A 57671-nucleotide genomic window follows, 5' to 3' on the forward strand; every position below is an offset into this window, starting at 1 on the left:
TTCTTTTTTACTTAATGCTTTTAGTTCACTTGAAACACCACTCAAATTCTCCAATTTTATTTTATTTTTTTTTGACATAATACAACCTTTTTAGAATTAAAACAGGACACGGTAAAAATTTATTCTTACAAAAAATGCACTTTGGCGATGTTTTACATCATTTTGTCGGTTTTATTAACATTTGAATATCAATTACATATAAATTTAATAAAAAATCAAAATGAAAATAATATTTCAAATCGTAATTAAAAAAATGTTAACTTAGCTAAGGAATTATTTGGTTTTTAGTTAGTTGAGTTTTAATAAAATTTAATAAAAAAATTAAAAATGAACAAAATCTACCCTCCAGCAATTTTCTTACTTTTTTTATTGTTATCCTGCAAAAAAGAAGCTCCACCACAACCCAAGCCACTTGAAATTTCAGTTACGACTGTAGTACAACAAGATGTTAAAATAGAATCCGAATATACTGGACAAACTTTTGGTCAATCTGATATACAAATTAATCCTCGAGTCGACGGTGTAATCGAAAGTATAAATTTCAAGGAAGGTAGTTTTGTTACCAAAGGACAACTCCTGTATACAATTGATCCTTTGCCATATAAAGCGAAACTTAATCAAGCTGAAGGAAATGCGGCCGAATCACAAGCGCTTTTGTCAAAAACCAAATCCGATCTTGATATGATTACGCCTCTTGCGAAAATGAATGCAGTCAGCCAGAGAGAATTAGTTTCGGCCAAATCAGCCTACACAGCTTCTATTGCACAAATCAAGGCATCAGATGCATCTGTGCAAAATGCAAGGATTGAGTTAGGTTATTGCCGAATTGTTGCTCCAATTTCCGGATTAATCGGAATCTCAAAAGTAAGAGTGGGCGACTATGTACGTCCAGGAGCTCTGTCTATTCTGAACACCATTTCAGATTTAGGCGATGTGAGAGTGCGTTTTACCATGAGCGAGCAGGAATTTTTGAGACTTTACAGAGAATTCAACAAACCAAATTCAGCTTTAAAAGGCTCAGGAGCAACCGTTTCTTTAAAACTATCGGACGGCTCAACTTATCCTCAAACAGGAACAGTAAGCTTCACCGACCGACAAATAGATCCTGCGACTGGTGCCATCACATTTGAAGCCGCATTTCCAAATCCAGATAAATTGCTTCGTCCGGGTCAATATGCAAAAATTGCCTTGCTCACAGACATACGCAAAGATGCCATTGTAATTCCGCAACGTGCTGTTATTGAAGTACAGGGTATTTATCAGGTTTATGTTTTAGGAAATGACAACAAAGTGCAAATGCAAATTGTAAAACCAGGTCCGGCCGTTCAAAATGGATATATTATTGAAGAAGGTTTAAAACCTGGCGACAAGATAGCCATGGGAGGTACTTCATTATTGAAAAATGGAAGTGTTATTACACCAAAAGTCACACAGTGGCAATTAGGCGATACAGAAACTGCAGTTACTAAATAATAATCTAGATACATAGTATTATGGGAGAATTTTTCGTTCGAAGACCAATCGTTGCTATCGTAATCAGTATTATTATTGTGATACTTGGATTACTGGCTTTACAAAAAACGCCTATTTCGCAATATCCTGATATTAATCCTCCTGTTGTAAAAATTACTACTTCTTTTACAGGAGCAAATGCGCTGAACGTTGAACAGGCAGTTGCAACACCAATTGAGCAAAAAGTAAATGGTGTTGAAAACATGTTGTACATGAAATCCATCAACACTTCTGATGGTGCTTGTACTATTGAGGTAACTTTTGATGTGGGAACTAATTTGGATAATGCCAATATGCTCACCCAAAACAGACAAAACCAATCGGCTCCATTTATGCCTTCGAGTGTAAAACAACAAGGAGTTGTGGTAAAGAAATCTTTGTCTTTTCCAATGATGCTATTCACCGTTACCTCAACCAATCCAAAATATGATGCGAAGTTTTTGAACAACTATGCCAGTATCAATATTGTAGATCAATTGGCCCGTATCAAAGGTGTTGGAGAAGTTACCCTTTTTGGAGGAAGTGACTACTCGATGCGAATTTGGCTTAAAGCCGATATGATGAGCAAGCTTGGCATTACAGTTGAAGATGTAAAAAATGCACTCAATGCTCAAAATATGATTAGTCCGGGAGGAAAATTTGGCGCAGAGCCGGCTCCCGCCAATACTGAGTTTACATACGGTGTAACACTTCAGGATCGTTTAGTTACTGAAAAAGAATTTGGAAATATTGTTGTTAGAAGCAAACAAGACGGTGCTCAGGTTTTGATGGGTGATATTGCCCGAATTGAATTAGGAACAGAAAATTATAGTTCGACTGCACGCCGAAACAGCTCGCCAAGTGCCGTTGTAGCTTTATACCAAATGCCTGGAAGTAATGCGCTTGAAGTGGCAGAAAACGCAAAAAGCGCTATGAAACTGCTATCTGAGAAGTTTCCAAAAGATATTGAATATCAAGAATCCTTAGATACAACTTTGGCCATTACCGCAGGAGTTGATGACATTGTGCACACGCTTTTTGAAGCTATTATATTAGTAATTTTAGTAGTGTTCATTTTCCTTCAAAACTGGCGTGCTACTTTAATTCCGCTAATTACAGTTCCGGTTTCTCTTATCGGAACCATTGCGGTTTTCCCAATGTTGGGATTTTCAATTAATACACTTTCACTACTCGGATTAGTACTCGCAATTGGTATTGTGGTTGATGACGCGATTGTAGTTGTTGAAGCCGTTATTCATCATATAGAACATGGCAAAAGTCCGAAAGACGCCACCGTTCAAGCGATGCGTGAAGTATCTGGTCCTGTAATTGCGATTGCCTTGATTTTATGTGCCGTATTTATTCCGGTTGCAATGACACCCGGGATTACCGGACGTTTTTACCAACAGTTTGCCATAACCATTGCCGTCTCGGTCGCGTTCTCGGCATTTAGTGCATTGTCTTTGAGTCCCGCGCTTTGCGCCATGTTATTAAAACCTACCAAACCAATTGAAGAACAGACGGGATGGCTGGCGAAATTTTTTGCCGGATTCAACAGAATCTTCGAAAAAGTTACCGGAAAATATATCAGCGGAGCTACATTTTTTGCTAAAAAAGCAATGCGAATTGTTCTTTTATTGGTAGTAATATTAGTGGCTACTGCATTTTTAGGAAAGAAAATTCCATTAGGATTTATTCCTGAAGAAGATCAGGGTTATGTTTTGGTAAATATTGCATTGCCGCCTGCATCATCCTTACAGCGTACAGATGAAATTTCAAAAAAAGTAGACAGTTTCCTAAAAGAAGAAAAATCGATCTTGTCTTATACCACGATCAATGGATTTAGTATGCTTACCAATTCCTATCAGCCTAATAATGCGTTTATTTTCATCTCATTAAAACCTTGGGAAGACAGAGAAGAAACCGCCAAACAATTTGTAGACAGATTTAACATAAAACTTGCCACCCAAATTACGACAGCCACTTGTTTTTCATTTGGTCCGCCTGCAATTCAGGGTTTAGGAGCATCTGCAGGTTTTAGTTTAATGCTGCAGGACAGAGGCGGAAACACTCCTCAATACTTAGCTGAACAAACTCAGGCTTTTATTGCAGCCGCACAGCAGCGCCCGGAAATAAAACGAATTTACACTACTTTTAATGCCGGAACACCACAAATTAAATTAGATATTGACAATGACAAAGCCATGAAATTAGGCATTCCTGTTTCTAAAGTTACAGAAGCATTGGGAGCCTTTTTAGGAGGAAGTTATGTTAATGACTTCAACCGATTTGGACGTCAATATAAAGTTTATCTTCAAGGTGAAGCAGCGGATCGTGTGAGGCCAGAAGATTTGAATCTGATTTATGTCAAAAATAATGCTGGCGATATGTTGCCAATATCAACACTCGTTACAGCAACAAAAGTCACGGGTCCAGATTTTACCAATCGTTTAAATTTATTCCGATCAGCAGAAATTGGCGGAAGCCCAAATGATGGTTACAGTAGTGCGCAAGCCTTGACCGCCTTGGAAGAAGTTGCCAAACAGACTTTGCCGGCTGATATGAGTTTCGATTACATCAACTTATCTTATCAGGAAAAACATTCGCCGGGTGGAGGCTCGGTTTTCATAATGGCATTGGTGTTTGTATTCTTGATTCTCGCCGCACAATATGAAAGCTGGAAATTACCTTTTAGCGTACTCCTTGGAGCTCCATTTGCCGTTTTTGGTGCCTTTTTAGGATTGATGCTCGCTAGGTTTGGAAGCGATGCTTATGTAAATAACGTTTTTGCCCAGATTGGACTCGTATTATTAATCGGATTGGTCGCCAAAAATGCGATTCTAATTGTGGAATTTGCCAAAGAAGAATACGAAAAAGGAAAACCGCTTTACGAATCGGCGATGGTGGCGGCTAAACTTCGTTTCAGGCCAATTTTGATGACGGCATTTGCATTCATTCTCGGAGTAGTTCCTTTATTGACAGCGACTGGTGCGGGTTCGCAAGCTCGTATTGTAATGGGAATGGCGGTATTCAGCGGTATGTTAATCGCCACAGTTTTAGGTGTATTAATTGTACCTGGTCTATTTGTAATGATTGAAAACATCGGAAAAAAGAAAGATGATGCGGTCGTATCTACGGAAGATAATGTGGAACCAAATACTACAGACCATGATTAAGAGACATAAAATAGTCGTTGTTATATTTATCCTGATACTATTTCCTTTGGGCTGTATGGTTGGACCAAAATATAGCAAACCAGAACAGCAAAAATCAGATTCGTATAAAAACGAAAGAAACTTAGACAGTCTGGCGAATGTAACCAATTTAAAATGGTTTGATCTTTTTAATGATGACGTTTTAAAAGACCTGATTAAAAAAGGATTAGAAAATAATTACGATCTAAAAATCGCTGTTTCCAGAATCGATCAGCTTCGCGCCCAATTGGGTTATGCTAAAGCCGATTTATTTCCTTCTTTTCAATACGGAGCCACAATAAACAGCAACGATAAAAACTTTACGCCCTCAACTGCCGGAGCAAGTATGTCGTGGGAACTTGATTTTTGGGGGAAATATCGTCATGAAAATAATGCGGTACAAGCCGAACTTTTAGCTACTGAAGAAGCCCGTAAAGTTGTACTTTCAGAAATTGTGAGCAATATTGCGTATGCCTATTTTCAAATGCGAAATCTGGATGAACAATTAGAAATTACAAAGTCAACACTTGAAACAAGAGAGAAATACTATGAAATTATAAACCAAAGATTTAAAAACGGTTATATTTCTGAAGTTGACAAAGTACAAATCGAACAACAGGTTGCGATCGCCGAAGCTGCGATTCCGAACATTCAAAGACAAATAACGTATCAGGAAAATACAATTGCGTTGCTTACCGGACAACTTCCTACTGAAATTCCGAGAGGAAAAAGCAATACTGAACTGCGAATTGTTAGTGAAATTCCACTTTCTCTTCCATCTGCATTATTAGAAAACAGACCGGATGTAAAAGCGGCAGAATTACGATATAAAGCAGCAAATGAAAGAATTGGTGTAGCGCAGGCGATGCGTTTTCCTTCTCTGAATCTTGCTGCAATTGCTGGCTTCGCGAGTGCCGATTTAAGTAACTTATTTTTAGGAAGTTCATATTTGCAAAATGCATCGGCCGGAATTGCAGGCCCAATTTTTGCCTTTGGAAAAAACAAAAGAAGAGTCGAAATCAACAGACAACAAGCCGAACAATTCAAATTCATTTATCAAAAAACCTATATCGGCGCCGTTTCCGAAGTCGAACAATCTATTCAAAACATAAGAACCTATAAAGAAGAATGGACAGCCCGCGATAGACAAGTCAAAGCAGCTCTCATAAACTTTAACCTTTCCCGCGAAAGATATGACAGCGGTTACGTTTCTTACTTAGAAGTTTTGGATGTCGAAACCAACTTGTTCAATGCACAATTAAGCCTAGCACAATTATCTGAAAGACAATTAAGTTCGATGGTTGAATTGTACAAAGCACTTGGCGGGGGATGGAGTCTTTAAAAGGTTCTGAGATTCTAAGAGACTAAGGTTCTGAGGTTTTTATCCAAAATGTATAAAAAAACTAAAAGCACTATATTTCCATAGTGCTTTTAGTTTTTAATCTTTGTACCTCTGTCACTTTGTATCTAAAAACCTTAGAACCTCAGCAACTCAGAACCTTAGTTCCTTAATTAGCAAAACTCGTTAAACGCATCTTGCAAATTCTCAGCAATCATTTCAGCTGGACGTCCTTCGATGTGGTGACGTTCTAACATGTGAACCAATTCTCCGTTTTTGAACAAAGCCATAGATGGCGATGATGGAGGAAAAGGAAACATATGTTGTCTTGCAGCATCAACCGCTTCTTTGTCAACACCAGCAAAAACTGTAATAAGGTGATCTGGTTTTTTAGCGCCTTCTAAACTCATTTTTGCTCCCGGACGTGCATTTCTAGCAGCACAACCGCAAACAGAGTTTACAACAACTAAAGTGGTACCTTCAGCTTTGATAGCATTCTCAACAGCTTCGGCACTATGTAAATCTTGAAAACCAGCAGAAGTTAATTCAGCTTCCATAGGTTTTACCATTTCTTGTGGATACATATTGTTTATTTTTAAATTTTACTTTTGAACTGCAAAGTTACAAAGTTTACTCGCAACTACTTAATTTGAAGTATAAAGTTTTGTTATAGTTCAATATTAAATTCTTAGTATTGTGCTTCAGAATATTTAAACAGCACTTTGTTTCACTTTTTTATCCGGAAATTGATAATTGTATTGTTTAAAATGCCTATTTCTACCCCTCGTTTTATGCTTTGTTGTTAAAACCGTTCCTTGTATTGCTCAGAAATTTCTATAGTCGAAAGATAACTCGACAAGTATTTTTTAAGCATTTCTATTTTATCAACTTCAATAGAATAAATTGCTTTCTTACCTTCGTTTTTTACGTTTAAAAGATTTGCTTTTTTTAATTCCAATAAATGTTTCGAAATTGTTGATTGCGCTAACGGAATTAATTCAACAATTTCACCACAAGTTCTATTATTTCTTTTCCATAGAATTGTCATTATCTGAATTCTGGCTGGGTGTCCAAGTGCTTTGCAAATTTTTCCTATTGCTTTAGTTTCTATATCAAATTTTAAATTTTTCGTTGTTCCCATAAGTCCATCAGATTCCTTCTTTATCGTAAAAATTCGATCGTATTTTTGAATCGACAAAACTAAAAACAGCCTATAGCAACAATTACCATAAAACGTTATTAAAATAAAACTATAAGGCGATTTACAGCAAATCAAGGAATAACTAATCCAGAAAGGCTATCTTTTCATTTGCACAAGAAAAACTGAAATATTTATGGGTATCATCTATTTTTTGCGATAAAAAGATCTTTTGAATAAAGCTTTTATAAATGGGACTTTCGGGCATTTTGAGATCACTTGAAAATCTTCAAACAAACTCGTTTCTTCGTCTAAAAATTTAAATATCAGAGCCGGATTTCCTTTTTTAAACAAAGAAGAAAAAATAGAACTTCCCAATTCATTATGACGATATAAGATATCTAAAAGCAATAAATCATAAAACCAAAATCGACTTTTTTTATGAAAGTGATTCATTTGAAATGATTCATTCTGAATAAGCTCAACTAATTCCGAAGATTTTTTATCCGAATTTTTAAAAGTATAACCCGTGCTCGCCTTCGTCCAACCACCGGCAGTTCCAATATTTAAAACTCTTTTAGTGTTTTTTTTCCAAAAAGGATAAGAAGTCATCGGTATACTTCCCTGCTCTTTTTCGATAATTTCATAGTGTTGAATTCCGAGTTTCTCCAAATAAAGCTGTATTTCATTTTCATATTCTTCTTTTGAAAGAAGATTTTCTGAGAACAAAGTATATTCAACCAAAGCTTCTGTTTTAGAAGTTGGCAAAACATACATAAATCTCGTATTTCCCTTTTGTTCAACAGAAAAATCCATGAAAGTGGCTTGTTCCGGATTGAAAAACTCAACTTCCGTTTTCACGAACCAACCTACAAAATGTTGTTGCAAAACGGGATATTTCGTTTGCCTTTCGGCGAAAGCCTTTGTATAAATACTGTTAAACAAGGAATCGCAAGTATAACGATTGGCTTCGGTACCCACGAAAACATGTGTTTCGAGTTCGTTGATATCGGTTACTTTTTCATTTAAAAAAGTAATATTTTGATGTTTCGATAGTTCATCAAAAACAAAAATGTAAAAATCCAATCCCCTAATTTGATTGTATTGATAGGGTTTGAGTGCTAAATCACGCTTAAAATCCGGATTGGCAAATAAAGCCGAATCCCATTTTTTAGAGATAATCGATTTCCAAATTAAATCTTCTTTTGACCAAAAACACCAGGTTCTATCATTGGTTTTCTTTGCATTTTCATCTAATAATAAAATAGTTGTATCTGTAAACTTTCCAGACAAAACCATTTTGTAAACGGTCATCAAAGCAGATAAACCTGCTCCTGTAAAGATGTAATTGAAGTGTTGGATTTGCGAAGAATTCATTCTCAAAAATAAGGAATTTTATTCTTTCAGTTTTTCTAAAATAATTTTAAAATCCTTCGGACTTAAATAGTTGTTGTACTGCAGAATAATTTCGTTTCGTTCATTCAAAACGCATAAAACCGGATAAACAATCTGATTGTTAATTGTTCCGAGTTGCAAAGCCAGTTCATGAACACCGACATTATTTCCTGAAGGCTGAAATTTAAAAACGTGATTATTAAACGAAATATCTCGTTTTTCTTCGGCATTAAAATCAATGAAATAGAAATCTGAGTTTAGTTTCTCGATAATTTCCTGATTTTTAAATGTTGTCGCTTTCATTCTTTGGCAAAACTGACACCAATCGGTATGAATGAAAACAATTATTTTTCGTTTCTGAATTTGCTGTAAGCTATCCATTTCTTCAAAAGAATTGCTTTTCAGCTGACAGAAACCCGTCACTGAAATCCCAAAGAAGACAATTAATAGAAATAGCTTTTTCATTTCATTTTGTTTTTTTGCCGATTTTTCTTTCTTCGAAGTAAACTGGACTGAACTCCATCTCTACAATATAAATCGAGCCTATGGCTCTTTAAGTTCCAACGGAACGAACTATTTTGTAGAGCTGGACTCCAGTTTAATTATGAATTACATTATTTCATTTACCGCAAAGTATATCGCAATCCTAAAAACCCACGAATCGTCTGATTTTGACCATAAACATAAGTCGTGTCAAAAGTCAAACCATAAGGATTATCGGGCGTTACCAAAACTTTTCCGGCCGAATCATATTGCACATTTTTATCAAAAGGATCATTTGTTCTAGAAATCAAAAACGGATTCTTTTGCATTGGTGTAAAATTCAGCAAATTTTTGATTCCGCCATAAAGCTCAAAATTCTTCCAGCCCGTAAAGGTAAACTGAATATTCTGAATACTGTACCAAGGCGAATTCGGACTTCGCGGATCTGTTTCGCTCAGCAAAGGCAATTTCATCGGACTATAAACATTTCCGGTATAATCAATTAATAGATTCCACGGTTGTATTCTATATGAAACGCTCCAAGTTGCTGTAAAATTCTCGGTTAAAAAAGGTCTTTCAGAAATTCCATTCTGAACATTTTTATTATCCAAAACCGTTGCACCCACAATAAACTTTAATCCGGAAGGAAAATTAAGATCAACATTCGTACTTATTCCCTGACTCAAAGCATATCCGTCTATATTATCGTAATTAATCTTGTTTGGGTCACTTTCGTAGTCAGAAATGATTTTGTTGCTAAAACGGGTATAAAAAGCAGTTGTTTCGATGCCCATAAAAGTTCCGTTACCAAAATTAATTTTCTGAATATAATTTAAATTCACATTTACAGATTGTTCCGGTTTCAAATCATTCGCAATTATAACATCTCTGGAACCTGTTAGCGCGGCGTGATCTTCGGTAAATAAATTCACCACCCGAAATCCGGTTCCGGCATTTAATCTGAAAATCGTGTTTTCATTGGCTTTGAATCGGTACGCAAATCTCGGTGTAAAAATCGAGCCGTGAATCGAATTGTAATCATAACGCATTCCAAGCAAAACCTGGCTTTTTGGAGAAAATGTAATTTCGTCTTGAATAAAAATTCCAGGAAGCCAAGTGCTTTCAGCTTCTTTGGTTGCCGTTGTGTTGTCATCGTAATAGGAATATCGGCTGGCGATTCCGGCCAATAAATCATTTCGCCCAATTTTTTTATCCCAGGTCAATTGCAAAAAACCAATTTTCTGATTCGCGATATACGAAGTCGTTCCGTAACGGCTGTCTTGATAATGAACATTCCCAGAGAACGATAGCATTAGTTTTTCCTCAAATGGCAATTGATAACTTCCTATTAATTCGGCTCTTTTGGTATAAATACTTTCGCCATAAATTTCGTCGCCTCCGCGGAATTTCTTTTCCCAGCGCACATCTCCGCCCCAGCGATCTTCGTACATGCCGCGTACCGCAACCGTAAAAAGCCGATTATTGTTTCGTAGAAAACTCCATTTATTAAAAACCGAAATTCGGTCAGAAAGCGTCACATCCGTAAAATTATCCTTGTCTTTATCAATAACCTGATTGTAATTGAAATAATTAAGGCCCAAAAGTGCGTTGGCTTTTTTTCCGACATTAAATTTCATTCCCAAATCAAGATTGTTTTCGAAATAAGTCGTCGTAAAATAATCCGCAGAAAACATTGGAGCATTTGTTGGATTTTTGGTAATAATGTTGATCAAACCGCCAACCGCTTCACTTCCGTAAAGAGACGAAGCCGGACCTTTTACGATTTCAATTCTTTCGACCAAAGAATTCGGAATTCCGGATAAACCATAAACGGTAGAAAGACTGCTTACAATTGGCATTCCGTCAATTAAAATCAAAGTATAAGGACCTTCCAATCCGTTAATATGAATGTCGCCCGTGTTGCAGACACCGCAATTCAGCTGAGGTCGAACGCCGTTTACATTTTGAAGCGCATCGTAAATACTTGGTGTCGGATTTTTTTTGAAGAAAACCGGTGAATAAACCTCAACCGGAACAGCACTCTCCAAACGTTTTACAGGTTTTAAAGTTCCGGAAACTACAACTTCGTTAAGCTCGTTTTGGTCTTCGCTCAATTGAAAATCAAGATTCAGGTTTTGATTTTCTAAAACCAAAATTTTTTGGGTTATTGGTTTGAATCCAGTCGAGGTCACGTGAATTTTATAATTCCCTTTCGGAACATTTTCTAATTTATAAAATCCGATTGAATCGGTTTGTGCTTTAAAGTTGGTATTTAATAAACTGATAGTAGCTTCCTGTCCAGCAGGGATTAATCCGTCAATTTTTCCAGATATATTTTGCGAATAAAGGCTTGTAGCAGAAATTATTAATATTGTCAAAAATAAATATTTCATTCTTGTAAAATTAAATTTAGACAAAACTAAAAATTAAATTTGATAAATATTGTTTCCAGCTGTAATAATTTTAAACGGATTGGATTCAATGTGTTATATTTTTTGTTTGGCTTTGAAGAAAAATTAAAAAGCTTCTATTTTTGATCTCGCAAAAACGCAGAGACGCGACGTTTTTTCTTAACCATATAAGCCGCATGTTAGTTCATTTAAAACTAAGCTTTAAATTATCTTACATCGCTTATATGTTTTAATTCACTTTGCGTTTTAGCGACTTGCAAGAAATTTTTGGTGCTATGGAATATCTTGACTTTCAAATCAAGCTTCTACTTTTAATAATTTTGTTTTTTGTGCAAATTGCAATTCAATAAATGTCCAATAATCATTCCGATTCCGCCAAAGTAAATTAGATCGAGATGCATATCAAAAAATATTTCACTCAAAATACTGATCCAAATTAAACTCATCGAAACAACTAAAATTGACGACACTAAAAGCGACGATTTTTTCATAATTTTGATGATGGCAAATAAACCAAAAGAAGCAAAAATCAAATCAATTATTGGATTATGAATTAGTCCTAAAGGAAGAATTGTTAGAACAGGAAAAATCAAACAATGAACGAGGCAAAACGTTGCGCTTGAAATTCCCAAAATATCGTAAAATGATGTTGTTATTTTCTTCATATTTTATAGATTTGCTTAATGCAATTTAGTTGCAAATATATTACAATTTTATCAATTGCAACATTGTTGCTATAAAATTTTTAATTTAAAAAAATGAAAACCACACGTAACACTACAGCAAAGACGGCCGTTTTAGAGGTTTTTGAAAAATCTAAAACTGCGCTTTCGCACACCGAAATCCAAAAAAAATTGAACGATGTCTGCGACCGCGTCACCATTTATAGAATCCTCGACCGCTTGGTTAACGATGATATTGTGCACAAAATTTCAAACCTTGACGGAACAGTAAAATATGCCAAATGCAATCATGCTAACCAACGTGTTCACATACATAATCATGCACATTTTAGTTGCGAAAACTGTCATGAAATTACATGTCTCGAAAATGTAAAACCAAGTTATATTATGCCCCATAATTACAAAGTGAAGGAAATCAATTTTACATTATCTGGATTGTGCCCAAATTGTTTAAATTCTAACATCTAAGTTTTAGACTCGCCTAAAAATATTGTTCAGCGAATGTAATTTTTACATATATTTGTTAAAACAATAGTTGCACAATGACCAAATCTTTAGAAGAAGTAAACCAATCGGTTGCTACAGAACATAAAAAAACAGGATTCAGGAAAATATTAGCCTTTTTAGGCCCTGCATACTTAGTCAGTGTTGGTTATATGGACCCAGGGAACTGGGCCACAGATATCGCCGGCGGAAGCCAATTTGGCTACACACTTGTGTGGGTTTTATTGATGAGCAATTTAATGGCTTTGCTATTGCAGAGTTTGAGCGCTCGCCTCGGAATCGTAACGCAGCGTGATTTGGCACAAGCTTCACGTGAAACTTATTCTAAATTCATAAATTACATCTTATATTTTTTGGCAGAAATTGCCATCGCCGCCTGTGATTTGGCAGAAGTTCTAGGAATGGCAATCGGAATTAATCTTTTATTCGGAATTCCTCTACTTGAAGGTGTTTTAATAACCGTTTTGGATACTTTCCTCCTATTATTCTTGATCAACAAAGGAATTCGCAAGATGGAAGCCTTTATAATTGTTTTGGTTGCAATTATTGGCTTTTCTTTTATTTTCGAAATGATTTTTGCGCAACCTGAAGTTCCGAAAATCCTTGCCGGACTTATTCCTTCAATCCCAAATTCAGCTGCTTTATACATTGCAATCGGGATTATCGGGGCAACTGTAATGCCTCATAATCTTTACCTGCATTCTTCATTAGTGCAAACCAGAAAATTTGACCGAACTCCAGCCGGAATCAAACAAGCTTTAAAATACAACCTAATCGATTCTACAATCGCATTGAATCTCGCTTTTTTTGTAAACGCCGCTATCTTAATTCTTGCGGCCGCAACATTCCACAAAAATGGAATGTTTGAAGTTGCAGAGATTCAGGATGCACATAAATTTCTAGAACCTTTACTAGGAAACAAATGGGCGCCAATTCTCTTTGCAGTTGCCTTAATCGCTGCCGGACAAAGCTCAACGGTAACCGGAACACTTGCAGGACAAATTGTTATGGAAGGCTACCTCCATTTACGCATTCAGCCTTGGGTTCGCCGAATTATAACACGTTTAATTGCAATTGTTCCAGCCTTGATCGTGATTTATATTTATGGCGAAAGCGTAACTGGGAAATTATTAATTTTAAGCCAAGTTATTCTGAGTCTGCAACTCGGATTTGCCATCATTCCGCTTATTCATTTCGTGAGTGATAAATCAAAAATGAATGGTTTTCATATTTCTAAAATTACACAGGTTGTTTCCTGGATTATCGCCACAATCATTGTTTCTTTGAACGCAAAATTAGTCTACGACGAAATCACTTCATGGCTTGAAAGTTCAAACCATCCAACAGTTCTTTGGTTGACTGTTGTTCCACTTGCTTTTACTTTTGCTGGATTATTGTTATACATTGTTTTTAAACCTTTTATCGCAAAGGCGAAGTTAAAAACAATCAATCATTCGCCTCACAATCTAAAATTAAAATTTACGCCACAGGAAAACCACGCTGTAAAAAATATTGCTATTTCAGTAGATTTTTCAAATGCCGATGAAGCCGCACTCAACCGTGCTTTTGAACTCGGCGGAATGGATGCTAAATACACGCTTATTCACATTGTAGAAACTGTTGGCGCTTTAATGTACGGTGTGAATATACATGACCACGAAACCACTATTGATGAAAAGCTTCTTTTAGAATACAAAAAAATGCTTTCAGAAAAAGGATTCAATATTGAAACCGAACTTGGTTTTGGAAAACCCAACAACGTAATTCCAAAAATAATAAACGAAGGTAGCTTTGATATTTTAGTAATGGGAACCCACGGCCACACTGGATTAAAAGATATTCTTTTTGGCACAACCGTAGATAAATTGAGACATAAAATTTCAATACCTTTGTTAATTGTTAAATAAAGGTGCTGAGATGCAAAGGTTTTAAGATACTAAGGTTTTTTATTATAAGCCTCAAAAGCAAACTTAGAACCTTAGTATCTTAGAACCTTAGAACCTCAAAAGAAATGACCTTTTCAGAAGAAAACTACCTTAAATCGATATACCACCTAACAGCAGCTTTAGAAACTGAAGTCAGCACCAATGCTATTGCTGAAATCATGGAAACAAAAGCTTCCTCTGTAACCGACATGCTTAAAAAGCTGGCAGAGAAAGATTTAGTCAATTACAAAAAATATCAAGGCGTTTCTTTGACGGAAAACGGAAAATTAGCTGCCAAAATGATTGTTAGAAAACATCGTTTATGGGAAGTATTTTTAGTTGAAAAACTAAATTTTTCTTGGGACGAAGTTCATGATATTGCAGAGCAGTTAGAACACATCAAATCAGAACAATTGATTAATCGTTTAGATGATTTTCTAGGAAATCCCACTGAAGATCCACACGGCGACCCGATTCCGGATGCAAATGGACGAATCATTAAAATTGAAAAACAGCTTTTATCAGAATTAGAAGAAAACCAAATCGGTGTTTGTGTTGGTGTTAAAGACACTTCATCAGAATTTTTGAAATATCTGGATAAGCAAGGAATCGCTTTGGGTTCTAAAATTGAATTTCTTTCTAAAGAATCTTTCGATTTATCTGTAAAAATTAAGGTTGATGGAAGGGAATTATCTATTTCTAATAAAATTGCTTCTAATTTGTTTGTGAAGTTGGTTTAATTATAGAAAATAAAAAAAGAGCTAAAACTGTTTTAAATAGTTTTTGGCTCTTTTTTTATTCATTTTGCCTTCTAAACAATACCTTTCTCAATCATCTCGAGCATAACTGGCGATGCATTTTTAAATGTCGGTGGCTGCTCGATAATACTTCCTGCATTCTTTTTATTTACTTTGAAAGTTACATCGTTATCTGTTGTAAACAAAAGTGCCGTTAGAAACGGTTTTTTGATATAAGAGCCTAAAACCAATAAAGCTTCATCTAAAGTATGAATGCTTTCAATTTCTTCTGTTTTATAACGAGTTGTCAGAGAAATTGAGAATGTGTTATCTTCATTCAAAACCAATCTGAAATAGATGTTTTTGATTTCGGTATCGCCGATTGTTTTTGCCAAAGTCAATTTAGCGAAAGTTCCTGCTTGAATACTTTCTTTAACTCGTTCACAAAAAAGGGCAAATATTGGTTCGTACATTTTTTTAAAGGTGCTAAGGTTCTGAGATGCTGAGTGACTAAGGTTATACAATCTTTGTCTCTAATTTTAACCGCAAAGGTCGCAAAGATTTACGCAAGGTTCGCTAAGTTTTTAATTTTTCTTGCGTGCTTTGCGTAAATCTTTGCGAACTTAGCGGTTAAGAAAAAAATTATTTTCCGGTAAATTCAGCTTTTCTTTTCTCTAAAAACGCTGTTGTTCCTTCTTTAAAATCCTGTGTCCCGAAACATTTTCCGAAAGATTTTATTTCCGTATCAAATCCGTTTTTACCGTCTTCATAATTAGCATTGATTGCTTTAATTGCTTTTGCAATTGCAAAAGGAGCATTCTTGATGATTTTTTGTGCAATAACAGTTGTAAACGATAAAAGTTCCGCTTGAGGCACAACATGATTTACTAAGCCGTATTGTTTTGCTTCTTCAGCAGAAATCATAGCTGCAGTCATGATCATTTCCATTGCACGGCCTTTTCCAACTAATTGTGGCAAACGCTGTGTTCCTCCGTAACCTGGAATTAATCCTAAAGTAACTTCTGGTAATCCCATTTTTGCGTTGTCTGACGCTACTCTAAAATGACAAGCCATTGCCAGCTCTAATCCACCGCCTAATGCAAAACCGTTAACGGCTGCAATAACAGGCTTTTTAAGGTTTGCAATAAAATCAAACAACAATTCTTGGCCTTCTGCTGCAAGCTGGGCGCCTTCAACAACAGTAAAATTAGCAAATTCAGAAATATCAGCTCCTGCTACAAACGCTTTTTCTCCGCTTCCGGTCAAAATTATTACGCGAACCTCATCACTCTTGCTTAACAATTTAATGGCATTGCTCAAATCACTGATTGTTTCTTTGTTTAAAGCATTCAGTTTTGCTGGTCTGTTAATCGTAATGGTTGCAACTCTCTCCTCTATTGCAACTAAAATATTTTCATAGTTCATGACACTGATTTTATGAGTTTGTAATTGGCAAAGAAACTATAAACGTAGTTCCTTTTCCATAAGTTGATTCAAAGGTAATTGTTCCTTTATAATTTTCTATAATGTTTTTAATAATTCCGAGGCCAAGCCCCATTCCGCTGGTTTTGGTGGTGAATTTTGGCTCGAAAATTCTGCCAGTATCTTGTTTTTGAATTCCAATTCCGTTGTCTTTAACGGCGATTTCAACATTGTTGTTTCTTCTTTTTACCGTAACAACAATTGATTTTTGAAACTGACTTTCAGAAATTGCCTGAGTTGCATTTTTAACCAAATTGGTAATCACACGAATTAATTGCGTACGATCCATAGTAGAAATGATTTCTTCTTCATCACTTTCAAAAGAAATATAATCTTCATTGAAAATATCCAAAGCCAATTCAACAACCTCAACCACATTTAATGTTTCATTTTGTTGCGCCGGCATCGAAGCAAAGTTCGAAAATGCCGAAGCCACAGCCGTCATCGTATCAATCTGCTGAATTAAGGTTTCGGAGTAATCATTCATCTTTTGTTTTACGTCAGGAGCGCTTGGATCAAATTTTCTTTGGAAACTCTGCACTGTCAAACGCATTGGCGTAAGCGGATTTTTAATTTCGTGCGCGACTTGTTTCGCCATTTCGCGCCAAGCTTCTTCACGTTCGCTTTGTGCTAATTTAATTGCACTAGTTTCGAGTTTGTCAACCATTCCGTTATACGCTTTTATCAGGAAGTTGACTTCTTTGCTGTTTGCTTCCAGAACAATTTTCTCGTTTTTCTGATCCAGATTGGTCTCTTCCAAACGATCTGAAATGGTTTTAAGTGATTTTGTAATATAAGTCGAAAGGAAATACGCCAATCCAAAAGCCACAATCAACATAAAAGAATACACCTGACTTAAACGAATTAAAAACGTATTCAACTCATTATCATAATAACCATCGTCTTCTAAATAAGGAAGATTCAGAATTCCGAGTGGTTTGAATTTTTCGTCTTTAATTAAACTGTATGAAGATCGGTTTTTGACTCCGTCGATGGTTTTAATGTCTACAAATCGTTTTTCAATCGAAGAGCGAACCAATTTCAAAATATATTCCGGAATTGGCGGCGGCGCTTTATCAACGGCGAAAGACTCTTTTGAAGATTTTAATAGTTTTCCGTCAAGACTATAAATGTTGATTTCGATTTTGTGAATCTGAGCTAATTCGTGGATTTTATCTTTAAAAATCAAATCCAAATTTTGGGTTTTCAGCGGATAAGTTGTAGTCGAAAGCACATAATTGATGTGTTCTTTTACCGCATTTTCTTTTCGTTCTAAACGTTCCTGATGATATTCTTTGGCCTCGGTTTTAAACTGAATAATCGAAATCGAAGCCAATAAAAAAGATGCCACAACAATCAATACAATCATCGACAGGAAAATCCTGGTACGAAGCGATAGCATTGACATTTTGAAGTTTAGCATTTTCTTTTTGTTTTGTTTGTTTCAGGTTTAAGTTTCAGGTTCGTCGCGGTTGGCAACTTGAAACCTGAAACTTGAAACTAAAAAAACTATTTCTTCTCGCGAATACGTTTATAAAAACGGAATCCAAGCATAATTAAAACCGAAAATAAAATAATTCCGATTACGCCGAAAATCCAATTTATGGCACTTTTTAAAACTACTAAAAATACAACAGCAAATAAAATAATCGTAGCGCCTTCATTCCATAAACGCATGAAATTATTCGAATATTTCACCTCATCATTTTGCAATTGCTTAAAAATCTGATGGCATTTTCCGTGATATAAATATAAAAGGAAAACGAAACATAATTTTATGTGCATCCAAGATTGTGTAAGCCAAATATGTCCTGCATCTGTAAAAAACAGCATCCAGAAAGCAAAAATACTCGCCAAAACCGCCGACGGCCACGTAATAATATACCACAAACGGTAGGCCATTATTTTGTATTGCGCTTGCAAAATTTCTTTTTCTGGCGAAGGTTTTTCATTTGCCTCAATTTGGTACACAAACAAACGCACAATATAAAATAAACCCGCAAACCAAGTGATTACAAAAATAAGATGCAGTGATTTTAGATAGTTATAATATTCCATAAAGTCTATTTTCTTTACTCTTGCCTCTTTCTTCTATTTAGCCCATTCATTAATCCAGTTAGAAACCGTCTGGCACCATTCATCATCATCATTCAAACAAGGAATTGCCAGGAACTCTTCTCCTCCTTTTGCTTCAAAATCTTCTTTGGCGCGCATTGCGATTTCTTCCAAAGTTTCTAAACAATCTGAAACGAAAGCTGGTGTTACAACCGCCAGTTTCTTGATTCCTTTTGCCGGCATGTTATCAATTTCAACATCTGTATAAGGTTCTAACCATTTGTCTCCCGCTAAACGCGATTGAAAAGTAAGACTGTATTTATCTTCAGGAAGTCCTAATAATTTAACAACTTGTCTTGTTGTTTCGTAACATTGGTGACGGTAGCAGAATTCATGCGCCGGAGATGGTGTATTACAGCATGAACCGTCAATTTTACAATGCGATTTGGTCACATCGGTTTTACGAATATGACGTTCTGGAATTCCGTGGTAAGAAAACAATAAATGATCATAATCAAAACCAATTAAATGTTTCTGAATAGAATCCGCTAAATTCTTGATGTAATCCGGTTTGTTGTAAAAAGCTGGAACATCTGTAAATTTCATGTGAGGGAATTTCTTTTTGCGAATTTCTTCGGCCTTTACTAAAATAGTTAAAGTTGAAGCCATTGCATACTGCGGATATAGTGGAAAAAGCATTACATCTGTAACTCCTTTATCACTTAATTCCTGAAGTCCTTTTTCAATGGTCATGCTTCCGTAACGCATTGCCAAAGAAACTGGAACGTTTACAAGAGGCTGAACCTTTTTCTGCATTCTTTCAGACAATACTACTAAAGGAGAACCTTCATCCCACCAAATTTTTGCGTAAGCGTGCGCAGATTCTTCTGGTCTTTTTCTTAAAATGATTCCGCGAACTAATAATGCTCTTAATAAATACGGAACGTCGATCACGTATTTATCCATTAAAAATTCATCTAAATAAGGTTTTACATCTTTTGGTGTTGGACTTTCTGGAGATCCAAGATTTACTAATAATACGCCTTTCATATTTTTTGCTTTTGGCTTTAAGCATTAGGCTTTAAGCTTTTTATTTGTTTTTAAAATTTTGTCAAAAGTAAACGCTGTACTTTATTCGAAATATGATAATTATTACTTTTTAATTATTGTAGAATATTTAAAATCGATTCTAGTTATTCGAGAAATTTTTCACGCAGATTTACACAGATTAAAGCAGATTTTATTTGATTAATTCGTCATCCCTATAGCTATTGGGAGTGGCGAAAAAATTTAAACATTCGCATTAATCGACATCAAATACTTCTTTGGAGTTGTGGCAAACTTTTTCTTAAACGCCGCAATAAAGTGACTTCCGGTACTGTAGCCAATTTTCAATCCAACTTCGTTTACATTATACGAACCGCTGTCTAATAGTTTTCGGGCGAAATCCATTTTGTAATCGAAAAGGAAACCATAAACTGTATCGCCGTAAATTTGTTTAAAACCCATTTTGAGTTTCTTTACGTTCAAACCAATTTCGTCTGCTAGTTCCTGCAATCCTGGCGGTTCAGCCATATTCGCAATTATGATTTCTTTGGCTTTTCTGATTTTTAAAACATTGTCTTCATCAATCAAAAACGGACATTGTTCTGCATTTGGATCTTCGGTTCTATTAAAATACAAACTCAATAATTCGTATCCCTTTCCTTTGTAATAAAGGTTTTTTATAGACGGATGAAGGTTATAATGGAACAACTGACTCAGCACAATCGCCATTGACGGACTTATATTTCCTTCGTTATAATACTTTTTATCCTTATTATCAGGACTTAAAAACGTAATATAATCGGCTTCGGCAGAAAACAAAGCGTGAAATTTTTTGATCGAAACAATTACCGAAATCACCCACGAGTTTGGTGCCAATTCTAAATTAAGCGGTAATTCTTTCTGAGGGTTGTACAAAAGCAACGATTTTTCTTCCTTTAAATCCAAAGCATAAGAACCTTGATTGAATAAAAATTTAGCATTGCCTTTTATCCCGAAGTGAAACTGTATCAGACCAGTACCTATTTCATGCTGCGCATAAAATGGCTCTAAACTGTCATTTTGAAAACGGATAAGCGTAAAGTCGTCTTCAATTTTTATAACTTCTTGAGAACTCATAGCGATATTTTTTTTTAACTAAAATCAAAACTAACGCGAAATCTTATTTAGAATCACTCTAAACTAATCACTTGAAATGAGTTGATTTTGCTACAAAAATAGTCCTTTTTACTCAAAAACACCTATTTAGGTTCAAAAAAACATACAGCGACATAAAAAGTACTTTTAGCGTTATTTTTATCGATGGTATAGTAATAATTTTGTTGCACTTTTATGAAAGTGAATTTATGGAAAACAATAACGTACCGAAACACCTTTATTTTTATTCAGTTGGTCTGAGTTATAAAAAAGCTGATGCTGAGGTCAGAGGTCAATTTAGTTTGGATGCAGTTGCGAAGACTCGTTTACTGGAACAAGCTAAAAACGAAGGAATAGAAAGTTTAATAGTTACTTCAACCTGCAACAGAACCGAAATCTACGGTTTTGCAGAACATCCATTTCAATTAATAAAATTGATTTGCGATAATAGCAACGGCTCTGTTGACGCTTTTCAAAGAGTTGGTTTCGTTTACAAAAATCAGGAAGCAATCAATCACTTATTTCGTGTAGGAACTGGTTTAGACAGTCAGATTTTAGGTGATTTCGAAATTATATCCCAAATTAAAACGTCTTTTATCCATTCAAAATCTTTAGGTCTGGCGAATGCTTTTCTGGAAAGATTAGTGAATGCGGTAATTCAGGCGAGCAAAAGAATTAAAACGGAAACAGAAATTAGTTCAGGTGCTACTTCGGTTTCTTTTGCATCGGTACAATATATTTTGAAGAATGTTGAAGATATCAGCAACAAAAACATTTTACTTTTCGGAACTGGAAAAATCGGAAGAAATACTTGTGAAAATTTAGTAAAACATACTAAAAACGAACATATTACTTTAATCAACAGAACGAAAGATAAAGCAGAAAAATTAGCAGGAAAGTTAAATCTGATTGTTAAAGATTATTCTGAATTACATTTAGAGCTTCAAAAAGCTGATGTTGTAGTTGTTGCAACTGGCGCGCAAAATCCAACGGTTGACAAAGCAATTCTGAATCTTAAAAAACCGATGTTAATTTTGGATTTATCTATTCCAAAAAACGTTCATGAAAATGTTGAGGAATTGGAAGGTGTAACTTTAATTCACATGGATTATTTGTCGCAATTGACAGATGAAACTTTGGAAAACAGAAAATTACACATTCCGGCGGCTGAAGCGATCATCGAAGAAATCAAAGAAGAATTTGTAATTTGGATGAAAGGCAGAAAATTTGCCCCAACAATTAATGCCTTAAAAGAAAAATTAAACGCGATAAAAGCTTCGGAATTGGATTTTCAAAGTAAAAAAATTGCTGATTTTAATGAGGAGCAAGCTGAAATCATTAGTAATAGAATCATTCAGAAAATCACTACTCATTTTGCAAATCATTTAAAAGACGACGATACCATGGTAGACGAAAGCATCGAATGGATCGAAAAAGTCTTCAAAATAAAAGCATCTTAATTTAATATTTTACCATTAAGACATTAAGTAAATTAAGGCCAAGCTTTGTCAAGTGAATTAAGCCGAGCTATTTTATAAACACAAAGCTTAATTAACTCACTATCTTAATGGTAGAAAAAAAACAATACGTTCTATGACAAAAAGAGGTTACGTAATTGGCTTATAAAATTACAGGTTTTGCTATAAAAAGTGCACAAAGCTTTGGGACCTGGACTTTTAGAAAGTATAAATGAGAATTGCCTCCAATATGAATTAGAACAAAACGGATATGATGTAAAACAACAATTATCTGTTAAGGTTGATTATTACGATCTTGAATTTGAATCAGATTTAAGAATAGATTTACTAGTAAATGATTGTGTCGTTCTTGAATTAAAAGCAATAGAAAATTTATTACTAATTCACGAAGCCCAATTATTAACATACATGAAATTATTACAAAGACCACAAGGTTTACTAATAAATTTCAACACAACAAATATCACAAAATCAATGAAACCTCTTGGAAATGATTATTTCGCAAGATTAATAGATTAAATTTAAACCATTAAAACATTAAGAAAGTTAAGCTTAATTTTCTTAACAAAGATTGACTTAATTTTATTAATGCCCTTAATGGTAAAAAACAAAACATGGCTGAAAAAACAATCAGAATTGGAACGCGCGATAGCGAATTAGCACTTTGGCAGGCACATACTGTCGAGAAAAAACTAAACGATTTAGATTATAAAACTTCAATTGTTGCAGTTAAATCTCAAGGCGACATTATTCTGGACAAACCTCTTTACGAATTAGGAATCACCGGAATTTTCACCAAAACACTTGATATAGCTATGATCAACGGCGATATTGATATTGCGGTGCATTCTATGAAAGATGTTCCAACGGCTTTACCAAAAGGCATTGTTCAGGCTGCGGTTTTGCCAAGAGCTAATGTTTTAGACATTTTGGTTCATAAAGGAAATCCTGATTTTACAAATCCAAGTACAATTGCAACAGGAAGTTTACGTCGCCAGGCCCAATGGTTTAATAAATATCCAAATCATACCGTTGTAGATTTACGCGGAAATGTGAATACGCGTATGCAGAAGTTACAAGACAATGATTGGGACGGAGCTGTTTTCGCAGCTGCAGGTCTGGAGCGAATCAACTTAAAACCAGAAAATTACATTAATTTAGATTGGATGATTCCGGCGCCGGCTCAAGGAGCGATGCTAGTTGTAGCAATGGAAAATGACAATTATACATTGGATGCGCTTTCACTTCTAAACGATATTGAAACTGAAGTCTGTACACATATCGAACGTCAGTTTTTGAGAACGCTTGAAGGTGGATGTACAGCGCCAATCGGAGCTTTGGTAACTTATAATGAAGATGAAGATACTTTGCATTTTCAAGGTGTTTTACTTTCTATTGATGGAAAACAAAAACTCGAAATCAACAAAACCGTTGATATTTCAGAATGGAAAAAATTAGGTTTCAACTCAGCTCAGGAAATTTTGAATAATGGCGGAACCGAATTAATGCAGAAAATCAAAGAATCCCTGAAGAAATAATGGCAAATCCAGTTCAAATAGTATCAACTAAAATATTATCTCCTCTTCATAAGCAAGAACTAATGAAATATGGCGTCGAAGTAATCGAAGCCGATTTCATTAAAACTGAAAACAAAGCTTTCGAAGTAAAAGACCTCAACGAAAGTTTAATTTTTACAAGTCAAAATGCTGTTCAAAGTGTTTTATCAGATCCAAAATCGGAAGAATTAAAAAAGAAAAACGTATACTGCGTTGGACTTAAAACCAAAACTTTATTGACAGATAACGGATTTAATGTTGTGGCTTACACAGGCTATGCTGCGGATTTGGCTGAAATTATCACTTTGATTTATGGCAATGAAAGCTTCACTTTTTTCAGTGGAAATTTAAGAAGAGATACTTTGCCAGTAGCTTTACAAGAAAACGGAATTAAATTCAATGAAATTCAGGTTTATGAAACTACGCTTCAGCCTCAGAAAATAAAAGCAAATCCTGAAGCAATTTTGTTTTTTAGTCCGTCTGGAGTTAAAAGTTATCTGAAAGACAATACTATAAACAAACAAATCTGCTTTTGTATTGGCGAAACCACTGCAGAAGCTTTATCAAAAATCACAAAAAATATCATCATCGCAGATCAGCCTACAATTGAAGACGTGATCGAAGATGTAATTCAAGAATACAAATAAAAAACCTTTGCAACTTTGTCACTTTGCGACTTTGCAACTAAAATAAAAACTCATGTTAAAAAACGACCTATTTTTAAAAGCATTAAAAGGAGAAACAGTTCAGCGTCCACCAGTTTGGATGATGCGTCAGGCAGGAAGATATTTACCTGAATTTAGAGAACTTCGTGATAAATACGATTTTTTCACACGTTGCGAAACTCCAGAATTAGCAGCTGAAATCACGGTTCAGCCAATTCGAAGAATTGCTCCGGATGCCGCTATTTTATTCTCCGATATTTTAGTTGTCCCACGCGCAATGGGAATTCACGTAGAATTGAAAGATAATTTGGGTCCAATTATTCCCAATCCAATTCGTACAATGGAACAAGTGAATCAGGTTTTTGTTCCAGATGTAAATGAAACATTAGGTTATGTATTTGACGCTGTGAAATTGACTAAAGAAATGTTGAACGATGAGGTTCCGTTAATTGGTTTCGCAGGTTCGCCTTGGACAATTTTCTGTTATGCTGTTGAAGGAAAAGGTTCTAAAAGTTTTGATACTGCAAAAGGATTCTGCTTTTCAAACCCAGTTGCGGCGCATACTTTATTGCAAAAAATCACAGATACAACAATTTTATACTTAAAAGAAAAAGTAAAATCGGGAGTAAATGCCGTTCAGATTTTTGATTCTTGGGGAGGAATGCTTTCTCCTGTTGATTATCAGGAATTTTCATGGAAATATATCAACCAGATTGTTGACGCTTTAGCTGAAATTACTCCGGTTATTGTTTTCGGAAAAGGTTGTTGGTTTGCTCTTGGCGATATGGGTAAAAGTAAAGCTTCTGCATTAGGAGTTGACTGGACTTGTTCGGCTAGAAATGCTCGTTATTTGTCTGGTGGAAACATTACTTTGCAAGGAAATTTCGATCCATCAAGATTACTTTCGCCAATTCCAACTATCAAGAAAATGGTTCACGAAATGATCGACGAATTCGGAAAAGATAAATATATCGTAAATTTAGGTCACGGAATTTTACCAAATATCCCTGTAGATCACGCAAAAGCGTTTATTGACGCGGTGAAAGAATACGGGAATTAGTATGCAGTTTTCAGATTTTACTGCGACTGAAAACTGCGACTGAAAACTAAAAATCATGCTCAACAAAGGTTTAAGAGACGAAGAAAAAATTAGAATTGATAACGTTCTTAAAACGTTACGAACTCTTCTTTTTGTTCCTTATCCTTTGAATGCTTTACAAAAAACGGAAATTGAAAATCAACTCAAAGAATTCGGATTAAACCTTGAAAACTTAGTTGGTTTTTCGAATGAAGATTTAATTACTTTCTTGATTCGTCTTTCCTTTGATTGGGAACAATTAGAACAATTTGCCGATGTTTTAGTTGAATTTTCTAAAACTGAAAACTATAATTTAGATAATAAAGCTTTGGCCGTTTATCAATATATTCAGGCAGAAAGCAAAATTTTTTCTTTCGGAATCAATACTAAAATTGCTTCTCTAAAAAACAAATAAAAATGGGTTTTACAGATTGGAAAACAGACCGAATTGAAAATATTCTTCCTAAAGAGTTTTATAAACTGATTGATAAGAATAAAAAGCACATTGGAAAAACTTTCCCTGTAACGCTGGCTAATTGTGACTCACCAGAAAAAGCAGAAAATTTTATCTCCGTTAATAAAGATAAGGAAAGAAATAGCGAAGGATATTATTTCTTCGCCCGAGATATAAAAACAAATAATCTAATTGGTTATTTATGTGTAAAAAGGATCGATTATCGCATTTCAAAATGTGAATTAGGTTATTTTATTGACGAAGATTTTCAGGGAAAAGTAATTACATCCAAAATGGTTTCTGATGCACTCGATTTTTGTTTCAACAAATTGAAAATGAACAAAATTTTCATCTGTACTTCAGAAATAAACTTAGCAAGCCAACGAATTGCATTAAAACACAATTTTAAACAAGAAGGAATTTTAAGAGACGAATTTAGGAACGGTGATGGCACATTGCAAAATTCCGTTTATTTCGGATTACTAAAATCAGAATACAATTTACAATGAAAGACAAATTTTACGCATACATACAAAATTTACAAGACCAAATCTGTGCTGGATTAGAAGCTGTTGACGAAACTACAAAATTCCGTGAAGATCTTTGGAAACGTCCGGAAGGCGGCGGTGGAAGAACACGTGTTATTGAAAACGGAAATGTTTTCGAAAAAGGCGGTGTAAACATTTCAGCCGTTCACGGAAAACTTCCAGAAACGATGCAAAAGATGTTTAATGTTGGCGAAGCCGATTTTTTTGCCTGTGGATTAAGTTTGGTTTTACATCCGAAAAATCCAATGACTCCAACGGTTCACGCAAACTGGCGATATTTTGAAATGTATGACGAATCTGGAAAAGTAATCGAACAATGGTTTGGTGGCGGACAAGATTTAACGCCTTATTATCTGTTTGAAGAAGATGCGAAACACTTTCATCAAACTTGTAAAACGGCTTGCGATAAACACAATCCGGAGTTTTATCCGAAATACAAAAAACAGTGCGATTCCTATTTCTGGAATGCGCATAGAAATGAAGCTCGAGGAATTGGGGGTTTATTTTTTGATTATTGCAAAGCAAATGAATCAATGTCAATGGAAAATTGGTATAACTTTGTAACTGAGGTTGGTAATAGTTTCCTGGAGGCTTATGTTCCAATTGTAGAAAGAAGAAAAAATCTTCCTTATACTCCACAACAAAGAACTTGGCAGGAAATCCGTCGTGGCCGTTATGTGGAGTTTAATCTGGTTCACGACAAAGGAACTTTATTCGGATTAAAAACGAATGGAAGAATTGAAAGTATTTTAATGAGTTTGCCTCCGCACGTGCAATGGGTTTATGATCATCATGCAGAAGCAGGAAGTGAAGAAGAAAAATTAGTAAATGTGTTAGAAAACCCACGTGAATGGATGTAAAACTGATTTATATAGCGTTTTTTGCAGGCGTTTTTGGGTGTTTCGCTCAAAACGATTCTCTGCAAAATCCCTATTTTAAATCATATAATGATAAAATTACAGCCAGTGTTTATTATTTAGACACTTCAAATAGTTTTCAAATTACATCAGATAATCAGGATCCGAAGATATATCTTGATCTCATTCCCAATCGCAAAGAGCAAATCGGTTTTAGTTTAAATTACAAGATTATTGATATTACGATTGGTTTTGCTCCGAAATTTCTTGGCGGAAATACCGGAGACTCCCATTCTAAAAACTTTAATTTCAACACCCGTTTTTATTATAAAAAATGGATGCAGTCCTTAACTTTTATCAATCAAAAAGGGTTTTATGTCAGTGATGATAATTTTACTGCGCAAATGCCCAATATGCGAAGTACAAAAATTGGCGGATCGACTTCCTATGTTTTTAATGACAAATTCTCATTTAAAGCATTGGTAAACCAAAACGAATGGCAAACCAAAAGTTCTGGAAGTTTTATTCCGAATTTTTCTTTTTATTACACAAACATAGATCTAAATACGCCCGATACAACACCTGGAGATATTTACGTATTTACTTTAATGCCCTCATATTTTTATAATTTTGTAATAAGCGATCGCGTTTTAATTGGAGCAGGAATTGGTTTGGGTGCTGGAATCAATGATGTTGACGGAGATACCTCAGCGTTATATCAAGCCGATTTAAATTTAAAATTAGCGTATAATCAAGATCGTTTCTTTGCTTTTGCAAGTCTGAATGCGGTAACCTTTGATCAGGACGAAAAAGTAGATCCGAGATTGAACGACAATATTGTCACTTTAAAAATTTCTGCAGGTTATCGATTTAATCCACCAAAAAAGGTAAAAGAAGTATACGACAAGGCAAATGAGAAAATAGGGCTTTAAAAAGCCTTCAAAATAGCAAAAACAAGCATAAGCAGGGATTTCTAATAATTAAAAATCGTTATTATGGAAAAGACAGATGTAAAAACGACACAATTAAATCGTATGCATTCCGGAAAAGGCTTTATCGCCGCACTTGATCAAAGTGGCGGAAGCACTCCAAAAGCTTTAACACAATACGGTATACAGGAAAGCAGTTACACGAATGATCAAGAAATGTATACACTTGTTCATGAAATGCGAACAAGAATTATAAAGAGTCCTGCGTTTGATAGTCAATATATTCTCGGGGCAATTTTGTTCGAAAATACAATGGACCGCAAAATCGACGGACAATGGACGGCCGATTATTTGTGGGAGAAAAAAAATATAGTTCCGTTTTTAAAAGTAGACAAAGGCCTTGCTGATCTAAATAATGGAGTTCAAATAATGAAGCCGATTTCTAATTTAGATGAATTACTGACGCGCGCTGTAGAACGAAATGTTTTTGGAACTAAAATGCGCTCAGTAATTAAAGAAGCCAATCCAGCCGGAATTCGAGAAGTTGTTGAACAGCAATTTGCAGTTGGTTTGCAAATCTTCGAAAAAGGATTAATTCCGATTATCGAACCGGAAGTAGATATTTATAGTTCTGATAAAGAAAAATCAGAAGAAATTCTAAAAGAAGAAATCTTAAAAGCACTTAACAAACTTGATAAAAATGTAAAAGTGATGCTGAAACTTTCGATTCCAACCGTGAATAATTTCTATAGTGATTTAATGGCTGATCCGCATGTTGTGCGTGTCGTTGCGCTATCAGGAGGTTATTCCCGTGATGAGGCCAATAAAAAGCTTTCGCAAAATCAAGGATTGATTGCCAGTTTCTCAAGAGCATTATCAGAAGGACTTTCGGCCGGACAATCTGATACCGATTTTAATAACGAGTTAAGTCACACAATTAAAAATATTTACAAAGCTTCAATTACATAAAAGCTTTAGAAAATAAAACACAAAAATGAATAATTTCAGGATAAAACCTGAAACTTTAAACTTTAAACAAATTAAAATGTTCCCATTACAAAGAAACCGTCGTTTAAGAACCAATGAATCTATTCGTTCATTAGTTCGCGAAACAAGTTTAAGTCCGCAGGATTTTATGCTTCCAATGTTTGTTGCTGAAGGAAAAGACATAAAATCGGCCATTCCATCTATGCCTGGAATTTATCGTCATTCATTGGATAACACAATCAAAGAAGTTAAAGAAGCTTGGGATTTAGGAATCAAAGCGGTAAATATTTACGTAAAAGTCAGCGACAATTTAAAAGACAATAAAGGTACTGAAGCTTGGAATAAAGATGGTTTGATGCAACAAACAATCCGTGCAATTAAAGATGCTGTTCCGGAAATGATTGTAATGCCCGATGTTGCTCTTGATCCTTATTCAATTTACGGTCATGACGGAATTATCGAAAACGGCCAGTTAATCAACGACGCAACTGTTGATGCCTTAACAAGAATGAGTTTAAGCCACGCTGAAGCCGGTGCCGATTTTGTAGCGCCAAGCGACATGATGGACGGACGAGTTTTGGCAATCAGAAAAGCTTTGGAAGAAAACGGACATCACAATGTTGGCATTATGAGTTACAGTGCAAAATATGCATCTGCGTTTTACGGACCATTTCGTGATGCGTTAGATTCTGCTCCGGTAGATTCACAAAATATCCCAAAAGACAAGAAGACATACCAAATGGATTATGCCAACAGAATTGAAGGAATTCGTGAAGCATTATTAGACGTTGAAGAAGGTGCAGACATCGTAATGGTGAAACCGGGAATGGCTTATTTAGACATCGTTCGTGAGGTAAAAAATGCCGTTCACGTGCCGGTTGCGGTTTACCAAGTATCTGGTGAGTACGCAATGGTAAAGGCCGCAGCAGAAAGAGGGTGGCTTGATCATGACAAAATTATGATAGAGCAACTTTATTGCATTAAGCGTGCGGGGGCTAGTATCATCTCCACTTATTTTGCAAAAGAAGCTGCAGTAATTTTAAATAAATAAAATGAAAAAAGCAGTATTCTTAGCCGCCGTTTTAGCATTTGCTTCATGCAAAAAAGAGAGTCAGGAACCTTTCGGAAAATCATCTGAAAGTACAACAGAAACTTCTTCCGAAGGCGAATCGGCGAAAGCCCAAACTCCAGTTGATTTAGGAAAAGAAATTTTTGAAGGAAGAGGAAATTGTACTTCTTGCCATCAACCTGATCAAAAAGTTATTGGACCAAGTATTCAGGAAATAGCAAAAATCTACAAAGACAAAAAAGGTGACATCTCCACTTTCTTAAAAGGAAACGCAGATCCAATTGTTGATCCGAGTCAGTTTGCAGTAATGCAGACTAATTTTGCAGTAACCAAAGAAATGTCTGATGAGGAATTAAAAGCTATAGAAGCTTATATTTATAGCTATTCAAAATAACTTGATCTTATCATAAAATAAAAAACGGCGCTTATTATAGCGTCGTTTTTTATTTATACAGTTTTCGCAAAAATTAAATCTTGAAGTTAATTAATCCTGATGACATACTGTTGTCACAACTCAGATTTAATTTTGGGTCATTAAACAATAAATTTAAACATAATGTACAATCAAGAATTCAACGTAATCGGGATTTCAATTAGAACAACAAATGAAAATGGGCAATCAGCAAAAGATATTCCGGCACTTTGGAATACTTTTATATCAGAAAGTATCGCAGAAAAAATTCCAAACAAAATTTCACAGGATATCATTTGCATTTATACAGATTACGAAAAGGATCACACTAGACCTTATACCACAATTTTAGGCTATGTGGTAGACAATCTGAATAGTATTCCGGAAGGAATGACAGGAATAACAATTCCAAATTCTAATTATAAAAAATTCACACCAAAAGGGAATTTGGCCGATGGAATTGTCTATAACGAATGGCTAAAAATATGGGAATTAAATCTGGAACGAACTTTTACAAGTGATTTTGAAGTTTATGGCGCAAAAGCTCAAAATCCAGAAAATGCTGAGGTTGACATTTATATTGCTATTAAATAAAAAAAAACGGCGCTTATTCAGCGCCGTTTTAATATTTATAAGATTACCAGATTTTAACTCTTTTCTCTGGTTCAAGATACATAGCATCTCCTGGTTTAATTCCGAAAGCTTGGTAAAAAGCATCTAAGTTTTTAATAGGCACAACCGCTCTGTACATTCCTGGAGAGTGCGGATCTGTTTTAACTTGGCTCTTAATTGCTTCATCTCTAGATTTTGTTCTCCAAACAGTAGCCCAAGAAATAAAGAAACGCTGTTCTGGAGTAAATCCGTCAATTAATCCTGGATTTCCATTTGCTTTCAAATACAATTGTAAACCATCGTAAGCAGCATTTGTTCCTCCTAAATCTCCAATGTTTTCACCCAAAGTAAATTTACCATCAACGTGAATTCCTGGCAATGGCTCTAAAGCACTGTATTGCGCAGCAAGATCTCCTCCAAGAGCAGTAAATTGCTTTAAATCATCAGCTGTCCACCAGTCAACTAAATTTCCATCTGCATTGTAACGAGCACCAGAATCATCAAAACCGTGAGAGATTTCGTGACCGATAACTGCTCCAATTCCACCATAATTTACAGCAGCATCAGCTTGGTAATTGTAGAAAGGTGGCTGTAAAATCGCCGCTGGGAAAACAATCTCGTTATAAGATGGGTTGAAATAAGCATTAACTGTTTGCGGAGACATACCCCACTCTGTTTTATCAACAGGTTTTCCAAGTTTAGCTAAATTGTCAGCATAAGCCCATTTTGAAATATTTTTCATATTATCAAAATAAGTTCCACCTTCTTTAACATCTTTAAGCTCTAATTTTGAATAATCTTTCCATTTATCTGGATATCCAATTTTAACCGTTAATTTTTTTAATTTTTCAATCGCTTTAACTTTAGTTTCAGCAGACATCCAAGGCAACGCATTGATTCTGTTTTCATAAGCCAACATTACATTAGCAATCATGTCTTTTGCTTTTGCTTTTGCTTCAGCAGGGAATAATTTCTCTACGTAAAGTTTTCCTAAAGCTTCTCCCGTTGAGGTATTGATAACCTGTAAGGCAACTTCTTCGCGCGGACGCTGTTTTAAAGCTCCAGTTAATGTTTTACCATAGAAATCAAAGTTTGCATTTTCGATATCTGTAGTCAAAGTCGAAGCCGCTCTGTTTAATAAAGACCATTTTAAGTATTCTTTCCAAGCGTCAACTTTCTTTTCAGTAAAAGTTTTTTCTAAAGCGATCATGTAACGAGGCTGTGCCACATTTACAGTATCTAATTTTGCCATTCCAATTCCTGTGAAATATTTTTCCCATTGAATTGATGGTGTATTCTTTTTCAAATCAGCAACAGCTGTTGGATTGTATTGTTTTCTTCTGTCTCTTCTTTCAACACGATCCAATCTTGGCGCAGACATTTCAACCTCCAAAGCCAAAATTTGTTTTGCACTTTCTTTTGCTTTAGCAGGAGATTCTCCAATGTACTGCATCATACGAGCAACGTGAACTTCGTATTTTTCACGTTTTTCTTTGGAATCTTTATCATCAGAATTGTAGTAATCTTTATCAGATAATCCAAGAGTTCCAGGTCCTAAAGTAACAGAGTTTTTATTACTGTTTTTAGCATCTGCACTAACATAAACTCCAAAGAAACCTGATCCGCCAGAAAGCTGCATTTCAGTGATATAGTTTTGAAGATCTGCAACATTTTTAATGGCATCGATTTTCTTCAAATAAGGCTGAAGTTGTGTAACTCCTCTTTTATTTCTTCCAACAGTATCCATGATAGTGTTAAATAAAGCGATTGCTTTACCTTGGTCAGTATTTGATTTATACTTCGGATTTTTCGAAGCTTCTTTCAAAATAGCAAGCGAATTCTCGTCTGTCTTTTGACGCAATTCATTAAAACTTCCCCATGAATTTCTATCACTAGGAATTTCAGTTTTGTCTAACCAAGCTCCGTTTACATAACGAAAAAAGTCCTGGCTTGGACTTACTTTAGTATCCATATTGGCAATATTGATACCTGGTTCTTTTGGTTTTGCATCTTGAGCTTGAACTGCTGTTATCGTTAACATTGCAGAAACTACACAAAACATTGGTTTAGTAAGCTTTTTAATCATTATAATTTATTGTTTTAGTATATATACAAACATATTGTTATTATTTTGAATACTATGTTAAAATTTTCCAATAATTAAAACTCTTCTTTAATATTAAATCTCCGAATAGAATACAGCTAAAAATTTCATTAATAATTTGTGAGATTTATACTCAATTTTTGAAATTGTTTTTGGAATATTTGTCAAAAGAAAAATCATCAAAGTGAAAGCAAAAATTCAAAATGCAGTTTCGGGAAAAGTTGACGCAATTGGACTTCCAATTTTAGCTTTATGCTGGGTAAGTTTTGGTTGGGGAACAACCTGGCTTGCATCAAAAGAAGGTGTAAAACATATGCCAGCACTTCAACTGGCCATGATTCGTCAGTTTTTAGCCGGACTAATCTATGTTGGTTATTTTATTCTGAAAAAAGAACCCTGGCCAAAAGGCAAACAATGGGGAACCATTTTAATTCTTGCCTTCTTGAATTTTGTTTGCAGCAATGGTTTGAGTACTTGGGGCGTGAAATACATCAGCAGCGGACTTGGCGCAATAATCAGTGCTATTTTTCCAATTTGGATTATCATTATTAATTTTTTCAATGGTGAGAAAGTTGCAAAACTAGCCATAACAGGAATTCTAATCAGTTTTGGTGGCATCTGTATTATTTTCATTGATCATTTGACTGACTTTTTCAAACCAGATTTTCAATTCGGAATCCTTTTGACTATTATTTCAACCATTACATGGGCGTTTGGAATTTTGTTTATCAAGAAGAAAGCAGCGAGTTTTAATCCTTATTTCAGTTTAGGTCTTCAAATGCTAATTTCAAGTTTCATTCTTTACGGAATTACTGAGCCTTTAGAGATGAATATTTCGCTTGCCGAAATTCCACCCACTTCATGGTGGGCAATTGGCTATCTGGTAATCATTGGTTCTGTATTAACTTTTATTGCTTTCATATATACCCTGCAGCATCTTCCAACCGAAATCAGCAGTATTTATGTTTACATTAATCCAATTGTAGCTATGGTTTTAGGCTTCTTAATTTTTGGAGAAATGCTGACACAAGCCATAATTATTGGTAGTGTGGTTACTTTGTCAGGAATATATCTGGTGAATAAATCCATCCGAAAAAACAAAGCTTAAATGAAATTCTAATAAGCTGTTAAAAAGCTTTAAGAGTAAGTATTTTAAAATGCTCTTTTCGTATTTTTGCGCCAAATTATTTTTATGAAATCGCTTCTATACAAATACCGCAAATTCTTTATTGTTTTAATTGTATTTTCGGTTGTTACGATATCGTTATTTTATTCGGCTTTAAAACCACAAAAAACACTTCCAATTTACAATCCTTCTGATGTAAATCCAGAATTAGTTGACAGTACGATTCAATATAAAAGCAAATATCACACAATTGCTGATTTTTCGTTCGTAAACCAAAATGGCGATACGATTACTCAAAAAAATTACGAAGGAAAAATCTATGTTGCCGATTTCTTTTTTACAACTTGCGGTTCTATATGTCCAAAAATGTCAACCAATCTTGTTGATGTTCAAAAAGCAGTTTTAAACAATCCAAAAGTAATGCTGCTTTCACACACGGTATTTCCAGAAGTCGACAGTGTTTCGGTTTTAAAAGAATATGCGATAAAATATGGTGTTGTAGACAGCAAATGGAATTTGGTTACGGGCGATAAAAAAGAGATTTACACTATGGCCAGAAAATCATATTTGGCAGTTAAACTTGGACGACCAGATCAACTTTATGATATGGTTCATACTGAAAATTTCGTTTTGGTTGATCAAAAAAGACGTGTTCGCGGTTTCTATGACGGAACTAACAAAGAGGAAATCAAACGTCTTTTAGAAGACATTGATTTCTTATGTAAAGAGTAAATCCCTTATTTTTAGAAAGATTTAGCATATTCAAAAGTGTTAAATGCCTTGAAATAAAGAATTATTGCCTACTTTTGCAATCTAAACTCAATCTAAATAAGCTTGCAAAATACAATTCACACTCTGAAAAAAGGCGAGAAAGCCATTATCAAAGATTTTGATATCGATCTTATTCCTCTAAAGTTGTTAGAAATGGGTTGTTTGCCGGGCAGCTTCGTTGAATTGCTTCAAATTGCTCCTTTTGGAGATCCATTATATTTAGACATTAACGGTTCGCACGTTGCGATTCGTATCGAAACAGCTCGTGAAATTGAAGTTGAACTTATCAAAAGCAATTTATAATGAGTGTTCAAAATATTAATGTTGCCCTTATCGGAAATCCAAATACGGGAAAAACCTCGGTTTTCAATCAACTGACTGGTTTAAATCAGCAAGTTGGGAATTATCCCGGAATTACGGTTGAGAAAAAAATGGGATTTTGCAAACTTCCCCATAACATCAAAGCCAATATTTTAGACTTACCAGGAACGTATAGTTTGAATGCCAGTTCAATGGACGAAAGCGTAGTAATTGAACTTTTGCTAAATAAAAACGACAAATTATATCCGGATGTTGCCGTTGTGGTGACAGATGTCGAAAATCTGAAAAGAAATTTACTGATTTACACTCAAATAAAAGACCTTGAAATTCCAACCATTTTAGTGATAAACATGTCCGATCGTATGGAAAGAAAAGGAATTTCATTAGATATTCCGTTTTTAGAAGAAAAATTAAAAACTAAAATTGCTCTGGTAAGTTCCCGAAAAGGTTTAGGAATTGATGCTTTAAAGGAATTAATTGTTTCATACAAAACCATTCCGCATGAACCTTGTCTTAACGCTTCGGTAATTGACGTAGAATATTTCAAAAAACTGCAACACGCATTTCCTAATCAATTGTTGTACAAACTGTGGCTTGTAATTACACAGGATGTCAATTTTTCTAATTTGGACAGAAATGAAATCAGAAGCACTTTTACCAAATCACATTCTGAATTAAAACGTCTTCAGCAAAAAGAAACTATCAAACGTTATCAATTTATCAACGACGTTTTGAAAGAAGGATTAAAAATCGATGCATCGATGGCAAAAGACATTCGTGCAAAACTGGATCGTGTTTTAACACATAAGGTTTGGGGCTACCTTATTTTCTTTGCGATTTTATTTTTGATTTTTCAATCGATATTCAGCTGGTCAACAATTCCTATGGATTTCATTGACAGCACTTTTGCATCTTTTAGCGCTTGGGCTGCCGAAACATTACCAAGTGGCATTTTAACCGATTTACTTTCGCAGGGAATTATTCCGGGAATTGGTGGCGTGATTATTTTTATTCCTCAAATTGCCTTTTTATTCTTGTTCATTTCAATTTTGGAAGAAAGCGGTTATATGAGCCGTGTTGTTTTTTTAATGGATAAAATAATGCGCAAATTCGGGCTTTCAGGAAAAAGTGTTGTGCCTTTGATTTCAGGAACTGCCTGTGCAATTCCGGCAATTATGGCAACCCGAAATATTGAAAACTGGAAAGAACGATTAATTACAATCTTGGTAACACCATTTACAACTTGTTCGGCAAGATTACCTGTTTATGCTATTATTATTTCGCTGGTAATTCCGAGTACACGTGTTTTTGGAATATTGAATCTTCAGGGATTAACCTTAATGTTTCTCTATATTCTTGGATTTGCAACTGCAATTCTATCCGCTTATATTTTGAATAAGGTTTTAAAATTAGAATCAAAAACGTATTTCGTAATCGAAATGCCAAGTTATAAATTGCCTCTTTTTAAAAATGTCGGAATCAATGTTGTGGAGAAAACCAAAGCATTTATTGTTGGCGCCGGTAAAATCATTTTAGCCATTTCTGTTATTTTATGGTTCTTGGCTTCGTACGGTCCTGGAAAAGATTTTAATGAAGCCGAAAGCATTGTAAAAGAAAAATTTGCAGAAACTACACTAAACGAAGTTCAGTTTGAAAATGAAGTAGCTTCACAAAAACTAGAAAACTCTTATATCGGATTAATGGGAAGAGCAATCGAGCCGGCAATTGCACCTTTAGGCTACGATTGGAAAATTGGGATTGCATTAATCAGTTCATTTGCAGCGAGAGAAGTTTTTGTTGGAACACTTGCCACCATTTACAGCGTTGGAGATACGGATAACGAATCGACTATAAAAAGCAAAATGCAACAGGAAATTCATCCAGAAACAGGTCAAAAAGTATTTAATTTTGCAACCGGAATTTCATTATTGCTGTTTTATGCCTTCGCAATGCAATGTGCCAGTACATTAGCCATTACAAAAAAAGAAACCAACTCGTGGAAATGGCCGGCAATGCAACTGGTATTTATGAGTGGACTTGCCTATTTTACTGCGTTAATCGCTTATCAACTATTAAAATAAAGCGTCATGTTTCAAGAAATTATAGCTTTCGCGATATTAGGATTTGCCGTTGCGTTTCTGATTAAGAAATTCTTCTGGAAATCTAAAAAGAAAAAAGACTGCGGTGATGGAAATTGTGGGTGTTCTTAAAAAAAGATACTGACATTCTAGAGAAATTTCAAAAAAGCTTCACGAGATTAAAATTCTTTGCGAAGCTTTTTATTTTTTCAAAAAACTTTTCTAAAAGAAAAATGTCTTATTTTAATGATTTTAAAGCTTTTATTGCGCATTTATTAGGAATGGTAAATTTATTTTTACATCAATAAAACTACATTAAAAATGACAAACTTTGAAAAAGAAGAAATTGTAAGAGACAACAGAGTTGCTAGATTATTATGGTTTTCTTTTGGATTTTTATGCGCTTTCGCAATAATGTGCCTTTTAAAATTCAAATAACAAATCAACATTAAACCTTTTTGCAACTATAATAGAATATCTCATTTAAAACAAAAAAGCAATTTCAGAATTTGAAGTTGCTTTTTTGTTTATTTGAAACGAATTGTCTGTCGAAAACTATTTCACTCCTTCCCACTCGGCATAAAATTGAGCTAGAAATGTTTCCATAAAATGATGTCTTTGAGCTGCAATTTCTTTGCCTTTCTCGGTATTCATTTTATCCTTCAAAAGCAAAAGCTTTTCGTAGAAGTGATTAATAGTTGGAGCATTGTTCTTTTTATACTCTTCTTTCGTCATGTTTGTTATTGGAGCAATTTCAGGATCATATAAAGCTCTGTTTTTAAATCCACCATAATTAAACGCTCTCGCAACGCCAATAGCGCCTATTGCATCCAAACGATCCGCATCCTGAACAATATCCAATTCGACAGAAGTAAACTTCTTTTCAAAATTTCCGCCTTTATAAGAGATATTTTCAATAATATTTACAACATGCTGAATGATGTCTTCTGAAACATTTTCTGTTTCTAAAAACGCACGTGCTGTCTTTGGGCCAATTGTTTCGTCTCCGTTATGGAATTTGCTATCAGCAATATCATGCAACAATGCACCAAGCTGCACAATCGTAATATCACAATCTGTATCTTTTGCAATTAGTAAAGCATTTTTATAAACGCGTTCAATATGAAACCAATCATGTCCGCCTTCAGCATCGTTTAATTTTTCTTTTACAAAAGCAATTGTTTTGTTTATTAAGGATGTATTCATAAGTGCATTTTGAAATTTTTGAGTCCTTTTAAAGCCTTCTGTTTTATTCGAGATTAAACTGCTTTAATCAGATCTTAATCGGTATTTTATAAAAAATGTTGATTGCAAAAAGCTGGTAAGCCTCTAACAATCAACATGTATTTATGTTTTATTTTAAATCGCAACTTTGTTGCGATTTAAAAAATCTACATTAAAAACTTTTAAAATTAAAGTCTAGCTGGCTCTACCCATTTGAAGATATGACCTTCAGCAGGAATTACCAATCTTTCAGAAATTCTAGCCATACGACTTGGTAATTTCATCAAATAATCACGTGCTTTTTCGGCTTCATCTGTCAAATTAGAAATTTTATCAATTTCCCATTTAGTGATCAACTTTTGCATAATGTCAACGTAATCATTTGCAGTGTAAACACCAATACGTTGCGCTGAATCTGAAAACTGCTCAAAGGCAGAACTGATCTTTTGACCAGATTCTCTTAAAAAGTGAGCCGGCATCACGATTTTTTGCTTCATCATGTATTGAAAAGCAAGCATCATTTCACTTGGATCAACCTGAAAAATTCTAGTAACAAACTCGCTGTATGCATGATGATGACGCATTTCGTCGCCTGCAATCATTTTACACATTTTAGACAACTTGTTATCTCCAAATTTCTTAGCCATCTGTGCTACTCTATTGTGGGATACGTAAGTTGCTAATTCCTGAAAACTAGTGTACACAAAATTTTTGTATGGGTCAGTTCCAGTTCCAATATCAAACCCATCGTTGATTAAGTGCTGTGTTGTCATTTCGATTTCACGCATATTCACACGACCAGACAAATACAAGTATTTATTTAAAAGATCTCCGTGGCGATTTTCCTCTCCAGTCCATTGTCTGATCCATTTTGACCATCCATTTCCGCCGTTTTCAATCTGATCTATTCCTTCTACATCCATTAACCACGATTCATACGTAGGCAAAGCTTCCTCAGTGATGGTATCACCAACAAGCGTAACCCAGAAATCATATGGTAATTCTTTAGCAATTTCACGCAATTCTTTAACCTCTTCAAAGAAATTTTCTCCTTCAGAATTAGGCAAGAAATCTGACGGCTGCCAAATTTTTTCCACTGGAATTAAATACTGTTCAACGAAGCTATCCACGTTTTTTTCCAAAAAATGCATTACTTCTAATCTAATGTTTTTTATAGACATTACTTATTTTTGATTTGGGATTTAAGTTTCAGCACTTTGGCTAAAAACAAAAATCTATTTATACTCGTTTACTCCTTCTACTACGGCCTTTTCTGTCAAAGCCATTAATTCCGCAAAATCATAATCTTTTACCGCCATTGCTTTGTGAGCTGTAAAAGTTAGATTATTTCCTAAACCAACAGGAAACATTCCATAGCGAACCATTTTCCATGAATTATTGATACTCACCGGCACAACATAAGCTGATGGTGCATATTTACATAAGATTTTTAAACCGCTTTGGGCAAATTCTTTAGGCTTTCCAGTCTTGCTGCGGGTTCCTTCCGGAAAAATAACTGCAGATCTGGTATTTTTTTCGATATATTCAGACAAGCCTTTGATTACAGGAATCGCTTGTTTAGGGTCTTTACGGTCAATAAGCACCGATCCACCATGTTTCAAATTGAAAGAAACACTTGGGATTCCGCTTCCTAACTCTTTCTTACTTACAAATTTACAATGAAAACGTCTAAAGTACCAAATCATTGTGACGATATCGTACATACTTTGGTGATTAGCAACAAAAATGATTGGAACTCCTGTCGGAATACCCTCTACTCCTGTAACTTTATATGTTGTTCCAACAAGATTTGTACATCTTAAAAGGCAAAGATTCAAATAATCGACACTTTTTTTGTGTGCCTGATATCCAAAAACATTTAAGCAAATCCATTGTATCGGATGAAAAACCACCAAACACAATCCAAAACATAAATAGTAAATAACAGATATTGGGTACGAAATTATCTTTTGCATGCCTGAAAAATTAATTGCCAAAAGTAGTAAATATATTTTTAGCCTTATAAAAATTGAAAACAATAACTGTTTTTCTCGTTTAATTGTACCTTTGCGGTAAAATTTGCAAATTTTTTCTGAACTAAATGAGCTTTACTTACCCTAAGAATGAACGCTTAAAAAGCAAAACGACAATTGGATTACTATTTTCTGAAGGAAAATCGGTGTCAAAATATCCACTTCGTTTGGTTTATCGTGAAGCGCAAGAAAATTCAGAAGAAAAAATCAAACTTGGCGTTTCGGTTTCTAAAAAATATTTCAAGAAAGCCGTTGACCGAAATTACTTCAAAAGAGTGCTGCGAGAAACCTATCGATTAAACAAACATTTGCTTTTAGATCAACTCGATCAGCCGTATTCGATTATGTTTTTTTATCAGACAAAAGACAAATTATCTTACCAGGAAATCAATACCAAAACGATTCAGTTGTTTGAGAAATTTTTACAGCAAGTCAATAAAACCTCAGATTCTGAAAACAAACCAGAATCACAGAGCCCCTTATAATCAATCAGTTTGAAATGCTCGATTGAGATTAGTCTGTCCGAATAATCGTAATTGATGATTTATTCTTATTTTAGTACTTTATAATTTAAGATATTTCACAATTATGTATCCATATTTCAAAAAGAAATTCATTATACCGACCGTTGCGGCAGGGCTTTTATTTGTTGGAACCAGTTTCAAAGAAGACTTTTTTGAAATTGCGAAACAAATAGAAATCTTCACAACATTGTTCAAAGCTGTAAACACAAATTATGTTGATGAAACCAATCCTGGCGACTTGATGGATAAAGCCATTAAAAGCATGTTGGGAAGTTTGGATCCTTACACAGTTTACTTTAACGAACAGGATGTTGTGAATTTCAAAATCAACAATACTGGAGAATATACCGGAATTGGTGCTTTGATTTCCAGAAAAAAAGACCGTTTGATTGTTCGCGAACCGTATAAAAATTATCCTGCAGACAAAGCGGGACTAAAAGCGGGCGACGAAATTATTCAGATTGGCGATGTTTTGATAGCCGATTATAAAGATGATGCTTCGCAATTAATGAAGGGAACCAAGAATACAAAAATCCAGATCAAATACCTTCGCCAAGGAAAAACCAATACAACAGAATTGATTTTGGATGAAGTTGATATTAAATCGGTTCCGTTTTACGGGAAAATTGATGATAAAACAGGTTACATTGTTCTTTCTCACTTTAGCCGAAAAGCTGCAGCTGAAGTAAAAGACGCTTTGGAAAAATTAAAAGCAGACGGAGCAACTCAAATTGTATTAGATTTAAGAGGAAATCCGGGAGGTTTATTGAACGAAGCGATTGATATATGTAATTTATTTGTTCCGAAAAACGAAGTAATTGTTACAACAAAATCAAGAATTGAAAAACACAATAATACTTATAAAACGACCAAAGAACCTGTTGATACTGAAATTCCATTAGCGATTTTGGTCAATGGAAGAAGTGCATCGGCATCTGAAATTGTTTCCGGAGCATTACAGGATTTGGACCGTGCTGTGATTTTAGGAAGCCGCAGTTTTGGTAAAGGTTTGGTTCAGCGTTCAGTTGACCTGACTTACGGAACACAACTTAAAGTTACTATTTCCCGCTACTACACTCCTTCAGGACGTTGTATTCAGGCATTAGATTATGCACATAAAGACAAAAATGGTGTAGCTCAACGAACGGAAGCAAAAAACTTTAACGCTTTTAAAACCAGAAAAGGAAGAACGGTTTATGATGGCGGCGGTGTTTTGCCTGACATTGAATTGGAAGAAACTAAAATGAGTCCGATTACAAGTGCATTATTAAAAAACGACGGTATTTTCGACTATGCAACTACTTATTATTATAAAAATCCAAACTTAGGAGAGAAAATTCCGGTTCTTACTGATGCTGACTACGCAGGTTTCAAACAATATTTAAAAACCAATAAAATCAGTTTTGACACCGAAACTGAAGTTGCGTTGAAAAATACGCTAGCAGCAGCAAAAAACGAAAAAATCGATGAAACAATTGCTCCGGAATATCAGCAATTGCTAGTTGCATTGGAAAAAAGCGAAAACACTTTACTGGATAAAAATCAAAAAGAAATCAGAAATTTAATTCAGGAAGAACTCATCAAAAGATATCAATATCAAGAAGGCCTTTATCAATTTTACCTTAAAAACAATTCAGAAATTAAGAAAGCGGTTAGCGTTTTAAATAATCAAACTGAGTACAAAACGATTTTAAAAATGTAAAAATGAAATGAAAATTTGTTTAGCCCTATTTCTGTTTATTATTTACAATTTATCGGCACAGCAAAAACCTATTGAAACCATTTATTTTGAGTTTGACAAATACGATCTAACTCCTTTACAAACCGAAGTTGTAACTAATTTCATTAAAAGCATTGACACGGCAAAAGTCGAGTCAATACAAATCTACGGATACTGCGATGATCGCGGTACAGACGAATATAATTTTAGATTATCGAACAATCGTGCCAATACGATTCAGAATCTGTTGACATCTGCGGGATTCAATCAAAGCAAAATTGTGATTCTGGAAGGAAAAGGCCGTATTGTAGTCCGACCTGATACTATCGAAAATCTTCATGAAACCCGCACCCGAAATCGGCGGGTTGATTTGATAGTAGTAAAACGAAACAGTTTTGGAAAAGGCATTCATACTTCTTTTAAAGAAAATTTAAAAGTTGGTGACAAAATCTATTTAGAAAGTATACTATTCGACATTGGAAGTTCAGTATTAACCTCAACTTCAAAAAAAGAATTGGACAAAATTGCTGAAAAATTGCTTCGGCAAAAAAGTATACAATTTGAAATAAGAGGTCACGTTTGCTGCACACCCGATTTGTACGAAGACGGAATCGACAAAGCCACCAAAGAAAGAAGACTTTCCTGGAACCGCGCCAAAACGGTTTTTAATTATCTAAGCTCTAAAAAAGTATCTAAAAACCGAATGACCTATCAAGGTTGCGGTAATAAATATCCGCTAGGAAAAGGAGATAAATATGACCGCAGAGTTGAGTTTTTGATTACGAAGATATAAATCATTTAATTAAAAAAGAACTTCATTTTACTTAAAGTAATACTTCAAAAAAAACTGTTATTAAATTATTTTTTAGACAATTATGAAATCATTTTAGCACAAAAAAATTTTAATGCAAAATAGTTGCAATAATTTTTTTATGCTAAAATTCTTAACCACGAATCATTTCAATATGTGGAATTTCATCCTCTAAGTACATTTCGCTGGTTTGGACAAAACCATGACTTTCGTAAAATTTTTTAAGATAAAGCTGAGCCCCAATCGTAATCTGATCTTTACCAAAATTCTGTTTTATGGCAGCAATTGACTCACGCATTAAATCATGTCCCCACTTTCTATCTCGATAATTTGCATGGACAACTACTCGTCCTATCGAAGCATTATCAAAACTGACTCCAGCATCAAATAAACGCGTGTAAGCAACAATTTTGCCATCAAATTCACCAATTAAATGCAAACCTTTCTTGTCTTTGCCGTCAAGGTCCAAATAAACGCAGTTTTGTTCCACTACAAAGATTTCACTTCGCAGTTTCAGTAAATCATATAACTCATGCACCGTTAATGCCTCAAACGGCTTTATTTTCCATTTTAACTCCATTCTTTATGTCGTTTGTTGTTTGGGTTGTTCTTTATTTTTAATATTCGCAAAATTACACCAAATAGAAATCCCGACTACAATTTGCAATCGGGATTCTATTATTTAATCGAAAGTAAATAACTACTTTTTCTTCATCACGATTTCCATGCTTTTATATTCGGCACCATTTTTTGTGTCAAACATCTCCATTTTACGAGTTGTAGCGTCTACAATTGTGTATAGTTCTCGATAAGGCGCTTTTTTGCCTGTCACCGGATTAACAACTTCTCCTTTAAGTTCTATTGATTTTGAGCTTTCATCATATTTACCAACTGCCACCATCATTCCGGTTCCCATATTATCGATAAAAGTATTGGTATATTCTTTACTGGCGTTATTATAGGCTAATGTTCCTTTTCCTTCAAACGGAGACCCCATAATTGTTCCTTTATAATCAGTTTCCTGATAACGTCCACCAAGAACCATTTTCACATTTGCTGTAGCGCTTGCTTTTTCAGGTTTCCCATTTGGTTCATACCAAAAAGTCATATCACAAGTCCATGTTCCAACTTCATCCGTCATTAATTTGTGAGGTTCTCCTGGAGTTGCATACGCTTGCCATGCTTTTACTTGTGTTGCAGAATCGACAGGTGCTTCAGCTTCAGTAATTGGTTCTTCGGTTTTAATACTGTCTGAATCTTTTGTTGTTACTGTTTCTGTTTTTACCTCTTTTTTACAAGAAATAAAACTTAATATCAATACTACTAATATTCCGGCTACATTTTTCATAAGTATTTGTTTTTATGTTTGTTACAAACAAATTTAATGAAAATGTTTTGAAGTTTAACGTTTCAAATCAACCGCAAGGTACGCAAAAAATTACGCAAGGATCGCAAAGGTTTTTATTCCCTACTTTTATAAAATTTCGCGTGCTTTGCGTAATTCTTTGCGCACCTTGCGGTTAAAACCCTACTTTTTATCAATCTTAACTGATTTAATAATCGCTTCTAAGTCCAACATTAAATCACGTTCCTGATTGGAAGGCGAATAACAAAAGCCTTCAATCACTAAAATCCGATTATATTTTTCATCAATAATTGCGTAGTTAATAAAAGGTCCAGCCATAAAATCATTTCTCATTTCCCAACTTCCTTTCGTTTCATATGCTTTTTTTCCGTCCAAAAATGTTGATGTAAAATAAGGCGCATAAGCTTCACCAGTTATCATTCGGGTATTTGGTTCTCTGCCTTTAATGTATGCGCCAACAGAATCACGCATTTTTATAATATCACCAACAATATTTGATTTATTAAAGGATCGAAGCGGAACCTGATACACAAGCAAACTTGTATTACCACTTATAATATTGTTTTTAAGCCAAATAAAATTCTTTTTATGAAGCATGTATTCATAACCAACTGGAATTTCAAGCGTGGCATGGAATTTATTTTTGATAATAGCCTGATTTAGTAATGATTTGCTATTGTCCTGCTGAATTTTTTCGATTTCTGCATCACGGATGATTTTAATCATTTGAGCCGAATTGAGTTCAATGCTGCAAATAATATCGTCTACTGATTTTCCGTAAATGCGAAAAGTATTGTGTGGAAGTTTTTTGCTTCGAATGATTTCGAACTTGTCGGTTGTTGCTTTTTTTACCACAATTATGCTTCTGCTGTCTGTAACAAAGCCTTCAAGCAAGCGTGCTGGATATTGATTGATTGTAAAAAGAGGCTCTTCTTGAGTCAGGCCCCAAACAGGCGAAGCAAATTTATTTCTGATGGTGTCGCCAACCTCTCCGTACCACAACTGATCATCGATAATAACCGAAATTGTGTTTGTTTTGCCAGAGACTGGTTGCGATTGTTTATCGTTTTTAAGACATGAGATCAATAAAAACGGCACTAATAGAAATAAAAAAAGGGTTTTATTCATTTTTTTAATTTATGAAATAAAACCCAAATTTAGATGATTTTTTTATTATCCGTTTATTTTAAGTTTCATTCCGGGTTTAATATCTCCATCTTTAATACCATTCCATTTTTTAATATCTGAAATCGTAACTCCAGGATATTTTTTAGAAATGCTGTAAAGAGAATCTCCTTTTTTAACGTAATAATCTTCGCTGATTTTTTTAGATGCTGCACCTTTCTTGAACGATTCAATAGAAACATTCGACGCGATAGCAGTATTTACATTTGCAGTTTCTTCAATTACAGGTGCTTCTTTAGAAATCACTAAAGTTTTCCCTAAACCAATATTATTTGAAGTAAGACCATTAAGTTCTTTTAACTCCGCAATAGTCGTACCGAATTTCTTTGCAATGCTTCCTAAATTATCGCCAGCCGCTACAACGTATTCTTGAGGTACTGCAGTCTTTTCTTTATCATCAACTACAGCAATTGCTTCTTCAGACTTTTTCTCTATGGCAGGAATTGCTTTTACATCTTTAGAAATCTTAGATGTATCAACATCCGATTTGATTTTCAATGTTCTTCCTAAAGCAACATTATTTGATTTTAATCCATTCCACTTCTTTAAATCAGCCAGGTTAACATCGTATTTTTCTGCGATTGCTCCTAAATTATCTCCTTTTTGAACTTCATAGAATTGGAAATCCGAATTTGTTTTCTGAGGTTGCAATCTTACTTTTGGTGCCACCTTCAAAGCCAGTTTTACAGGCATTGTGCGTACCGTTGACATATAATCAACATAGGCATAAATTTGTTTTTCGTTAGAAACAAAAGTCGCAATTTTATCTTTCGGAAGACGAAGGCAATGTTGTTCTCCTTGATAAAAAGGCACAACATTTAATTTATAAGAAGGATTTAAAAGCTGAATTTGAGATTGTGGCATATCTAGCAAATCGGCGATTTGTTTGAAAGTCATCTCTTTTTTAATGTTTATTGTGTCTGTTTCGAAGTTTTTGACAACAGCTCTCTCAGGATTGATTCCGTGTTCTTTATGATATTCAAAAAGATACATTGTTGCATAAAATGCCGGAACATAACCTTGAGTTTCTCTTGGAAGATTACTACGAATATCCCAGTATTTTGTTTTTCCGTCAGAACGGCGAATGGCTTTGGTAACGTTTCCAGGTCCTGAATTATAAGATGCCAAAACAAGTTCCCAGTCATTAAAAACCTCAAACATTTTGGTAAAATAATCGCTTGCTGCAGCTGTAGATTTCATTGGGTCGCTACGCTCATCAACATAAGAGTCGATTTTTAAAGCGTATTGTTTACCTGTTCCGTACATGAACTGCCAAAGTCCTGTGGCGCCCATTTTAGAAACTGCTTTAGGATTTAAAGCAGATTCTACAACGGCTAAATATTTAATTTCTAAAGGAACATTATTCTTTGCGAAAGATTCCTCAAAAATTGGAAAGTAATATTCTGATAAAGCCATTAATCGAGAAAACGATTTTTTACGATTCTTAAGAAATGACTTTATTAAGTTTTCTAAACCTTGATTGTATTCAATATTAAACGGAGATTTTTCGTTCATCGCCTGTAAACGCTGTTTTAGCAATTCTGTTGGCAACTCTTGATCAACCGTTACGTCTGAATTAATAGTTTGGATATCTTTTGATAGATCATCATAAATATCAAGACTTGATAGTTCTTTCATCCAAAGACTGTCTGCTTTTGCAGCCACGTCATTTTTTTTGAATGTGCTTTTAACCGAATCGAGATACGATAATTTTACTTCTGGTTTTATTTCTACTTCTGATGATGCAGATTGCTGCGCAAACATTGACATTGAACATAGAAATCCGACTATTAAAGATATTTTTCGTACAATCATATAACATTTTTTTAAAATCTTATAAATCAATCCATTATAAGAAACGTATTTTTGCAAAACTAAAAAGTTTAGTGTTTAAAAATACGCAAAAAAATGTTAATTGTGATATTTTATTCTAAAATTGCTGCAATTCCAGGTAAAACTTTACCCTCAAGCATCTCTAGCATAGCTCCACCACCTGTTGAAACGTAACTCATTTTATCTTCGAAACCAAATTGTTTTACAGCAGCAACAGAATCTCCCCCTCCTACTAATGAAAACGCTCCATTTTTAGTTGCTTCAGCAATATAATCACCTAAAGCAATTGTTCCTTTTGAGAAAGTTTCCATTTCAAAAACTCCTAAAGGACCATTCCATAAAATAGTTTTAGACTCTAAAATTACTTTTTTGAAGTTCTCTAAAGATTTTGGACCTGCATCAAGACCTTGCCATCCGTCAGGAATTGCTGTCACATCAACAACCTGAGTATTTGCAGTGTTTGAGAAATCATCTGCAGCAACAACATCAACTGGAATATGAACCTGAACACCTTTTTCTTTTGCTAATCTTAAAATTTCAAGTGCTAAATCTTGTTTGTCATCTTCGCAGATAGACTCTCCAATTTTTCCACCTTGAGCTTTGATGAAAGTAAAAGTCATACCACCACCAATAATCATGTGATCCACTTTATCTAAGATATTTTCGATAACCGTAATTTTTGAAGAAACTTTAGAACCTCCAAGAACAGCCGTTACAGGTTTTTCACTGTTTTTCAATACTTTATTTAAACTTTCGATTTCTTTTGCCAATAATGTTCCGAAACATTTTTCAGTTGGGAAAAACTGAGCAATAATTGTAGTCGAAGCGTGTGCTCTGTGCGCAGTTCCAAAAGCGTCGTTTACATAAATATCTCCAAGTGAAGCCAATTCTTTTGCAAAAGCAACATCTCCAGCTTCTTCTTCAGCGTGGAAACGCAGATTTTCTAATAAAAGAACTTCTCCTGGCTTTAAATCTTTTGCAGCAGTTTGAGCTGGTTCTCCAACACAGTTTTCAGCAAATTTCACTTGAACTCCTAAAATTTCAGAAGCTGTTTTCAAAATATGTTTTAATGAGTATTTTTCTTCAGCACCTTTTGGTCTTCCTAAGTGCGACATTAAAATGACACTTCCGCCTTGCGCTAAGATAGTATCAATTGTCGGTTTCGCAGCTTCAATACGTGTTGCATCAGTTACATTGAAATTCTCATCTAAAGGGACATTAAAATCAACACGGATAATTGCTTTTTTATTTTTAAAATCGAAATCGTTTAAAGTTTTCATTTGACTAGTTTTTTAATTTTTTTGAAAGAACAACAAATATAGAACTTTTGGAGTACTAATAAATTCGGATATACTAAAAAATCGATAATTAAAAGAACGAAAACGTTATAATTTCACAAATAAATTGGTTTATTGAATATTAAACACAATTTTAAATGCAAATTTTACATCTTCTTTTATATAAAAAAACCTTTCCTGTCTACAGACTGACAGAAAAGGCAAAAAATGAAACGAATAATTTCTGTTTTTTTATGCTTACTATTTATTTTGGAGAAAACAGATTGATAAATTCTTTTGAACAGGAAACATGATGGTTTCAAATTCATTCGTCTCTTCAATATTTTTAGAAACCAGATAATTTCCTTCGACAATTCCGAAATAAGTTAATAAGGGCGAATAAAAAGTAATTCCGATTTTATGTTTTGATGAATCTGTAGTATGTGTATTAATGATATCCAACTGATAATTAATAAATGGAAAATATGCATTTCCGAGAACATCTGTAACACGATGAAAATTGCCTTTTAGCTGATCGACATAACCGCTTGCTGCAATTCCGGTTAAAAAATGCAATTTCTCCGCTTTTTCATTTTCGGCTAATAATTCACGGAAAGTGTTTTTTGGATTTGTATCAGAATTAAACTGCTGACTCTGCATTTGGTATTCTTTGAAAGTATCTTCGAAAACAAACTTGTCCCAAAGAAAAGTCGAAGAAGAATCAATAACAATTCGATAAGCGAGTTTTATTTTCTTGATTTCCATTTTCTTAATTTACTTATCTAAAGGAACTTCTATGACTAATAAAACCGCATTTTCAGATAATGCTTCCCATCCAATACTTCCAACTTTTTTAATTGCCAAACCATCTTTTGCTTCTAAAAGTCTATTTTCAATTTCGAAAGCGCCGTGTATCACGAAAACAAAAACACCATTTTCAGCATTTCTTAAAGCAAAAAAACCTTCTTTTCTTCCGTCATAAACACCTATGAAACCGATCGCTCTTTCGATTTCGAATAAATTATTCAGTTTATTATGAACCTTTAAATCTACTTTATATTGCTGAAAATAATTTTTGAAATATTGTTTCCCCATCTGAAAATCAATTTCGAGGTAACTAACATTTTCTTCAAAAGGATTGAATAGTTCTATTTCCAAATCATCGTCTGCTGCCAAGACTCTGATTTGATCGACATGCAAAAATTCCTCATTACCAAAATTATCCTTATATTCAATTCCGCCGAATAGTGGCAGAATAACAACATTCGTATTTGAACTAACAAATCGGGTGATACGTTGTTGGGGAGCTAATATCACTTCGTTAAGGATTTTTAAAGATCCGAATCCGTTTCTGGATAAATCCTGATAATTTTCGAAGTTAAAAGTTGAAAAACGGTTGTGTGTCGGAGAATTGAAAGCACCTCGAAAATCTGACTTATAAATTTGAGCTGGTATTTGAACTATCATTATAACTTAATTTTAAAACTAGGACGCCACATTAATTGTATGCGTTAAAACAAAACCATCACTAACGCTTCCGGTTACAGTGGACATTTCGTTTGCTACTGAATCAGAGAAAACGTTATCAGATGCGTTATTAGTATAACCACTTAAACCTTTTGTATAACCATTTTGTGTTGATGCGTTGACTAGCGCTATTGCACTGTTTGATCCTTCCGGAAAAGCAATTTGTGTGACTAATAACGATGTTCCGCTAGCGTTATAAATATGAACATGAATATGAGTCGCACGGCCAGAATACCAACATGGGAAAATTGAAGTAAAAGTGACCAAACCATTTTCGTCAGTTGTTTGTCTTCCTCTTAAAAAATGAACCGAGGTGTAATTTACCGATTGCATTGAAGTTCCGCCATATTCAGAATAATAGCCGTCTTTGTCGCAATGCCAAATGTCTACAATAGCATCTTTTAAAGCAGCACAATTTGCTTTAGTATTTTTGATTGTAATTTTAATAGTAAAACCAACGCCGGTTCTGTCCATTACAATATTTGATTTTACTAAAAATGATGGCGTAATTGTTGGAAAGGGTCCAGCAGTTTCTGAAGGACTAACAGAACAATCACCGAAAGAAGATCCTGAACCAGAAGAAGAACCTGAATCTGTTGAAGAATCGGACACGTCATCTTTACTGCAAGAATTTATAATAGGAATTGCCAAAGATGAAATTCCGATCAAACCCAAACCTCTTAAAAACTCTTTTCTTTTCATTGCTTTTTGTTTTAAGTGTTATACCAATAGAATGATTAACAGTTATTTTCGAGTAAAATTATTCGAAATTAAAGCGTTGGAAAATGTTTGAGGTAAACCACAAAATTTATGAGGTAAACGGAGAAAATATAATTTTCTGTAGTAAAAATACGTCAATTATACTATTCTTACTATTTGGAAAATGGCACACGGATGACACTGATTTAAGCGGATAAAAACGGATTTTATATTACTATCCGTGAAAATCTGTTTTATCCGCGTTATCTGTGTACCATTAAATTAGCCATATTTTTATTTTTGATCTAGAAGTGCAAAAAAAGCTTCTTCGTAACTGGCGCTAACTGGAATTTCGGCCTGATCTATAAAAATGACTTTGTTTCTGATTTTCTCAATTTTAGAAACTGGAACAATAAATGAACGATGCACTCGGATGAATTCGGTTTCAGGCAATTTTTGAAGGATTGCTTTTAATGTCATTCTTGCAACAACCGTTTTTTGATTGTGAATATGGATTTTCAAATAATCATCTAAACCTTCGATATATAAAATATCTGAAAATAAGATTTTTATTAAACTATAATCGGCGCGGATGAAAAGATGTTGCTGTTCTATATTTTGATTTTGTAGTTTCCATTGCGAAAAAGCTTTTTCTGTTGCTTGCTGGAAACGGGAAAGTGAAATTGGTTTTAAAAGATAATCCGTCGCGCTTAGCGTAAAACCTTCAACAGCAAATTCAGAATAGGCTGTTGTAAAAATGACCATGGTCTTGTGAGGCAGTTTTTTGTAAAAATCCAAACCGGAAATTGACGGCATATTGATATCCAAAAACAATAAATCAACCGGATATTTCTTTAGATATTTAAACGCTTCATCTGATCTTGTAAAAACTTTATCCAGTTCAATATAATCAATAGTGTAGCATAAATTCTGAAGAATTTCTAATGCCAAAGGCTCATCATCTAATGCAATTGCTTTTATCATCCTACTTTTATAGATAGATTTACAACGTATTTTTCCGGAGTATCTTGTATTTTAAGCTGATGTTTATTTGGGTAAAGGAGCTTTAATCTTTCAATTGTATTCTGAAGTCCAATTCCAGATTCAGACTGTATTGAAAAAGTCTTTTTATTAGAAACCAATAAAGTCAGTTGTTCCTCTTTTATATCAATGCTGATAGAAATTTCAGAAGTTTGATCTGGGTTTACACCATATTTAAATGCATTCTCAATGAAAGAGATTAAAATTAAAGGTGTGATTTGTTTCCCAAAAGTATTTCCTGTGACTTTATAATCAACAATTACGGTATTGCCCAAACGTGTTTTTTGGAGTGAAATAAAGTTATTGATGTAGTTTATTTCTTTGGTCAAATCAATAACTTCATAGTTAGAATTGGTCATGATATAGCGCATTAACTCTGAAAGCTGCACGACTGCATCTGGAGTTTTATCGTCTTTTTTTAAAGCCAACGCATAAATACTGTTCAAAGTATTAAATAAGAAATGCGGATTAATTTGCGCTTTTAGAAATGCCAACTCCGATTTTACTTTCTCTTTTTCAACACTCTGCAATCTTCCAGTAATAGCAAAAAGCAGACTTGATATTACTCCAATCAAATAGACCAAAGCAGTATGTCCATACTGTGTTGGCGGACCGCCTACAAAATCAAAAGGCATTTCTTTAACCATTGAGTGGTGCGGTCGAAAACCTCTTGGAAAAGGATTTGGGTGATCTCCAAAATTTGGTGAATGACTTCTAAAATCTAAAAAATTTCGGTCAGGATGATCTAAAGTGGTTGATATCCAAAGAAAAAAAAGAAGAAATCCAATTATGATGGAATAGTATATGAACTTCTTTTCAGAAAAATAGAATTTCGGAATTAAGTAGTAATAGTTAAAATAGAAAAAGCAGAGCAGTGTAAAATAGATGAAAAAGTAAATACGATCATGCGGATTTGTGTATAAATGAGGCAATGAAAAAATCGTATTTGTCGATGTGAAGGCATACGGCAAAAATAAAAAAGCGAGGCACAAAACAATGTGTTTCGCGTAAAGTGAAAATTTAGCTTTCATAAATCAAATTTGATTTATCATTTTGACGATGCAAATTGATACTATTCAAATTTAATGTTATTGTAAGTTTATTTCAAATTATTGCGGTAAAAACACATAATGTTGCGACTCGCTTTGTAATAATGGCTTATTAGCCTAAGAAATGGTTTTGTTCTATTAATCGTGAACTGGACTCTGCGTACAAGGACAATTACTGATAGCCTGCAAGAAATCAAAACCTATGGTTACTACGTGAGTACCTGTATTATAATTTCCTAAATCGTTGAACATAACCTGATAGGAATATCCGAAGTAAAATCTAGACTTCATAAAACCGGCCATTGGTCCAACAGATAATGGTTTTGGGAACTGGTCGTTTAACATACGGTATGAAACTCCGATCCAATAATAATCTTCATAACGATTGTAACGTCTGTATTTGAAGTTAAAATCGGTTGTAGAACGTTTATCACTTGCAAAATATTGATAGAAGACAGATGGTTCATATTCGATTCGTCTGTTTTCTCCGTCGTTAAAAACATATCCTGTATACACCTGATAGTTTGAAAGCAAATTAGGCTCTACTCCGCGATATTTATCTACGTTTTTCTTCAATACGTTATTCGCATTAAAACTAAAATAGAAGTTTTTATTACGATACAAAGCACTAATGTCAAAGTTATTATTTCCCGTGTAACGGTTATCTGTTACCGAAGGATCCAGGATTGGATGCTCAATAGTATTGTTAAATTCATCAATATCAATTCTGAAACTGTTGAAGTTATACGAAATACCAAAAGACAAATATTGTTTAGAATAATAATCCAAAATCAAGTGATGAGCAAAAGAAACCTTTGCACCAGTTTGTCTTGTGTATCCATTTTTATCATTGTAAAGCGAGATTCCAACACCAGAACGATCCAGGATTCTAAAATCAGCGTATAAAGACTGGTTTTCAGGCGCATCTTTAATTCCGACCCACTGCGTCAAACCATTCGCTCTAATTCGAAGATTATCTCCAATACCAGCGTAAGCAGGTGAAAGTACAAATGGGTTATCAGCTAAATACTGGGTAAACACCGGTAGGTTTAACTCTTGGCTGTAACTTGTTGTTACAGCCATGAGTACTAGGGATAAAATAAACTTTTTCATTGTAATAATTTTTTTAGATAACATCATTGGGGCTCAAATTTTGTTATCTGTATAAAGTGAAATGTCCAACAAACTCTCTTGCATCTTTCTCGTCATTTAGTTTAAGAACATACCAGTAATCACCTGAAGGCAATTCCTCACCATTGTATCTTCCGTCCCATTTTTGACCATAGTGATATTTAGCAATTACACGACCGTATCTGTCGAAGATTGAGAATTCAAGGTTGTTGTAAATATTAGTACAACCAGGACCCCAAGTATCGTAAACACCATCTCCGTTAGGCGTAAAGTAATTATCTAAGCAAACATCAACATATATCGCTGGAACTGTAATAGTCGACGTACAACCATTTTGATCTCTAACAACTACTACATAATCACCAGATTTGTAGATTTTGTATGTGTTAGAAGATGTGAACGGTTCTCCGTTGAAGCTATACTCATAACCTGGTGCTCCACCTGTTGCCGTTACTGAAATGATATTCATTTCAGGTTTACCAGCAGATAAAGCAAGTTTTAGTGGCTGAACAGCTTTGATTTGGAAACTCTTAGTTGGTACTACGCATCCATTTGTATGTCTTGCATTGATAAAGTGATTACCAGGAGCAAGATTAGTAAAGATGTTGCTTACCTGATAAGTTCCAGTACCATCTAATTGATAATCTATTTCAGATTTCTTATCAAATCCTGGATCAACTGTAACCATATTAGCAGACATATTGTTCACACAGTCATAATTGATTTCAACCGTTGGTTTAAGAATAACTGGCAATGGCATATCAATTTCCACTACAGATATACATCCATTACTATCCTGAATGTAAACATTGTGGATACCTCCAGACAAGTTGCTGTAATCTTTAGTACTACCAGTCATTGGCAAGAATGGTCCATTATCTTTATCCAAACTTTCGAAATATGGAGCCGTTCCACCTTTAACCTGAATGCTGAATGCACCATCTTTATCACCTTCGCAAACCTCAGGAATCATTGTGTTTGGAATTTCAGAGGCAATCAATATAGTTGGCGAACCAATTTCAATGTCATAAACAGCTGTACATCCTTTAATATCCTGAACGATTACTTGGTATTTACCAGCCTCCAATCTATCAAATACATTATTTTCAACAAATTGAGCTAAGTTTGGTGAGATTGCATATTTAATAGTTCCAGTACCACCAGAAGCAGTAATGACAATTTTACCATTTTTATCACCAAAACATTTAACTGGGAAAGCTTGATAACTAGAGACTAAAGCGTTTGCTGGTTCTCCAACATTTATAACTTCAGAATCCGTTTGGCAATCACCGCTCTTAACATGGATAATATATTTACCTGCAGCTACATCAGCAAAAATTCCTTCTGCTTGAGCTGGTCTGATTTCTACTTTTAATTCATTTAATAATGAATATTCATAGTTTCCTAAACCGCCTTTTGCCTCAGCAATGATTAATGCGCTACTATCACCTTTGCAGTTCACAACTGCACTAGAAGTATCTAGATCAATCGTTAAAGGTGTTACTGGATCAATATTAATATCGTTAGAAATATAACCAACGCATCCAAAACTATCTTTCACATAATAGTGGTGCAATCCAACTGATACTGGGAAAGTAACTGAAGAATTAAAACTTGTGCTATAATTGATACCGTCTGCACTATAAGTGTAAGGTCCTGTTCCGCCTGTTGCGCTTAATGTAAGTCTAGCATCAGTTAAACAAGTAATTGATTTGTCTAACACTAAAGTTGCTTCAACAATAGCAGGATCAGTAATTGTTATTGGAGCAGATGTAGCCTCACAGCTAAATCCGTCTGTAACTACTACTGTATAAGTTCCAGATCCTAAACCACTAAATACGTTAGAGATTTGTGGACCTACAGATGCAATTTCTCCATTAACATTATAATTTAATGTATATGAATAATTAGAACCTTGGCCTCCTGTTGGAATTGTAGCTGTAATAGTCGCCGTTTTTCCACCAAAACATGTTACCACATTAACATCAGATGAAGCAGTAAATGAAATTGGTGTTGGATTAACCAAGTCAACAATAGCAGTAGCAATACATCCTCTACTATCTTTTACATTAATAATATAGTGTCCCGCTGTCAGATTTTCAAAAGTGAATTGATCTGAATAGTTAACACTTACAGGTCCAACTAATTCATATTGGTAGTCTCCTATCCAACCTCCTTTAGCTGTTAC

General features: G+C 34.5%; 56 protein-coding genes (2 of these 56 only partly in view). 27 read left to right on the plus strand and 29 right to left on the minus strand.

Annotated elements, in window-relative coordinates; genetic code table 11:
• Positions 1–78 carry the start of a polyphosphate kinase 2 family protein gene (locus ACWA1B_RS02010; protein ID WP_456904238.1) on the minus strand. 885 nt of this gene lie to the left of the window's left edge, so only the first 78 of its 963 coding nucleotides appear in the window; its start codon is at positions 76–78; the stop codon falls past the left edge of the window.
• A gap of 249 nt (positions 79–327) precedes the next feature.
• On the opposite strand from ACWA1B_RS02010, the gene ACWA1B_RS02015 reads away from it, so the two are divergent.
• The 3 genes from ACWA1B_RS02015 to ACWA1B_RS02025 are packed head-to-tail and all read left to right on the plus strand — an operon-like array spanning position 328 to position 6027.
• Complete coding sequence (locus tag ACWA1B_RS02015) at positions 328–1473, plus strand: efflux RND transporter periplasmic adaptor subunit (RefSeq protein ID WP_456904239.1); 1146 nt, start codon at positions 328–330, stop codon at positions 1471–1473.
• Positions 1474–1493: 20 nt separating this feature from the next.
• Positions 1494–4667: an efflux RND transporter permease subunit gene (locus tag ACWA1B_RS02020; protein ID WP_456904240.1), complete on the plus strand. Its 3174-nt coding sequence runs from the start codon at positions 1494–1496 to the stop codon at positions 4665–4667.
• Positions 4660–6027 carry an efflux transporter outer membrane subunit gene (locus ACWA1B_RS02025; RefSeq protein ID WP_456904241.1) on the plus strand — a complete coding sequence of 456 codons (1368 nt, stop codon included), beginning with the start codon at positions 4660–4662 and terminating at the stop codon, positions 6025–6027. Before ACWA1B_RS02020 ends, ACWA1B_RS02025 begins: the two co-directional genes overlap by 8 nt.
• 170 nt (positions 6028–6197) lie before the next feature.
• On the opposite strand, the gene ACWA1B_RS02030 is transcribed toward ACWA1B_RS02025, so the two are convergent.
• The 6 genes from ACWA1B_RS02030 to ACWA1B_RS02055 all read right to left on the minus strand — a co-directional run bounded on the left by ACWA1B_RS02030 (position 6198) and on the right by ACWA1B_RS02055 (position 12116).
• Positions 6198–6608, minus strand: coding sequence for a BrxA/BrxB family bacilliredoxin (locus ACWA1B_RS02030; protein ID WP_144336787.1), 411 nt, complete (start codon positions 6606–6608; stop codon positions 6198–6200).
• A 218-nt stretch (positions 6609–6826) separates the two neighbouring features.
• A complete protein-coding gene (locus ACWA1B_RS02035; RefSeq protein WP_456904242.1) occupies positions 6827–7165 on the minus strand; it encodes an ArsR/SmtB family transcription factor in 339 nt (112 codons plus the stop codon).
• A 204-nt stretch (positions 7166–7369) separates the two neighbouring features.
• A complete protein-coding gene (locus ACWA1B_RS02040) occupies positions 7370–8539 on the minus strand; it encodes a lycopene cyclase family protein (RefSeq protein WP_456904243.1) in 1170 nt (389 codons plus the stop codon).
• 18 nt (positions 8540–8557) lie between these two features.
• Complete coding sequence (locus tag ACWA1B_RS02045; RefSeq protein ID WP_456904244.1) at positions 8558–9022, minus strand: thioredoxin family protein; 465 nt, start codon at positions 9020–9022, stop codon at positions 8558–8560.
• A 158-nt stretch (positions 9023–9180) separates the two neighbouring features.
• A complete protein-coding gene (locus ACWA1B_RS02050) occupies positions 9181–11433 on the minus strand; it encodes a TonB-dependent receptor (protein WP_456904245.1) in 2253 nt (750 codons plus the stop codon).
• Positions 11434–11762: 329 nt separating this feature from the next.
• A complete protein-coding gene (locus ACWA1B_RS02055; RefSeq protein ID WP_456904246.1) occupies positions 11763–12116 on the minus strand; it encodes a MerC domain-containing protein in 354 nt (117 codons plus the stop codon).
• A 93-nt stretch (positions 12117–12209) separates the two neighbouring features.
• Between ACWA1B_RS02055 and ACWA1B_RS02060 the strand changes: the two genes are divergently transcribed.
• From ACWA1B_RS02060 to ACWA1B_RS02070, 3 genes are all read left to right on the plus strand, one after another.
• Positions 12210–12602 (plus strand): Fur family transcriptional regulator, encoded by a 393-nt coding sequence (locus ACWA1B_RS02060; RefSeq protein ID WP_456904247.1) that lies wholly within the window; start codon positions 12210–12212, stop codon positions 12600–12602.
• Between the two features lie 74 nt (positions 12603–12676).
• Positions 12677–14545 (plus strand): Nramp family divalent metal transporter, encoded by a 1869-nt coding sequence (locus tag ACWA1B_RS02065; protein ID WP_456904248.1) that lies wholly within the window; start codon positions 12677–12679, stop codon positions 14543–14545.
• Positions 14546–14649: 104 nt separating this feature from the next.
• Positions 14650–15303 carry a metal-dependent transcriptional regulator gene (locus ACWA1B_RS02070; protein WP_456904249.1) on the plus strand — a complete coding sequence of 218 codons (654 nt, stop codon included), beginning with the start codon at positions 14650–14652 and terminating at the stop codon, positions 15301–15303.
• Between the two features lie 71 nt (positions 15304–15374).
• Here the strand turns inward: ACWA1B_RS02070 and ACWA1B_RS02075 are convergent, their stop codons facing one another.
• The 6 genes from ACWA1B_RS02075 to ACWA1B_RS02100 all read right to left on the minus strand — a co-directional run bounded on the left by ACWA1B_RS02075 (position 15375) and on the right by ACWA1B_RS02100 (position 21000).
• Entirely contained in the window at positions 15375–15773 is a 399-nt protein-coding gene (locus tag ACWA1B_RS02075; protein WP_456904250.1) for a hypothetical protein, read from the minus strand.
• A 169-nt stretch (positions 15774–15942) separates the two neighbouring features.
• Positions 15943–16725 carry an enoyl-CoA hydratase/isomerase family protein gene (locus ACWA1B_RS02080; RefSeq protein WP_456904251.1) on the minus strand — a complete coding sequence of 261 codons (783 nt, stop codon included), beginning with the start codon at positions 16723–16725 and terminating at the stop codon, positions 15943–15945.
• A gap of 10 nt (positions 16726–16735) precedes the next feature.
• Positions 16736–18151: a sensor histidine kinase gene (locus tag ACWA1B_RS02085; protein WP_456904852.1), complete on the minus strand. Its 1416-nt coding sequence runs from the start codon at positions 18149–18151 to the stop codon at positions 16736–16738.
• A gap of 140 nt (positions 18152–18291) precedes the next feature.
• Positions 18292–18840, minus strand: a complete 549-nt coding sequence (locus ACWA1B_RS02090) for a CopD family protein (RefSeq protein ID WP_456904252.1) — start codon at positions 18838–18840, stop codon at positions 18292–18294.
• Positions 18841–18873: 33 nt separating this feature from the next.
• A complete protein-coding gene (hemH, locus tag ACWA1B_RS02095) occupies positions 18874–19887 on the minus strand; it encodes a ferrochelatase (protein WP_456904253.1) in 1014 nt (337 codons plus the stop codon).
• A 240-nt stretch (positions 19888–20127) separates the two neighbouring features.
• Entirely contained in the window at positions 20128–21000 is an 873-nt protein-coding gene (locus ACWA1B_RS02100; RefSeq protein WP_456904254.1) for a helix-turn-helix domain-containing protein, read from the minus strand.
• Positions 21001–21227: 227 nt separating this feature from the next.
• Between ACWA1B_RS02100 and hemA the strand changes: the two genes are divergently transcribed.
• The 13 genes from hemA to ACWA1B_RS02165 all read left to right on the plus strand — a co-directional run bounded on the left by hemA (position 21228) and on the right by ACWA1B_RS02165 (position 31645).
• Positions 21228–22478, plus strand: coding sequence for a glutamyl-tRNA reductase (gene hemA, locus ACWA1B_RS02105; RefSeq protein WP_456904255.1), 1251 nt, complete (start codon positions 21228–21230; stop codon positions 22476–22478).
• Positions 22479–22667: 189 nt separating this feature from the next.
• Entirely contained in the window at positions 22668–23015 is a 348-nt protein-coding gene (locus ACWA1B_RS02110; protein WP_456904256.1) for a GxxExxY protein, read from the plus strand.
• A 95-nt stretch (positions 23016–23110) separates the two neighbouring features.
• Positions 23111–24034: a hydroxymethylbilane synthase gene (hemC, locus tag ACWA1B_RS02115; RefSeq protein ID WP_456904257.1), complete on the plus strand. Its 924-nt coding sequence runs from the start codon at positions 23111–23113 to the stop codon at positions 24032–24034.
• Positions 24034–24699 (plus strand): uroporphyrinogen-III synthase, encoded by a 666-nt coding sequence (locus ACWA1B_RS02120; protein ID WP_456904258.1) that lies wholly within the window; start codon positions 24034–24036, stop codon positions 24697–24699. The genes hemC and ACWA1B_RS02120 overlap by 1 nt, the downstream gene beginning before the upstream one ends.
• Before the next feature lie 52 nt (positions 24700–24751).
• Positions 24752–25777: a uroporphyrinogen decarboxylase gene (gene hemE, locus ACWA1B_RS02125; protein WP_456904259.1), complete on the plus strand. Its 1026-nt coding sequence runs from the start codon at positions 24752–24754 to the stop codon at positions 25775–25777.
• Positions 25778–25832: 55 nt separating this feature from the next.
• Positions 25833–26210, plus strand: coding sequence for a hypothetical protein (locus tag ACWA1B_RS02130; RefSeq protein ID WP_456904260.1), 378 nt, complete (start codon positions 25833–25835; stop codon positions 26208–26210).
• A 2-nt stretch (positions 26211–26212) separates the two neighbouring features.
• Positions 26213–26758, plus strand: coding sequence for a GNAT family N-acetyltransferase (locus tag ACWA1B_RS02135; RefSeq protein ID WP_456904261.1), 546 nt, complete (start codon positions 26213–26215; stop codon positions 26756–26758).
• A complete protein-coding gene (hemF, locus tag ACWA1B_RS02140; protein ID WP_456904262.1) occupies positions 26755–27657 on the plus strand; it encodes an oxygen-dependent coproporphyrinogen oxidase in 903 nt (300 codons plus the stop codon). The genes ACWA1B_RS02135 and hemF overlap by 4 nt, the downstream gene beginning before the upstream one ends.
• Positions 27648–28586, plus strand: a complete 939-nt coding sequence (locus ACWA1B_RS02145) for a DUF4421 family protein (RefSeq protein ID WP_456904263.1) — start codon at positions 27648–27650, stop codon at positions 28584–28586. The genes hemF and ACWA1B_RS02145 overlap by 10 nt, the downstream gene beginning before the upstream one ends.
• A gap of 63 nt (positions 28587–28649) precedes the next feature.
• The gene (locus tag ACWA1B_RS02150) at positions 28650–29552 is read left to right on the plus strand and encodes a fructose bisphosphate aldolase (RefSeq protein ID WP_456904264.1); all 903 of its coding nucleotides are present in this window, start codon (positions 28650–28652) and stop codon (positions 29550–29552) included.
• 76 nt (positions 29553–29628) lie between these two features.
• Positions 29629–30621: a porphobilinogen synthase gene (gene hemB / locus ACWA1B_RS02155; protein ID WP_115887722.1), complete on the plus strand. Its 993-nt coding sequence runs from the start codon at positions 29629–29631 to the stop codon at positions 30619–30621.
• 1 nt (position 30622) lies between these two features.
• The gene (locus ACWA1B_RS02160) at positions 30623–31033 is read left to right on the plus strand and encodes a c-type cytochrome (protein ID WP_456904265.1); all 411 of its coding nucleotides are present in this window, start codon (positions 30623–30625) and stop codon (positions 31031–31033) included.
• A gap of 162 nt (positions 31034–31195) precedes the next feature.
• Positions 31196–31645, plus strand: coding sequence for a GyrI-like domain-containing protein (locus ACWA1B_RS02165; RefSeq protein WP_456904266.1), 450 nt, complete (start codon positions 31196–31198; stop codon positions 31643–31645).
• A 43-nt stretch (positions 31646–31688) separates the two neighbouring features.
• Here the strand turns inward: ACWA1B_RS02165 and ACWA1B_RS02170 are convergent, their stop codons facing one another.
• Positions 31689–33749 (minus strand): M13 family metallopeptidase, encoded by a 2061-nt coding sequence (locus ACWA1B_RS02170; RefSeq protein ID WP_456904267.1) that lies wholly within the window; start codon positions 33747–33749, stop codon positions 31689–31691.
• Between the two features lie 202 nt (positions 33750–33951).
• On the opposite strand from ACWA1B_RS02170, the gene ACWA1B_RS02175 reads away from it, so the two are divergent.
• The 5 genes from ACWA1B_RS02175 to ACWA1B_RS02195 all read left to right on the plus strand — a co-directional run bounded on the left by ACWA1B_RS02175 (position 33952) and on the right by ACWA1B_RS02195 (position 38195).
• A complete protein-coding gene (locus tag ACWA1B_RS02175) occupies positions 33952–34875 on the plus strand; it encodes a DMT family transporter (RefSeq protein ID WP_456904268.1) in 924 nt (307 codons plus the stop codon).
• Positions 34876–34959: 84 nt separating this feature from the next.
• Entirely contained in the window at positions 34960–35625 is a 666-nt protein-coding gene (locus ACWA1B_RS02180) for an SCO family protein (RefSeq protein WP_035652604.1), read from the plus strand.
• Between the two features lie 102 nt (positions 35626–35727).
• Entirely contained in the window at positions 35728–35967 is a 240-nt protein-coding gene (locus tag ACWA1B_RS02185; RefSeq protein WP_456904269.1) for a FeoA family protein, read from the plus strand.
• Positions 35967–38066: a ferrous iron transport protein B gene (gene feoB, locus ACWA1B_RS02190; protein ID WP_456904270.1), complete on the plus strand. Its 2100-nt coding sequence runs from the start codon at positions 35967–35969 to the stop codon at positions 38064–38066. Before ACWA1B_RS02185 ends, feoB begins: the two co-directional genes overlap by 1 nt.
• A gap of 6 nt (positions 38067–38072) precedes the next feature.
• Positions 38073–38195: a FeoB-associated Cys-rich membrane protein gene (locus tag ACWA1B_RS02195; protein ID WP_456904271.1), complete on the plus strand. Its 123-nt coding sequence runs from the start codon at positions 38073–38075 to the stop codon at positions 38193–38195.
• 423 nt (positions 38196–38618) lie between these two features.
• Here the strand turns inward: ACWA1B_RS02195 and ACWA1B_RS02200 are convergent, their stop codons facing one another.
• From ACWA1B_RS02200 to ACWA1B_RS02210, 3 genes are all read right to left on the minus strand, one after another.
• On the minus strand, positions 38619–39269 hold the full coding sequence (locus ACWA1B_RS02200) for an HD domain-containing protein (RefSeq protein WP_426483470.1): 651 nt from the start codon (positions 39267–39269) through the stop codon (positions 38619–38621).
• 206 nt (positions 39270–39475) lie between these two features.
• Positions 39476–40468 (minus strand): acyl-ACP desaturase, encoded by a 993-nt coding sequence (locus ACWA1B_RS02205; protein WP_456904272.1) that lies wholly within the window; start codon positions 40466–40468, stop codon positions 39476–39478.
• A gap of 54 nt (positions 40469–40522) precedes the next feature.
• Positions 40523–41263 carry a lysophospholipid acyltransferase family protein gene (locus ACWA1B_RS02210; RefSeq protein ID WP_456904273.1) on the minus strand — a complete coding sequence of 247 codons (741 nt, stop codon included), beginning with the start codon at positions 41261–41263 and terminating at the stop codon, positions 40523–40525.
• Between the two features lie 125 nt (positions 41264–41388).
• On the opposite strand from ACWA1B_RS02210, the gene rnpA reads away from it, so the two are divergent.
• The 3 genes from rnpA (at position 41389) to ACWA1B_RS02225 (ending at position 44357) form a co-directional block, all read left to right on the plus strand.
• Positions 41389–41805, plus strand: a complete 417-nt coding sequence (rnpA, locus tag ACWA1B_RS02215) for a ribonuclease P protein component (RefSeq protein WP_456904274.1) — start codon at positions 41389–41391, stop codon at positions 41803–41805.
• Between the two features lie 103 nt (positions 41806–41908).
• Complete coding sequence (locus ACWA1B_RS02220; protein ID WP_456904275.1) at positions 41909–43546, plus strand: S41 family peptidase; 1638 nt, start codon at positions 41909–41911, stop codon at positions 43544–43546.
• A 7-nt stretch (positions 43547–43553) separates the two neighbouring features.
• On the plus strand, positions 43554–44357 hold the full coding sequence (locus ACWA1B_RS02225; protein WP_456904276.1) for an OmpA family protein: 804 nt from the start codon (positions 43554–43556) through the stop codon (positions 44355–44357).
• Between the two features lie 151 nt (positions 44358–44508).
• On the opposite strand, the gene ACWA1B_RS02230 is transcribed toward ACWA1B_RS02225, so the two are convergent.
• From ACWA1B_RS02230 to ACWA1B_RS02285, 12 genes are all read right to left on the minus strand, one after another.
• A complete protein-coding gene (locus ACWA1B_RS02230) occupies positions 44509–44955 on the minus strand; it encodes a GNAT family N-acetyltransferase (RefSeq protein WP_456904277.1) in 447 nt (148 codons plus the stop codon).
• A 120-nt stretch (positions 44956–45075) separates the two neighbouring features.
• Positions 45076–45723, minus strand: coding sequence for a DUF1579 domain-containing protein (locus ACWA1B_RS02235; RefSeq protein WP_456904278.1), 648 nt, complete (start codon positions 45721–45723; stop codon positions 45076–45078).
• A gap of 180 nt (positions 45724–45903) precedes the next feature.
• Complete coding sequence (locus tag ACWA1B_RS02240) at positions 45904–46869, minus strand: DUF4837 family protein (RefSeq protein WP_456904279.1); 966 nt, start codon at positions 46867–46869, stop codon at positions 45904–45906.
• A 45-nt stretch (positions 46870–46914) separates the two neighbouring features.
• A complete protein-coding gene (locus ACWA1B_RS02245; RefSeq protein WP_456904280.1) occupies positions 46915–48741 on the minus strand; it encodes a LysM peptidoglycan-binding domain-containing protein in 1827 nt (608 codons plus the stop codon).
• 110 nt (positions 48742–48851) lie between these two features.
• Positions 48852–50039, minus strand: a complete 1188-nt coding sequence (locus ACWA1B_RS02250; RefSeq protein WP_456904281.1) for a phosphoglycerate kinase — start codon at positions 50037–50039, stop codon at positions 48852–48854.
• Positions 50040–50297: 258 nt separating this feature from the next.
• A complete protein-coding gene (locus ACWA1B_RS02255; RefSeq protein WP_456904282.1) occupies positions 50298–50801 on the minus strand; it encodes a hypothetical protein in 504 nt (167 codons plus the stop codon).
• Positions 50802–50810: 9 nt separating this feature from the next.
• Entirely contained in the window at positions 50811–51503 is a 693-nt protein-coding gene (locus ACWA1B_RS02260) for a pirin family protein (RefSeq protein ID WP_456904283.1), read from the minus strand.
• Between the two features lie 18 nt (positions 51504–51521).
• Complete coding sequence (locus ACWA1B_RS02265) at positions 51522–52265, minus strand: dioxygenase family protein (protein ID WP_456904284.1); 744 nt, start codon at positions 52263–52265, stop codon at positions 51522–51524.
• 291 nt (positions 52266–52556) lie between these two features.
• Positions 52557–53246 (minus strand): LytR/AlgR family response regulator transcription factor, encoded by a 690-nt coding sequence (locus ACWA1B_RS02270; RefSeq protein ID WP_456904285.1) that lies wholly within the window; start codon positions 53244–53246, stop codon positions 52557–52559.
• A complete protein-coding gene (locus ACWA1B_RS02275) occupies positions 53243–54334 on the minus strand; it encodes a sensor histidine kinase (RefSeq protein WP_456904286.1) in 1092 nt (363 codons plus the stop codon). Before ACWA1B_RS02275 ends, ACWA1B_RS02270 begins: the two co-directional genes overlap by 4 nt.
• 156 nt (positions 54335–54490) lie before the next feature.
• Complete coding sequence (locus tag ACWA1B_RS02280; protein ID WP_456904287.1) at positions 54491–55465, minus strand: PorP/SprF family type IX secretion system membrane protein; 975 nt, start codon at positions 55463–55465, stop codon at positions 54491–54493.
• A 43-nt stretch (positions 55466–55508) separates the two neighbouring features.
• A protein-coding gene (locus ACWA1B_RS02285; protein ID WP_456904288.1) for a T9SS type B sorting domain-containing protein crosses the window boundary here: on the minus strand, positions 55509–57671 show its final stretch. 5445 nt of this gene lie beyond the right edge of the window; the window shows 2163 of its 7608 coding nt (coding positions 5446–7608); its start codon lies beyond the right edge, outside the window — the gene reads right to left on this strand; the stop codon is at positions 55509–55511.

The organism is Flavobacterium xizangense (assembly GCF_054075145.1).

Coding starts and splice junctions, on each gene's coding strand:
- ACWA1B_RS02015 (WP_456904239.1), top strand. CDS start 328: ATGAACAAAATCTACCCTCCAGCAATTTTCTTACTTTTTTTATTGTTA.
- ACWA1B_RS02020 (WP_456904240.1), top strand. CDS start 1,494: ATGGGAGAATTTTTCGTTCGAAGACCAATCGTTGCTATCGTAATCAGT.
- ACWA1B_RS02025 (WP_456904241.1), top strand. CDS start 4,660: ATGATTAAGAGACATAAAATAGTCGTTGTTATATTTATCCTGATACTA.
- ACWA1B_RS02030 (WP_144336787.1), bottom strand. CDS start 6,608: ATGTATCCACAAGAAATGGTAAAACCTATGGAAGCTGAATTAACTTCT.
- ACWA1B_RS02035 (WP_456904242.1), bottom strand. CDS start 7,165: ATGGGAACAACGAAAAATTTAAAATTTGATATAGAAACTAAAGCAATA.
- ACWA1B_RS02040 (WP_456904243.1), bottom strand. CDS start 8,539: ATGAATTCTTCGCAAATCCAACACTTCAATTACATCTTTACAGGAGCA.
- ACWA1B_RS02045 (WP_456904244.1), bottom strand. CDS start 9,022: ATGAAAAAGCTATTTCTATTAATTGTCTTCTTTGGGATTTCAGTGACG.
- ACWA1B_RS02050 (WP_456904245.1), bottom strand. CDS start 11,433: ATGAAATATTTATTTTTGACAATATTAATAATTTCTGCTACAAGCCTT.
- ACWA1B_RS02055 (WP_456904246.1), bottom strand. CDS start 12,116: ATGAAGAAAATAACAACATCATTTTACGATATTTTGGGAATTTCAAGC.
- ACWA1B_RS02060 (WP_456904247.1), top strand. CDS start 12,210: ATGAAAACCACACGTAACACTACAGCAAAGACGGCCGTTTTAGAGGTT.
- ACWA1B_RS02065 (WP_456904248.1), top strand. CDS start 12,677: ATGACCAAATCTTTAGAAGAAGTAAACCAATCGGTTGCTACAGAACAT.
- ACWA1B_RS02070 (WP_456904249.1), top strand. CDS start 14,650: ATGACCTTTTCAGAAGAAAACTACCTTAAATCGATATACCACCTAACA.
- ACWA1B_RS02075 (WP_456904250.1), bottom strand. CDS start 15,773: ATGTACGAACCAATATTTGCCCTTTTTTGTGAACGAGTTAAAGAAAGT.
- ACWA1B_RS02080 (WP_456904251.1), bottom strand. CDS start 16,725: ATGAACTATGAAAATATTTTAGTTGCAATAGAGGAGAGAGTTGCAACC.
- ACWA1B_RS02085 (WP_456904852.1), bottom strand. CDS start 18,151: ATGATTGTATTGATTGTTGTGGCATCTTTTTTATTGGCTTCGATTTCG.
- ACWA1B_RS02090 (WP_456904252.1), bottom strand. CDS start 18,840: ATGGAATATTATAACTATCTAAAATCACTGCATCTTATTTTTGTAATC.
- hemH (WP_456904253.1), bottom strand. CDS start 19,887: ATGAAAGGCGTATTATTAGTAAATCTTGGATCTCCAGAAAGTCCAACA.
- ACWA1B_RS02100 (WP_456904254.1), bottom strand. CDS start 21,000: ATGAGTTCTCAAGAAGTTATAAAAATTGAAGACGACTTTACGCTTATC.
- hemA (WP_456904255.1), top strand. CDS start 21,228: ATGGAAAACAATAACGTACCGAAACACCTTTATTTTTATTCAGTTGGT.
- hemC (WP_456904257.1), top strand. CDS start 23,111: ATGGCTGAAAAAACAATCAGAATTGGAACGCGCGATAGCGAATTAGCA.
- ACWA1B_RS02120 (WP_456904258.1), top strand. CDS start 24,034: ATGGCAAATCCAGTTCAAATAGTATCAACTAAAATATTATCTCCTCTT.
- hemE (WP_456904259.1), top strand. CDS start 24,752: ATGTTAAAAAACGACCTATTTTTAAAAGCATTAAAAGGAGAAACAGTT.
- ACWA1B_RS02130 (WP_456904260.1), top strand. CDS start 25,833: ATGCTCAACAAAGGTTTAAGAGACGAAGAAAAAATTAGAATTGATAAC.
- ACWA1B_RS02135 (WP_456904261.1), top strand. CDS start 26,213: ATGGGTTTTACAGATTGGAAAACAGACCGAATTGAAAATATTCTTCCT.
- hemF (WP_456904262.1), top strand. CDS start 26,755: ATGAAAGACAAATTTTACGCATACATACAAAATTTACAAGACCAAATC.
- ACWA1B_RS02145 (WP_456904263.1), top strand. CDS start 27,648: ATGGATGTAAAACTGATTTATATAGCGTTTTTTGCAGGCGTTTTTGGG.
- ACWA1B_RS02150 (WP_456904264.1), top strand. CDS start 28,650: ATGGAAAAGACAGATGTAAAAACGACACAATTAAATCGTATGCATTCC.
- hemB (WP_115887722.1), top strand. CDS start 29,629: ATGTTCCCATTACAAAGAAACCGTCGTTTAAGAACCAATGAATCTATT.
- ACWA1B_RS02160 (WP_456904265.1), top strand. CDS start 30,623: ATGAAAAAAGCAGTATTCTTAGCCGCCGTTTTAGCATTTGCTTCATGC.
- ACWA1B_RS02165 (WP_456904266.1), top strand. CDS start 31,196: ATGTACAATCAAGAATTCAACGTAATCGGGATTTCAATTAGAACAACA.
- ACWA1B_RS02170 (WP_456904267.1), bottom strand. CDS start 33,749: ATGATTAAAAAGCTTACTAAACCAATGTTTTGTGTAGTTTCTGCAATG.
- ACWA1B_RS02180 (WP_035652604.1), top strand. CDS start 34,960: ATGAAATCGCTTCTATACAAATACCGCAAATTCTTTATTGTTTTAATT.
- feoB (WP_456904270.1), top strand. CDS start 35,967: ATGAGTGTTCAAAATATTAATGTTGCCCTTATCGGAAATCCAAATACG.
- ACWA1B_RS02195 (WP_456904271.1), top strand. CDS start 38,073: ATGTTTCAAGAAATTATAGCTTTCGCGATATTAGGATTTGCCGTTGCG.
- ACWA1B_RS02200 (WP_426483470.1), bottom strand. CDS start 39,269: ATGAATACATCCTTAATAAACAAAACAATTGCTTTTGTAAAAGAAAAA.
- ACWA1B_RS02205 (WP_456904272.1), bottom strand. CDS start 40,468: ATGTCTATAAAAAACATTAGATTAGAAGTAATGCATTTTTTGGAAAAA.
- ACWA1B_RS02210 (WP_456904273.1), bottom strand. CDS start 41,263: ATGCAAAAGATAATTTCGTACCCAATATCTGTTATTTACTATTTATGT.
- rnpA (WP_456904274.1), top strand. CDS start 41,389: ATGAGCTTTACTTACCCTAAGAATGAACGCTTAAAAAGCAAAACGACA.
- ACWA1B_RS02220 (WP_456904275.1), top strand. CDS start 41,909: ATGTATCCATATTTCAAAAAGAAATTCATTATACCGACCGTTGCGGCA.
- ACWA1B_RS02225 (WP_456904276.1), top strand. CDS start 43,554: ATGAAAATTTGTTTAGCCCTATTTCTGTTTATTATTTACAATTTATCG.
- ACWA1B_RS02230 (WP_456904277.1), bottom strand. CDS start 44,955: ATGGAGTTAAAATGGAAAATAAAGCCGTTTGAGGCATTAACGGTGCAT.
- ACWA1B_RS02235 (WP_456904278.1), bottom strand. CDS start 45,723: ATGAAAAATGTAGCCGGAATATTAGTAGTATTGATATTAAGTTTTATT.
- ACWA1B_RS02240 (WP_456904279.1), bottom strand. CDS start 46,869: ATGAATAAAACCCTTTTTTTATTTCTATTAGTGCCGTTTTTATTGATC.
- ACWA1B_RS02245 (WP_456904280.1), bottom strand. CDS start 48,741: ATGATTGTACGAAAAATATCTTTAATAGTCGGATTTCTATGTTCAATG.
- ACWA1B_RS02250 (WP_456904281.1), bottom strand. CDS start 50,039: ATGAAAACTTTAAACGATTTCGATTTTAAAAATAAAAAAGCAATTATC.
- ACWA1B_RS02255 (WP_456904282.1), bottom strand. CDS start 50,801: ATGGAAATCAAGAAAATAAAACTCGCTTATCGAATTGTTATTGATTCT.
- ACWA1B_RS02260 (WP_456904283.1), bottom strand. CDS start 51,503: ATGATAGTTCAAATACCAGCTCAAATTTATAAGTCAGATTTTCGAGGT.
- ACWA1B_RS02265 (WP_456904284.1), bottom strand. CDS start 52,265: ATGAAAAGAAAAGAGTTTTTAAGAGGTTTGGGTTTGATCGGAATTTCA.
- ACWA1B_RS02270 (WP_456904285.1), bottom strand. CDS start 53,246: ATGATAAAAGCAATTGCATTAGATGATGAGCCTTTGGCATTAGAAATT.
- ACWA1B_RS02275 (WP_456904286.1), bottom strand. CDS start 54,334: ATGAAAGCTAAATTTTCACTTTACGCGAAACACATTGTTTTGTGCCTC.
- ACWA1B_RS02280 (WP_456904287.1), bottom strand. CDS start 55,465: ATGAAAAAGTTTATTTTATCCCTAGTACTCATGGCTGTAACAACAAGT.